This is a genomic window from Synechococcus sp. MU1648, from assembly GCF_023630615.1.
Taxonomy (GTDB): domain Bacteria; phylum Cyanobacteriota; class Cyanobacteriia; order PCC-6307; family Cyanobiaceae; genus Parasynechococcus.
In genome coordinates this window covers 108,836-161,288 of sequence record NZ_JAKUHI010000002.1, presented here as the reverse complement: position 1 = coordinate 161,288, position 52,453 = coordinate 108,836, and the positions used below count along the sequence as shown (strand labels likewise).

65 protein-coding genes and 3 tRNA genes (2 of these 68 cut by a window edge) are annotated in these 52,453 nt (G+C 59.6%); 33 read left to right on the top strand and 35 right to left on the bottom strand.

The window, feature by feature from the left end:
* The 6 genes in view from NCN06_RS04405 to NCN06_RS04380 are tightly spaced (at most 50 nt apart) and all read left to right on the top strand, a layout consistent with a single transcriptional unit that may run on beyond the window.
* Positions 1-400: the end of a COX15/CtaA family protein gene (locus NCN06_RS04405; protein WP_370629818.1), read on the top strand. Its footprint begins 530 nt before the window's first position; only the last 400 of its 930 coding nucleotides appear in the window; its start codon lies beyond the left edge, outside the window; it ends in the stop codon at positions 398-400.
* Positions 393-1,376, top strand: coding sequence for a heme o synthase (locus NCN06_RS04400; protein WP_226398300.1), 984 nt, complete (start codon positions 393-395; stop codon positions 1,374-1,376). Before NCN06_RS04405 ends, NCN06_RS04400 begins: the two co-directional genes overlap by 8 nt.
* A gap of 50 nt (positions 1,377-1,426) precedes the next feature.
* On the top strand, positions 1,427-2,440 hold the full coding sequence (locus NCN06_RS04395) for an ABC transporter ATP-binding protein (RefSeq protein ID WP_226398299.1): 1,014 nt from the start codon (positions 1,427-1,429) through the stop codon (positions 2,438-2,440).
* Positions 2,441-2,449: 9 nt separating this feature from the next.
* A complete protein-coding gene (locus NCN06_RS04390; protein WP_115024066.1) occupies positions 2,450-3,304 on the top strand; it encodes an ABC transporter permease in 855 nt (284 codons plus the stop codon).
* A 4-nt stretch (positions 3,305-3,308) separates the two neighbouring features.
* Positions 3,309-3,905, top strand: a complete 597-nt coding sequence (locus NCN06_RS04385; protein ID WP_250398703.1) for a hypothetical protein — start codon at positions 3,309-3,311, stop codon at positions 3,903-3,905.
* Between the two features lie 5 nt (positions 3,906-3,910).
* The gene (locus NCN06_RS04380) at positions 3,911-4,600 is read left to right on the top strand and encodes an N-acetylmannosamine-6-phosphate 2-epimerase (protein ID WP_115024063.1); all 690 of its coding nucleotides are present in this window, start codon (positions 3,911-3,913) and stop codon (positions 4,598-4,600) included.
* On the opposite strand, the gene groL is transcribed toward NCN06_RS04380, so the two are convergent.
* The gene (gene groL / locus NCN06_RS04375) at positions 4,601-6,289 is read right to left on the bottom strand and encodes a chaperonin GroEL (RefSeq protein WP_226398297.1); all 1,689 of its coding nucleotides are present in this window, start codon (positions 6,287-6,289) and stop codon (positions 4,601-4,603) included.
* A gap of 131 nt (positions 6,290-6,420) precedes the next feature.
* Between groL and NCN06_RS04370 the strand changes: the two genes are divergently transcribed.
* Positions 6,421-6,597 (top strand): hypothetical protein, encoded by a 177-nt coding sequence (locus NCN06_RS04370; RefSeq protein ID WP_166017435.1) that lies wholly within the window; start codon positions 6,421-6,423, stop codon positions 6,595-6,597.
* Between the two features lie 9 nt (positions 6,598-6,606).
* Here the strand turns inward: NCN06_RS04370 and fabG are convergent, their stop codons facing one another.
* From fabG to NCN06_RS04355, 3 genes are read right to left on the bottom strand one after another with little or no spacing between them, the layout of a single operon-like run.
* Positions 6,607-7,359: a 3-oxoacyl-[acyl-carrier-protein] reductase gene (gene fabG, locus NCN06_RS04365; RefSeq protein ID WP_115024366.1), complete on the bottom strand. Its 753-nt coding sequence runs from the start codon at positions 7,357-7,359 to the stop codon at positions 6,607-6,609.
* A 47-nt stretch (positions 7,360-7,406) separates the two neighbouring features.
* Positions 7,407-8,462 carry a potassium channel family protein gene (locus NCN06_RS04360; RefSeq protein WP_250398702.1) on the bottom strand — a complete coding sequence of 352 codons (1,056 nt, stop codon included), beginning with the start codon at positions 8,460-8,462 and terminating at the stop codon, positions 7,407-7,409.
* A 10-nt stretch (positions 8,463-8,472) separates the two neighbouring features.
* Entirely contained in the window at positions 8,473-9,306 is an 834-nt protein-coding gene (locus NCN06_RS04355; RefSeq protein WP_226398295.1) for a glycosyltransferase family 9 protein, read from the bottom strand.
* Between the two features lie 72 nt (positions 9,307-9,378).
* On the opposite strand from NCN06_RS04355, the gene ispD reads away from it, so the two are divergent.
* Positions 9,379-10,059, top strand: a complete 681-nt coding sequence (gene ispD / locus NCN06_RS04350; RefSeq protein ID WP_226398345.1) for a 2-C-methyl-D-erythritol 4-phosphate cytidylyltransferase — start codon at positions 9,379-9,381, stop codon at positions 10,057-10,059.
* Here the strand turns inward: ispD and NCN06_RS04345 are convergent.
* Positions 10,043-10,927, bottom strand: coding sequence for a S66 peptidase family protein (locus NCN06_RS04345; RefSeq protein WP_226398294.1), 885 nt, complete (start codon positions 10,925-10,927; stop codon positions 10,043-10,045). The genes ispD and NCN06_RS04345 overlap by 17 nt on opposite strands.
* Positions 10,927-11,820 carry a 4-hydroxybenzoate polyprenyltransferase gene (locus NCN06_RS04340; RefSeq protein ID WP_226398293.1) on the bottom strand — a complete coding sequence of 298 codons (894 nt, stop codon included), beginning with the start codon at positions 11,818-11,820 and terminating at the stop codon, positions 10,927-10,929. Before NCN06_RS04340 ends, NCN06_RS04345 begins: the two co-directional genes overlap by 1 nt.
* A gap of 87 nt (positions 11,821-11,907) precedes the next feature.
* Here NCN06_RS04340 and NCN06_RS04335 point away from each other — a divergent pair, with 87 nt between their 5' ends.
* A complete protein-coding gene (locus NCN06_RS04335; protein ID WP_226398344.1) occupies positions 11,908-13,545 on the top strand; it encodes a Ppx/GppA phosphatase family protein in 1,638 nt (545 codons plus the stop codon).
* Here NCN06_RS04335 and NCN06_RS04330 read toward each other — a convergent pair.
* From NCN06_RS04330 to petC, 6 genes are all read right to left on the bottom strand, one after another.
* Positions 13,529-14,320: a helix-turn-helix domain-containing protein gene (locus tag NCN06_RS04330; protein ID WP_226422991.1), complete on the bottom strand. Its 792-nt coding sequence runs from the start codon at positions 14,318-14,320 to the stop codon at positions 13,529-13,531. The genes NCN06_RS04335 and NCN06_RS04330 overlap by 17 nt on opposite strands.
* A 100-nt stretch (positions 14,321-14,420) precedes the next feature.
* A tRNA-Val gene (locus tag NCN06_RS04325) sits at positions 14,421-14,492 on the bottom strand.
* 25 nt (positions 14,493-14,517) lie between these two features.
* Complete coding sequence (cobM, locus tag NCN06_RS04320) at positions 14,518-15,279, bottom strand: precorrin-4 C(11)-methyltransferase (protein ID WP_226398291.1); 762 nt, start codon at positions 15,277-15,279, stop codon at positions 14,518-14,520.
* Positions 15,276-16,154 carry a prolipoprotein diacylglyceryl transferase gene (gene lgt, locus NCN06_RS04315; protein WP_226398290.1) on the bottom strand — a complete coding sequence of 293 codons (879 nt, stop codon included), beginning with the start codon at positions 16,152-16,154 and terminating at the stop codon, positions 15,276-15,278. Before lgt ends, cobM begins: the two co-directional genes overlap by 4 nt.
* Positions 16,155-16,159: 5 nt before the next feature.
* Entirely contained in the window at positions 16,160-17,095 is a 936-nt protein-coding gene (gene petA / locus NCN06_RS04310; RefSeq protein WP_115024051.1) for a cytochrome f, read from the bottom strand.
* A 38-nt stretch (positions 17,096-17,133) separates the two neighbouring features.
* A complete protein-coding gene (gene petC, locus NCN06_RS04305; protein ID WP_115024049.1) occupies positions 17,134-17,670 on the bottom strand; it encodes a cytochrome b6-f complex iron-sulfur subunit in 537 nt (178 codons plus the stop codon).
* A 47-nt stretch (positions 17,671-17,717) separates the two neighbouring features.
* Between petC and NCN06_RS04300 the strand changes: the two genes are divergently transcribed.
* Positions 17,718-18,134, top strand: coding sequence for a DUF3067 family protein (locus NCN06_RS04300; protein WP_115024048.1), 417 nt, complete (start codon positions 17,718-17,720; stop codon positions 18,132-18,134).
* Here the strand turns inward: NCN06_RS04300 and tatC are convergent.
* Together tatC and NCN06_RS04290 are read right to left on the bottom strand one after the other, a co-directional pair.
* A complete protein-coding gene (gene tatC, locus NCN06_RS04295) occupies positions 18,115-18,819 on the bottom strand; it encodes a twin-arginine translocase subunit TatC (RefSeq protein WP_226398342.1) in 705 nt (234 codons plus the stop codon). The genes NCN06_RS04300 and tatC overlap by 20 nt on opposite strands.
* 125 nt (positions 18,820-18,944) lie before the next feature.
* A complete protein-coding gene (locus NCN06_RS04290) occupies positions 18,945-20,624 on the bottom strand; it encodes an Rqc2 family fibronectin-binding protein (RefSeq protein WP_226398341.1) in 1,680 nt (559 codons plus the stop codon).
* Between the two features lie 86 nt (positions 20,625-20,710).
* Here NCN06_RS04290 and gmk point away from each other — a divergent pair, with 86 nt between their 5' ends.
* Positions 20,711-21,283, top strand: a complete 573-nt coding sequence (gene gmk, locus NCN06_RS04285) for a guanylate kinase (RefSeq protein ID WP_226398289.1) — start codon at positions 20,711-20,713, stop codon at positions 21,281-21,283.
* A 9-nt stretch (positions 21,284-21,292) separates the two neighbouring features.
* On the opposite strand, the gene NCN06_RS04280 is transcribed toward gmk, so the two are convergent.
* The 3 genes from NCN06_RS04280 to NCN06_RS04270 all read right to left on the bottom strand — a co-directional run bounded on the left by NCN06_RS04280 (position 21,293) and on the right by NCN06_RS04270 (position 22,634).
* Positions 21,293-21,907, bottom strand: a complete 615-nt coding sequence (locus NCN06_RS04280) for a metal-independent carbonic anhydrase family protein (protein ID WP_226398288.1) — start codon at positions 21,905-21,907, stop codon at positions 21,293-21,295.
* A 101-nt stretch (positions 21,908-22,008) separates the two neighbouring features.
* Positions 22,009-22,125, bottom strand: coding sequence for a photosystem I reaction center subunit IX (gene psaJ / locus NCN06_RS04275; protein ID WP_006850741.1), 117 nt, complete (start codon positions 22,123-22,125; stop codon positions 22,009-22,011).
* Between the two features lie 32 nt (positions 22,126-22,157).
* Positions 22,158-22,634: a Photosystem I reaction center subunit III gene (locus NCN06_RS04270; protein WP_115024045.1), complete on the bottom strand. Its 477-nt coding sequence runs from the start codon at positions 22,632-22,634 to the stop codon at positions 22,158-22,160.
* A 77-nt stretch (positions 22,635-22,711) separates the two neighbouring features.
* Here NCN06_RS04270 and tsaD point away from each other — a divergent pair, with 77 nt between their 5' ends.
* Positions 22,712-23,785, top strand: coding sequence for a tRNA (adenosine(37)-N6)-threonylcarbamoyltransferase complex transferase subunit TsaD (tsaD, locus tag NCN06_RS04265; RefSeq protein WP_250398701.1), 1,074 nt, complete (start codon positions 22,712-22,714; stop codon positions 23,783-23,785).
* A gap of 42 nt (positions 23,786-23,827) precedes the next feature.
* Positions 23,828-24,004 carry a chlorophyll a/b-binding protein gene (locus NCN06_RS04260; RefSeq protein WP_115024352.1) on the top strand — a complete coding sequence of 59 codons (177 nt, stop codon included), beginning with the start codon at positions 23,828-23,830 and terminating at the stop codon, positions 24,002-24,004.
* Here the strand turns inward: NCN06_RS04260 and NCN06_RS04255 are convergent, their stop codons facing one another.
* Positions 24,005-25,111: a type IV pilus twitching motility protein PilT gene (locus tag NCN06_RS04255; RefSeq protein ID WP_226422988.1), complete on the bottom strand. Its 1,107-nt coding sequence runs from the start codon at positions 25,109-25,111 to the stop codon at positions 24,005-24,007.
* 197 nt (positions 25,112-25,308) lie between these two features.
* On the opposite strand from NCN06_RS04255, the gene wecB reads away from it, so the two are divergent.
* The 4 genes from wecB to NCN06_RS04235 are packed head-to-tail and all read left to right on the top strand — an operon-like array spanning position 25,309 to position 28,492.
* Positions 25,309-26,421: a non-hydrolyzing UDP-N-acetylglucosamine 2-epimerase gene (wecB, locus tag NCN06_RS04250; RefSeq protein WP_226398284.1), complete on the top strand. Its 1,113-nt coding sequence runs from the start codon at positions 25,309-25,311 to the stop codon at positions 26,419-26,421.
* On the top strand, positions 26,390-26,992 hold the full coding sequence (locus tag NCN06_RS04245) for a DUF1643 domain-containing protein (RefSeq protein WP_226422987.1): 603 nt from the start codon (positions 26,390-26,392) through the stop codon (positions 26,990-26,992). Before wecB ends, NCN06_RS04245 begins: the two co-directional genes overlap by 32 nt.
* The gene (locus NCN06_RS04240; protein WP_115024038.1) at positions 26,992-27,237 is read left to right on the top strand and encodes a hypothetical protein; all 246 of its coding nucleotides are present in this window, start codon (positions 26,992-26,994) and stop codon (positions 27,235-27,237) included. Before NCN06_RS04245 ends, NCN06_RS04240 begins: the two co-directional genes overlap by 1 nt.
* Positions 27,227-28,492 (top strand): cation:proton antiporter, encoded by a 1,266-nt coding sequence (locus NCN06_RS04235; RefSeq protein WP_226398282.1) that lies wholly within the window; start codon positions 27,227-27,229, stop codon positions 28,490-28,492. The genes NCN06_RS04240 and NCN06_RS04235 overlap by 11 nt, the downstream gene beginning before the upstream one ends.
* On the opposite strand, the gene gltX is transcribed toward NCN06_RS04235, so the two are convergent.
* The 6 genes from gltX to NCN06_RS04205 form a co-directional block, all read right to left on the bottom strand.
* Positions 28,436-29,869, bottom strand: coding sequence for a glutamate--tRNA ligase (gene gltX / locus NCN06_RS04230; RefSeq protein WP_250398700.1), 1,434 nt, complete (start codon positions 29,867-29,869; stop codon positions 28,436-28,438). The two genes, NCN06_RS04235 and gltX, sit on opposite strands and share 57 nt — an antisense overlap.
* 21 nt (positions 29,870-29,890) lie before the next feature.
* A tRNA-Asp gene (locus tag NCN06_RS04225) sits at positions 29,891-29,964 on the bottom strand.
* Between the two features lie 217 nt (positions 29,965-30,181).
* Positions 30,182-30,370, bottom strand: a complete 189-nt coding sequence (locus tag NCN06_RS04220) for an SH3 domain-containing protein (RefSeq protein ID WP_006043540.1) — start codon at positions 30,368-30,370, stop codon at positions 30,182-30,184.
* Between the two features lie 37 nt (positions 30,371-30,407).
* Positions 30,408-30,480, bottom strand: a tRNA-Trp gene (locus NCN06_RS04215).
* A gap of 57 nt (positions 30,481-30,537) precedes the next feature.
* Positions 30,538-31,014 carry a 50S ribosomal protein L19 gene (gene rplS / locus NCN06_RS04210; RefSeq protein ID WP_226398280.1) on the bottom strand — a complete coding sequence of 159 codons (477 nt, stop codon included), beginning with the start codon at positions 31,012-31,014 and terminating at the stop codon, positions 30,538-30,540.
* A gap of 25 nt (positions 31,015-31,039) precedes the next feature.
* A complete protein-coding gene (locus NCN06_RS04205; protein WP_115024033.1) occupies positions 31,040-31,327 on the bottom strand; it encodes a PepSY domain-containing protein in 288 nt (95 codons plus the stop codon).
* 53 nt (positions 31,328-31,380) lie between these two features.
* On the opposite strand from NCN06_RS04205, the gene map reads away from it, so the two are divergent.
* Positions 31,381-32,226 carry a type I methionyl aminopeptidase gene (gene map / locus NCN06_RS04200; RefSeq protein ID WP_115024032.1) on the top strand — a complete coding sequence of 282 codons (846 nt, stop codon included), beginning with the start codon at positions 31,381-31,383 and terminating at the stop codon, positions 32,224-32,226.
* Here the strand turns inward: map and NCN06_RS04195 are convergent.
* On the bottom strand, positions 32,207-32,944 hold the full coding sequence (locus NCN06_RS04195) for an SDR family oxidoreductase (RefSeq protein ID WP_115024030.1): 738 nt from the start codon (positions 32,942-32,944) through the stop codon (positions 32,207-32,209). The genes map and NCN06_RS04195 overlap by 20 nt on opposite strands.
* 36 nt (positions 32,945-32,980) lie before the next feature.
* On the opposite strand from NCN06_RS04195, the gene ebsA reads away from it, so the two are divergent.
* The 3 genes from ebsA to NCN06_RS04180 are packed head-to-tail and all read left to right on the top strand — an operon-like array spanning position 32,981 to position 35,026.
* Positions 32,981-33,349: a type IV pilus biogenesis protein EbsA gene (ebsA, locus tag NCN06_RS04190; protein WP_115024028.1), complete on the top strand. Its 369-nt coding sequence runs from the start codon at positions 32,981-32,983 to the stop codon at positions 33,347-33,349.
* Positions 33,350-33,375: 26 nt separating this feature from the next.
* Complete coding sequence (locus NCN06_RS04185) at positions 33,376-34,473, top strand: phosphotransacetylase family protein (RefSeq protein ID WP_115024027.1); 1,098 nt, start codon at positions 33,376-33,378, stop codon at positions 34,471-34,473.
* Between the two features lie 16 nt (positions 34,474-34,489).
* Complete coding sequence (locus NCN06_RS04180) at positions 34,490-35,026, top strand: DNA-processing protein DprA (RefSeq protein ID WP_038556374.1); 537 nt, start codon at positions 34,490-34,492, stop codon at positions 35,024-35,026.
* Here NCN06_RS04180 and NCN06_RS04175 read toward each other — a convergent pair whose 3' ends face one another.
* Positions 35,027-35,443, bottom strand: a complete 417-nt coding sequence (locus NCN06_RS04175) for an MAPEG family protein (protein WP_115024025.1) — start codon at positions 35,441-35,443, stop codon at positions 35,027-35,029.
* Between the two features lie 99 nt (positions 35,444-35,542).
* On the opposite strand from NCN06_RS04175, the gene NCN06_RS04170 reads away from it, so the two are divergent.
* Positions 35,543-36,040: a YajQ family cyclic di-GMP-binding protein gene (locus NCN06_RS04170; RefSeq protein ID WP_115024024.1), complete on the top strand. Its 498-nt coding sequence runs from the start codon at positions 35,543-35,545 to the stop codon at positions 36,038-36,040.
* 256 nt (positions 36,041-36,296) lie between these two features.
* Positions 36,297-37,292 carry a glycosyltransferase family 2 protein gene (locus tag NCN06_RS04165; protein WP_250398699.1) on the top strand — a complete coding sequence of 332 codons (996 nt, stop codon included), beginning with the start codon at positions 36,297-36,299 and terminating at the stop codon, positions 37,290-37,292.
* Between the two features lie 73 nt (positions 37,293-37,365).
* On the opposite strand, the gene NCN06_RS04160 is transcribed toward NCN06_RS04165, so the two are convergent.
* Positions 37,366-37,626, bottom strand: a complete 261-nt coding sequence (locus NCN06_RS04160; protein WP_115024021.1) for a hypothetical protein — start codon at positions 37,624-37,626, stop codon at positions 37,366-37,368.
* Between the two features lie 170 nt (positions 37,627-37,796).
* On the opposite strand from NCN06_RS04160, the gene NCN06_RS04155 reads away from it, so the two are divergent.
* Positions 37,797-38,054 (top strand): hypothetical protein, encoded by a 258-nt coding sequence (locus NCN06_RS04155; RefSeq protein WP_350223179.1) that lies wholly within the window; start codon positions 37,797-37,799, stop codon positions 38,052-38,054.
* Complete coding sequence (locus NCN06_RS04150; protein WP_226398277.1) at positions 38,054-38,521, top strand: nucleoside 2-deoxyribosyltransferase; 468 nt, start codon at positions 38,054-38,056, stop codon at positions 38,519-38,521. The genes NCN06_RS04155 and NCN06_RS04150 overlap by 1 nt, the downstream gene beginning before the upstream one ends.
* A 237-nt stretch (positions 38,522-38,758) precedes the next feature.
* Here NCN06_RS04150 and NCN06_RS04145 read toward each other — a convergent pair whose 3' ends face one another.
* The 3 genes from NCN06_RS04145 to hemL are packed head-to-tail and all read right to left on the bottom strand — an operon-like array spanning position 38,759 to position 40,932.
* On the bottom strand, positions 38,759-39,181 hold the full coding sequence (locus NCN06_RS04145) for a cytidine deaminase (protein ID WP_226398276.1): 423 nt from the start codon (positions 39,179-39,181) through the stop codon (positions 38,759-38,761).
* Entirely contained in the window at positions 39,156-39,620 is a 465-nt protein-coding gene (locus NCN06_RS04140; RefSeq protein WP_226422981.1) for a hypothetical protein, read from the bottom strand. Before NCN06_RS04140 ends, NCN06_RS04145 begins: the two co-directional genes overlap by 26 nt.
* 10 nt (positions 39,621-39,630) lie before the next feature.
* Positions 39,631-40,932, bottom strand: coding sequence for a glutamate-1-semialdehyde 2,1-aminomutase (hemL, locus tag NCN06_RS04135; protein ID WP_226398274.1), 1,302 nt, complete (start codon positions 40,930-40,932; stop codon positions 39,631-39,633).
* Between the two features lie 136 nt (positions 40,933-41,068).
* Between hemL and NCN06_RS04130 the strand changes: the two genes are divergently transcribed.
* Positions 41,069-42,520: an FAD-linked oxidase C-terminal domain-containing protein gene (locus NCN06_RS04130; RefSeq protein ID WP_226398340.1), complete on the top strand. Its 1,452-nt coding sequence runs from the start codon at positions 41,069-41,071 to the stop codon at positions 42,518-42,520.
* A 6-nt stretch (positions 42,521-42,526) separates the two neighbouring features.
* Here NCN06_RS04130 and xth read toward each other — a convergent pair whose 3' ends face one another.
* Positions 42,527-43,357: an exodeoxyribonuclease III gene (xth, locus tag NCN06_RS04125; protein ID WP_250398698.1), complete on the bottom strand. Its 831-nt coding sequence runs from the start codon at positions 43,355-43,357 to the stop codon at positions 42,527-42,529.
* 55 nt (positions 43,358-43,412) lie between these two features.
* On the opposite strand from xth, the gene NCN06_RS04120 reads away from it, so the two are divergent.
* The gene (locus NCN06_RS04120) at positions 43,413-43,697 is read left to right on the top strand and encodes a hypothetical protein (RefSeq protein WP_115024011.1); all 285 of its coding nucleotides are present in this window, start codon (positions 43,413-43,415) and stop codon (positions 43,695-43,697) included.
* Here NCN06_RS04120 and NCN06_RS04115 read toward each other — a convergent pair.
* Positions 43,663-44,475 (bottom strand): tetratricopeptide repeat protein, encoded by an 813-nt coding sequence (locus NCN06_RS04115; protein ID WP_226398273.1) that lies wholly within the window; start codon positions 44,473-44,475, stop codon positions 43,663-43,665. The genes NCN06_RS04120 and NCN06_RS04115 overlap by 35 nt on opposite strands.
* 93 nt (positions 44,476-44,568) lie before the next feature.
* On the opposite strand from NCN06_RS04115, the gene patR reads away from it, so the two are divergent.
* From patR to NCN06_RS04090, 5 genes are read left to right on the top strand one after another with little or no spacing between them, the layout of a single operon-like run.
* Positions 44,569-45,189 (top strand): heterocyst master regulator PatR, encoded by a 621-nt coding sequence (gene patR, locus NCN06_RS04110; protein WP_226398272.1) that lies wholly within the window; start codon positions 44,569-44,571, stop codon positions 45,187-45,189.
* Positions 45,189-45,836 carry a hypothetical protein gene (locus NCN06_RS04105; RefSeq protein ID WP_226398271.1) on the top strand — a complete coding sequence of 216 codons (648 nt, stop codon included), beginning with the start codon at positions 45,189-45,191 and terminating at the stop codon, positions 45,834-45,836. Before patR ends, NCN06_RS04105 begins: the two co-directional genes overlap by 1 nt.
* Positions 45,833-47,041, top strand: a complete 1,209-nt coding sequence (larC, locus tag NCN06_RS04100; protein ID WP_250398697.1) for a nickel pincer cofactor biosynthesis protein LarC — start codon at positions 45,833-45,835, stop codon at positions 47,039-47,041. The genes NCN06_RS04105 and larC overlap by 4 nt, the downstream gene beginning before the upstream one ends.
* On the top strand, positions 47,041-47,955 hold the full coding sequence (locus tag NCN06_RS04095; protein WP_115024004.1) for a lysylphosphatidylglycerol synthase domain-containing protein: 915 nt from the start codon (positions 47,041-47,043) through the stop codon (positions 47,953-47,955). Before larC ends, NCN06_RS04095 begins: the two co-directional genes overlap by 1 nt.
* A gap of 34 nt (positions 47,956-47,989) precedes the next feature.
* Entirely contained in the window at positions 47,990-48,961 is a 972-nt protein-coding gene (locus NCN06_RS04090; protein ID WP_115024341.1) for a metallophosphoesterase family protein, read from the top strand.
* Here NCN06_RS04090 and NCN06_RS04085 read toward each other — a convergent pair.
* On the bottom strand, positions 48,938-50,506 hold the full coding sequence (locus NCN06_RS04085) for an ABC transporter permease (protein WP_226398268.1): 1,569 nt from the start codon (positions 50,504-50,506) through the stop codon (positions 48,938-48,940). The two genes, NCN06_RS04090 and NCN06_RS04085, sit on opposite strands and share 24 nt — an antisense overlap.
* A 246-nt stretch (positions 50,507-50,752) precedes the next feature.
* On the opposite strand from NCN06_RS04085, the gene NCN06_RS04080 reads away from it, so the two are divergent.
* Positions 50,753-51,820 (top strand): ABC transporter ATP-binding protein, encoded by a 1,068-nt coding sequence (locus NCN06_RS04080; RefSeq protein WP_115024339.1) that lies wholly within the window; start codon positions 50,753-50,755, stop codon positions 51,818-51,820.
* 87 nt (positions 51,821-51,907) lie between these two features.
* Here NCN06_RS04080 and NCN06_RS04075 read toward each other — a convergent pair whose 3' ends face one another.
* Both NCN06_RS04075 and NCN06_RS04070 read right to left on the bottom strand, forming a co-directional pair.
* Positions 51,908-52,090: a hypothetical protein gene (locus NCN06_RS04075; RefSeq protein WP_115024002.1), complete on the bottom strand. Its 183-nt coding sequence runs from the start codon at positions 52,088-52,090 to the stop codon at positions 51,908-51,910.
* A 17-nt stretch (positions 52,091-52,107) separates the two neighbouring features.
* On the bottom strand, positions 52,108-52,453 hold the 3' portion of the coding sequence (locus NCN06_RS04070; protein WP_226398267.1) for a CobW family GTP-binding protein. The gene runs 773 nt beyond the window's last position; the window shows 346 of its 1,119 coding nt (coding positions 774-1,119); its start codon lies beyond the right edge, outside the window — the gene reads right to left on this strand; it ends in the stop codon at positions 52,108-52,110.

Genomic DNA, 52,453 nt, shown 5'->3' with positions numbered 1-52,453 from the left:
TCTTCTCGGTGGTCGACTAGCCACCTCTTGGGCAGGGCAGCGTTGCCTCGCTGGGGGCGAGGCCTGTCATTTGGTTCTCTCCCATCGCGTCACGGCGATGCCGGTGGCCGTTGTTCTGCTGGTCTTCGCCGGAGCGGCACTGCTGGCTGGTGGTTGGGCCCGCCGCCAGTGGCCCTGGCTTGCTGGGGTGGTTCTCCTGGTGCTGACTCAGGTGGCGCTGGGTGTCCTCACCCTTCGCCTCGGTCTGTCGCAACCCGCGGTAACCGTTGCGCACCAGCTCGTGGCTGCCCTGTTGATCGCCCTGATGGCGGCGCTTCTGGTCCGATCTCCGGCGGGCCGCCCCTCACCGTCCCTTTCCGTCGTTCTCGACGACACCTCGTTGGAGGCCTGTCATGGCTGAACTCACAGCAATCGTTCGTCCGACCCGTGAGGAGGTGGTTCCCTCCCGCAAGCGGGTGAAACTTCCAGCCTGGCTGGAAGTCGCCAAACCGCGACTCATCCCTCTGCTGCTTGCCACCACTCTGGGGGGAATGGCTCTCAGCGAGGGGTGGCCCCTCTCCTCGCCGCGGCTGGTTTGCACCCTGGGGGGAGGAGCTCTCGCTTCAGCTGCCGCTGGTGTTCTGAACTGTTTGTGGGAACAGGATCTCGATGGCCGGATGGCCCGCACCAGCGGTCGGGCACTTCCCTCCGGTCGGCTTTCGCCCACCAGTGCGTTCGCCGGAGCCATCGCATGCACTTTGGCAGCGGCGATGTTGCTGGTGAGTGGTGTGAACTGTCTCGCTGCCGGACTGTCCCTGCTCGGTCTTTGCAGTTACGTCCTGCTCTATACAGCTCTGCTCAAGCCGCGGACGTCACAGAACATCGTCATTGGTGGCGTTGCCGGGGCGATTCCACCCCTTGTGGGGGCTGCTGCCGCCACCGGTCATGTTGGCCTCGGGGGCTGGTGGCTGTTTGCTCTGGTGATGGTCTGGACGCCAGCCCACTTCTGGGCGTTGGCACTTTTGTTGCGCGAGGACTACCGCGCTGTTGGTATTCCGATGCTGCCGGTCGTCAAAGGGCCTGTGGTGACAGCGCGGGCGATCAAGACCTATGGCTGGATCACCGTCCTGCTGAGCGGTTTGGGAGTGTTCGCCCTGCCCTCCGGTGGTGTCTTCTACGGTCTGTTGCTGCTTCCCTACAACGGTCGGCTGCTGCAGCTCGTCGACCGACTTTCTCTTGATCCCGACAGCCTTCTGAATGCCAAGGCTCTGTTCCGTTGGTCGATTCTTTACCTGTTCGGTGTGTGCCTGCTGCTGATTCTCAGTCGAACGGATCTTGCATCAGGCTTTGCTTACCAGGTGATGCAGCTTCTCTACCTGCTCATGGGGATTCAATGAACACTCTTTAGATTCCCTGGATTGCCCGAGGATGTCCCTGACGGTGCCTGATGGCGTTGATTGAACTGCGCAAGATTTCCAAGTCCTACGGCTCGGTTACGGCTCTACGTGAGCTTGATCTCACCGTTCCTGAAGGGTGCCTCTACGGGCTTCTTGGCCCGAATGGTGCCGGTAAAACAACGGCCATGCGCATTCTGGCCACCCTGCTTGCCCCGGATGGCGGTTCCGTACATGTGGGCGGTGTGGACGGGCTGGCGGAGCCAAGAGCCGTCCGCCAACTCATGGGTTATGTGGCCCAAGAGGTCGCTATTGACAAGATTCTGAGCGGTCGAGAACTGCTGCAGCTTCAAGGTGATCTGTACCACTTGCAGCGGAAGGATCGCGAAACCCGAATTGCTGATCTGATTGAACGCCTCTCCATGGGCGACTGGATTGATCGCCGCTGCGGTACCTATTCCGGTGGCATGCGTCGTCGGCTCGATCTGGCGGCCGGTTTGCTGCACCGTCCCCGGTTGCTCGTGCTTGATGAACCCACCGTTGGATTGGACATCGAGAGCAGGAGTGCCATCTGGCAACTGTTGCGTCAGCTGGTTCAGGAGGGCACCACTGTTCTTCTGAGTAGTCACTACCTGGAAGAGGTGGAGGCACTTGCTGATCAGATGGCGATCATTGATGACGGTCGGGTGATTGCTGAAGGCACTCCGGACCAGCTCAAGCAAAGGCTTGGGGGTGATCGCGTCACCCTCCGGGTCCGAGAGTTCAGCACTGCTGAAGAGGCGGCCAAGGTGCGTGCGCTGCTTGAACCGCTGAATGGGGTGCTTGAGGTGGTGGTCAACCGAGCTCAGGGCTTTTCGCTCAACCTGGTAATTGAAGGTGGGCCCGTGATCGACCAGCTTCGTCAAACCCTTGATGGTGCAGGCCTCCCTGTCTTTGCCTTGGCCCAAAGCCGTCCAAGCCTCGATGATGTCTACCTTCAGGCAACAGGACGCACCCTGATGGATGCTGAACTGGCCATTGCAGGCCAGCGCGACGTCAAGCAGGAAAAGCGTCAATCCATGCGTTGAGTGCCAATGATGACCTCCCCCACAGCATCAATTGCTCTTCAGCAGCAGCAATCCGGAGCCTTCGCTGAGCTCAGCCAGGAGACGTGGGCCCTCACCCGGCGTCTGTTTCTTCAGTTGATGCGTCGTCCCTCGACCTTGATCGCTGGGATTCTGCAACCATTGATTTGGTTGATTCTGTTCGGCGCGCTCTTCGCTAACGCCCCTGAGGGCCTGCTCCCAGGCGGGATGAGCTATGGCCGTTTTCTTGGCGCTGGAGTCATTGTCTTCACAGCATTCAGCGGAGCTCTGAACGCCGGGCTACCGGTGATGTTCGACCGTGAATTCGGCTTCCTCAATCGTTTACTTGTGGCACCCCTGCGAAGCCGCAGTTCCATCGTGCTTGCGTCGGTGATCTACATCACCGCGCTCAGCCTGCTGCAGAGTTTGGTCATCATGGGCACGGCGGCCGTGCTCGGTTACGGGTGGCCTGGCGTCAGCGGCCTTGTTTTGGTGCTGGTGACGCTGCTGCTCCTGGTGTTTGCCGTGACAGCCCTCAGCCTTGGGTTGGCGTTCGCTTTGCCGGGCCACATCGAGTTGATCGCCGTGATTTTTGTGGCCAACTTGCCCTTGCTCTTCGCCAGCACGGCCCTTGCCCCTTTGTCCTTCATGCCGACCTGGCTGGGGTGGCTTGCGGCCTTGAATCCTCTTACCTTCGCGATTGAACCCATTCGAGCGGCCTACCAAGGTCCTCTTGACCTCTCGGCAGTTTTGTTGGAGGCCCCCTACGGGGATGTCACCGGCACCACTTGCCTGCTGATCCTGCTGCTCCTCACCATCGGGCTGTTTCTTGTGATTCGCCCGCTGCTCAACCGCAAACTCTCCTGAATCCGTGCTTTCTTCCCCGTTTCAGCAGCCGTCGCGTCGACAGAACGCTCTGGCCCTTCAGATCCAGGAGGCCAGGACCACAAGCGATGAGGCCTTGCTGTCTCGCCTGATTAGTCAGTGGGTTCACCGCTACGGATTTAAAAGCGCTGGTGATCTTGACCTGAGCTTGCCTGAGCCGACGGTCTCGGATCGTGAGTTCAGTTCCACTCGTGAGTTCAGTTCCACAGTGGCTGACTCCAGCGTTTCTCCTGCTGTTGAACCGTTGCAGATTGCGGTTGCTGATGAGCCTTGCTTCGCTCCTGAGATCCTGGCGGAGGAAGAGTTGTTGGTTGAGGAAGAGGTTCTAGCGGAGGAAGAGTTGTTGGTTGAGGAAGAGGTTGTAGCGGAGGAAGAGTTGTTGGTTGAGGAAGAGGTTGTAGCGGAGGAAGAGTTGTTGGTTGAGGAAGAGGTTGTAGCGGAGGAAGAGTTGTTGGTTGAAGGAACGGCTCTTCAACAGACCTTCACTGCTGGTCCTGTGCCGGCTCCCCCCATCACTACTCCGCGTTCACTTCGGCGTTGGCTTCCGCGCCGAGAGGATGGCGATTTCCAGAAGGCTGCCTGAACACCATGATTCCGAACCCTGAATCCCTTGATCAGGGGCTGATCGTTTCGGTGCAGGCACCACAAGGTTCGCCGATGCGCCACCCTGATGTGATCGCTGCCATGGCCGAAGCCTCCCTGCGAAATGGGGCAGTCGGTGTGCGCTTGGAAAGCCCTGAACACATTGGTGCTGTGCGTCGTCGCTGCCCAGATGCCTTGATCATCGGCTTGTGGAAGTGCACGTTCCCCGATAGTTCGGTGTACATCACCCCGGGATGGAAAGAAATCCAGGCTGTGTGGTCTGCAGGTGCCGATGTGATCGCGATTGACGCTACAGCCCGTAAGCGGCCTGCTGGTCAGGACCTTGCAACGTTGGTGCAGCGCACCCGTGATGAGCTGCGTGCTCCCCTGATGGCTGATGTGGATTCGCTCGACAATGGACTGCGTGCGGCCGAACTTGGCTGTGACTGGGTTGGGACCACGCTCTACGGCTACACGGAGGCGACAGCGCAGCAGCGCCCACCTGCGCTTGATCTTCTCCCCCAGCTCCGCGCAGACCTTCCCAGCTCTGTGCGCCTGATCTGTGAGGGGGGAATTTCCTCACCGGCCGACGCCCGTTCAGCGTTGCAGGCCGGTGCAGACACCGTGGTCGTTGGGACGGCGATCACCGGAGTGGATCTCCAGGTGACCGCTTATCGCGAGGGAATGATCAGCTGATCACATCATTCCGGGCATGCCCATTCCACCCATGCCACCCATTCCCGGCATGCCCATGCCGCCCATTCCACCCATGCCACCCATGGGATCGCCGTCTCCTGCCGGAGCAGGTGCTGGAGGTTCCGGTTTGTCGGCGATCACAACCTCGGTCGTGATTAGAAGAGAGGCGATTGAGATCGAATCCTGCACAGCCAGACGCACCACCTTTGCGGCGTCGACGATGCCTGCAGCCATCAGGTCTTCATAAGCACCACTGAGGGCGTTGAATCCCTGGCCACTGCTGCGCATGCCAGCGATCACAACATCGCCGTTCTGCCCGGCATTGGTAGCGATCTGATGAATCGGTGCGGTCAGCGCCCGTTGCACAATCTCCACACCGGTGCGTTGGTCGCCGTTGAGGCTTGACGCCAGCGAGTTCAGGCTGTCGGCGAGTTGCAGCAATGTGCTGCCGCCGCCGGCAACAATTCCCTCTTCGATAGCGGCACGGGTTGCATTCAGGGCATCCTCGATTCTCAGTTTGCGGTTCTTCAATTCCGTTTCCGTTGGGGCACCGACCTTGATCACTGCAACGCCACCGGCCAGCTTGGCGATCCGCTCGCTGAGCTTCTCGCGGTCGTAGTCGGATTCGGTGGCCTCCAGCTCACGTCGGATCGCGCCAACGCGTTCGCTCACGGCCTGGCGATGGTCGTCCGTGGCGACAATCGTGGTGCTCTCCTTGCTGATGGTGACGCGGCGCGCTTTACCGAGATCCTCGAGGGTCACCTTGTCGAGGGTCATCGCCTTGTCCTCGCTGATCAGCGTTCCGCCGGTGAGGATGGCGATATCGGCGAGGGCTGCCTTGCGACGTTCTCCGAATGAGGGAGCCCGAACAGCGGCCACCTGCAGAACCCCACGGCTCTTGTTCATCACAAGCGTTGCCAGAGCCTCGCCTTCCACTTCCTCCGAGAGGATCAACAGAGGTGATCCACTTTTCTGAACGGTCTCCAGCACGGGGACCAGATCTGTGATCGTGCTGATTTTGCGGTCCGTTAGCAGGATCAGTGGGTTTTCGAATTCACAGACCTGACGATCGGCATCAGTGACGAAGTAAGGGGAGCTGTAACCGCGGTCGAAGGCCATGCCTTCGGTGATTTCGAGTTCCGTTGCCAGGGATTTCGATTCCTCAACAGTGATCACCCCATCGGTGCTCACCTTGTCCATCGCCTCCGCAATCATCTGACCGACTTCTTCGTCACCCCCGGAGCTCACCGTGGCCACCTGACGAATGGCATCGCCGGCGACGGCCTGGCTCCGCTCGCCCAGTCCCGCAACAATCTGTGCGGCGGCTTTCTCCATGCCACGGCGGAGTTCCACGGGGCTTGCGCCAGCAGCTGTGTTGCGCAGACCTTCCCGCACCATGGCCTGAGCCAGGACTGTTGCGGTCGTGGTGCCGTCTCCGGCTTTGTCTTTGGTCTTTGACGACACCTGCTGCATCAGCTTGGCGCCGAGGTTCTCGAACGGATCATCCAGTTCGATTTCGCGTGCGATCGAGTCGCCGTCGTTGACGATGTCGGGTGCGCCGAATTTGTTTTCGAGCACAACGTTGCGACCCCGGGGGCCGATCGTGACGCGCACTGCATCGGCGAGTGCATTTACACCCCGCTCAAGGGCGCTGCGGGATTCGTCAGAGAAAGAAAGGAGTTTGGCCATAGTCGCGGGGACGCCGTTGGTCACTGTCCCATAGCGATGTGGCACTCGTGGAGAGGTCTTGTGGTGGGGAAAGCCGAATGGTTTCGAGTCGCCTGGATGCCCCCCCTTAACGAACTCATTAGGGTCCGGTCATGGCTGAATCGGGAGCGCTCTTTTTTGTCCTGATGGCGGGGCTGGCCGGTTCAATGGCCCTGGTTTACGTCCCCTTGCGAATTTTTCTGACAGCGACAGCCCGCAGCCGTCGCCTTCGCCTGCTCCAGCGCATCCGCCGCTTGCGTGATCAATTGGCCCAACCCCTTGATCCCTGATTCTTGTTCTCAGGCCATCACCATGCCGCCATCAACCTGCAGCACCTGGCCTGTGATGTAGGCCGCTGCTGGGTCGGAGGCAAGGAAGCGCACGGCACCAGCCACCTGCTCCTGGGTTCCAAAGGTCCCCAGCGGGATGTCTTTGAGAATGGCCTCCGCATCGAGGTCCTTGGTCATGTCCGTGGCGATGAAGCCTGGAGCCACCGCGTTCACGGTGATGCCACGGCTAGCGAGCTCCTTCGCGGTGCTGCGGGTCAGACCGATGACGCCGGCTTTGGCGGCGGCGTAGTTGGCCTGGCCAGCGTTGCCCATCAGCCCCACAACAGAGGTGATGTTGATGATCCGGCCACTCTTCTGCTTCAGCATCGGGCGTGCCACAGCTCTCGTGCAGAGGAACACACCACTGAGGTTGAGGTCGATCACCGCTTGCCAATCGTCGGTTTTCATTCGCATCAGCAGGCCGTCCCGTGTGATGCCGGCGTTGTTCACCAACACATCCAGACGGCCGCTGCGTTCAAGCACCTGTTTGATCAGGCCATCCACCTCTGCCTCGACAGACACATTGGCTTTCAGGGCGTAGGCCTGGCCCCCAGCTGCAGTGATCGCAGCGACCACGTCGTCCGCTGCGGCGGCGGAATTGGAGTAGTTCACGACGACTTCTGCTCCTGCTTCGCCCAGGGCTAGGGCGATGGCACGGCCGATGCCGCGACCTCCTCCTGTCACCAGGGCGGTCTGACCGGCAAGAGAAGCGCTGGGAGACATGGAGGAACCTTTGATCGCAGGATCGTACGGAGCCGCCGTCATCAACCTCAACCCGGCATGGTTTCAATCGTGTCGACGGCCTCCCCCAGTAACGCTTGAAAGGTCGCGAGTTGGGTCTTGCTCCCCAGCACGATCAGGAGTTGTCCCGGTGCCATCTGGGTTTCTCCGCCTGGATTGGCGATCAGCTTTCCCTTTTCTCGGATCGCGAGCACCATGGCTCCACTGCGGCGGCCCAGCTCCAGTTCAGACAGGCTGCGCCCACGGATCTCCATCAGGTGCAGTGGGTCGTGACTCAGCTGGAATTCCTCGATCTCGTAATCAGAGCCAGCCAGAAGCTCCATGAAGTTGAGTGCCAGGGGCCGCAGAGCAGAAGCCGCCATCACGCGGCCACCAGCCACATAGGGACTGACCACGACAGTGGCCCCTGCCAGACGCAGCTTTGAAGCCGCTTCATCGCTGTTTGCGCGGGCAATTAAGCGGCAATCCGGCCTTAGATCCTTGGCGCTGAGGATCACATAAAGATTGGAAGCATCGCTCGGAAGGGCTGCAACGAGGCTGCAGCAGCGTTCGAGTCCTGCGTCCAGCAACGTTTCGTCCAAGGTTGCATCCGCCTGCAGAACACGCATCCCCTTCATTTCAGCGACATCCCTTCGATTGGGATCCGTCTCGATCACCACGAGAGGTACCCCATCGCGTTGGAGTTGGGCCGCGATTTCCTGCCCGATTCGGCCATAGCCGCAAAGGATCACATGGTTGTGCAGGCTTTCCAGCATTCGGTGAAAGCGGAATTCACGCAGTCTGAGGAAATATCCCGAGTCCTTCAGCCCGAGAACGCGTTGGATGGCCAGTTGAACAACCACCAATCCACCAACCACGATCAGCACGGTGACCAGGCGCCCCTGGGGTGACAGGACTTCCACCTCGCCGTAGCCGATGGTGCTGATCGTGATCAGCACCATCCAGAGGCAATCGCCCCAGTCCCAGCCCTCAGTGATTCGGTATCCAAGGGCACCGGCGAAGATCACAGCACTCAGGGCACTGATGGGGCCCCGCCATGGAGCTGTGATCAGCTTCAGCTGTCCTCTGGCTCTGCGGCGCCTCATTGGACCTCCTTCAGAAACCGAGGGCTGTCAGAACTTCACTGCTCTTCAGCGTGGCGAGCTCATCAGAGCGGCCGAGACAGCGGATCTCGGCGCGCTCGGGGAGATCTTCTGCCGCTGCTCCAAGGGCAACTAAGGGGGTGCCGCAATAGGTCGCCAGACGTTGTGAAATCGGGCAGCTGCTGAGCACAACATCGGCACAGGCAATCAGGGCTGCACGCTTGGCCAGGCTGAGCTTTGCTGGAAGCACCATGCTGCGCAGCGCCGGAAGGCGGCTTTTGATGGTTTCAGGAAGCTTGTGCCATTCGGCTGCAGGCCAGTCATGACCTTGGCCTGTCGGGGACAGCAGCAGCAGAGGACCATCGCCGCGGGGTAATGCTTCTCGGGCTTCATCGAGAACACCTGCCGCCAGGGGCACGCGGAACTGCTCGGCCTCGAGTTCAAGACCAAGGGCCTGGAGGTAAGGAGCCAGACGCTGCGCAGTCCAGCCCTGGTCGATGCTGAGCCTGTCGGTGCAGGCAAAGCCTTCAGATCCCAGCCGTTTGGGGATATGACTCATCGACAGCATCAGGTTGACCTGCTGACCTTCAGCAAAGTTGATGCACACCTGGAAGTCAGGTTCCCGCACACAGCCGAGCAGATTGGCCCAGTCAGCAAGGGTGGGGTTGGCCTCGAAGCTGAATGGCAACAGCTTTTCTAGGCATGGCAGGAGTTTCCAAGGGGCTGCCTGCTGGGGATCACACGCCACCTGCAATGTGGCGTTGAGCTTCTGGCAGATCTCGGCCAGGGCTGGTAGACGGTCCAGCTGGTCTTCGAGCGAACCCGGGCTTAGGGCAAGAACTCGCATGCAGCGCCGTCATCCATGGTGCGAACTGATTTTATGGAGGTCGTTTACGCCTGCCCAGGGCAGGAGTCGCTTGTGCATCTGTTGATTGCTGCGGCAGGAAGCGGTCGGCGCATGGGTGCGGATCGGAACAAGCTGCTTTTGCCGTTGGCCGGACGCCCTGTCATTGCCTGGACCCTTGAGGCGGCCTTGCGCTCTGAGCGGATTGAGTGGATCGGCATCGTCGGCCAAGAGGTCGATCGAGAGGCCATCCTGGCCGTGCTGGATGCACCCAGCAAGCCGGTGCAGTGGATTCAAGGGGGCAGCACTCGGCAGGAGTCGGTTTTGTGTGGTCTGGCGGGACTGCCGGAGCAGGCCCGCCATGTCTTGATTCATGACGGAGCTCGCTGTTTGGCTGAACCGGATTTGTTTGACCGTTGTGCTGCTGCTGTTGAGGCCGGTACGGCCCTGATTGCCGCAACACCAGTCAGTGACACGATCAAACGTGTGGGATCCGATGGTTTGATTCGAGACACGCCTGACCGATCGGAGCTCTGGGCGGCGCAGACACCGCAGGGCTTTGCCGTCGACCAGCTGCGTCGCGGTCACGCTGAGGCGGTGGCTCAGGCCTGGACGGTGACCGACGACGCGTCGTTGTACGAGCGTCTTGGTTGGCCTGTGCAGGTCTTGGATGCTGGACCTGCAAACATCAAGGTCACAACGCCGTTTGACTTGACCGTGGCTGAGGCGGTGCTCGCCCTCAGGTCAGCAGGCTGAGTAGGCCTGTCTGGCCGTCGAGGCGTGCCATCTCTCCTATGGGCAGAGCAGCGTTGCCTGCTCGGTGACCAACGGGCAGGTCCATCACTCTGGGAATGCCGAGGTCGGCAGTTCGATCCTCAAGAACCTGCTCGAGGTTGAAGCATTCCGAGGCATCTCGCGGTTCATCTCCGCACCCTTCGAAATTGCCAAACCCGAGACCTGCCAAGCCTTGCAGACTGCCATTGAGCCTCCATTGGGTCAGCATCCGATCGATCCGGTAGGGGGCCTCCCCGACATCTTCCAGCACCAAAATGGCTCCCTCGAGGGGGGGGACGAAGCGGCTCCCCAGCAGGTGGGTGGCGACGGTCAGATTGGCCACGAGTAGGGGGCCTGTCCCCACCCCTCCACCACCACCTCGTCCTTGTAGTGAGGGGACGGTTTGACCGAAGAGCAGGTTGCGCAATCGGTCACGACTCCAGTCCGGCTCATCTGCAAGCGTTGTCAGCAAGGGGCCATGGATCCCCCCTGCAAACCCTGCTGCCTGGCGGGCCCAGAGCAGTGCTGTGACATCGGAAAAGCCCAGCAACCAGCCGCTCTGCCAGCGGATGGGCTGCTCCAGCAGCCGAGCAGCCCCCCATCCACCGCGGGCACAGGCGAGCAGCGCTGCGGGTTCGTCCGGATGCAGATCGGCATGGCGCGCGTCATCGTGGCCTGCGAAGTAGCCCCAACGTCGGGTGGCCAAGGCCTGGGTTTGAACATCCAGGCCCCAGCTCTGCAGAACAGCAATGCCCTGTTGCAGCTTGATGTCGTCCTGCAGGGCTGAACTGGCGGCCACGCAGGCCACACTGTCTCCATTCTGGAGCGGTGGAGCCGGGGTGATGCGCATCAGACTCCCCATCCCCTGGCTAGAACCAGGCCGAGCCAGAGCAGTATCCCCGCCTGGACCTGCTGGGAAAAGTGCTTCCCGTAGGTGCCCATGGAGGCATCTTGCTTGTTTAAGGGGTTGCAGCTGAGCTGCATGAAGACTGTGGCAAGCAACCAGAGAGGCCAGAACGGTGCTGGGATCTGAGCCGACCAGGCCGCAATGGCAAGGGTGATGGCTGTCACGAGGTAGCAGCCACGCACCACAGGCACCACGCGGAATCCCAGGCTCAAGGCGCTGCTGTGCAGGCCGAGGCTGGCATCGTCACGTCGATCGGCCATGGCATAGACCGTGTCGAAACCAAAGGTCCAGACCACGGTCGCGAGCCAACTGCACACCAGGACAGGACTCCAGCTCAAGGAGGCCGTTGCAGCGGCCCAGGGGATCAGCACCGCGAAGCCCCAGCACAGCGCCAAGATCACCTGGGGGAAGGCGAACCACCGCTTTGCTGATGGATACCCGAGGATCGGCAGCACGGCCGTGCAGGCCAACGCGAGACAGAGCCTGAGACTGGCGGCCGGAAGACTCAGCACGACAGCCAGGCTGACGACCAGCAAGGTCAGCAGCAAAGCGAAGGCTGGTCCTCGCTGCAGCGCACCCCTGGCCAGAGGACGGCTTTTCGTGCGTTCCACTTTGCCGTCGAACCGCTGGTCCCATAGGTCATTGGCGATGCAGCCTGCACCGCTAACGGCCAGGCCTCCCACAAGGATCTGCAGGATCAGTCCAAGGCCGGGCGGGGCTGTTGGATTCAGCCAGAGGGCCCAGCCCGCTGGGATCAACAGGATTAGCCGTCCGGTGGGTTTGTTCCAGCGGAGCAGTTCAATCCAGGGCTGAAGACGGGCAGAGCTGCTGATCACAATCAACGAGATTTGAAGAACCCTAGTCAGGGTCTTATGGCTCCGGCTGTGAGTGGCAGAGTGGATTCACCTCCCTTCCTGACGTTGATGCTGGATGCCGAGGCCCCAGCCAAGCCAACGGAACAGAACAACGGTTTGCCCCAGCGGGCGAATCCAGATCTGCGTCGGATTGCAGCGATCGATATCGGTACGAATTCCTTCCATCTACTGGTCGCAGCCATTGATCCAAAGCTGCGCACCTTCCGCATCATCCAGGCTGAAAAGGTCACCACGCGTCTGGGGGAGCGTGATCCTGAGACCGGTGAACTGACCGCGGCGGCGATGCAACGAGGGTATGAAACCCTGCGCCAGTTCAAGGATCTCGCCGCTAGCCATCAAGTTGAGCAGATCGTTACCGCGGCGACGAGTGCCGTCCGGGAAGCCCCAAATGGCCGCGATTTTCTCCAAACCATCCTGGATGACCTCGAGATGGAGGTGGATCTGGTCAGTGGCCCTGAAGAGGCCCGGCTGATCTATTTGGGTGTGCTTTCAGGAATGCCTTTTGGAGATCGTCCGCATCTTTTGCTCGATATCGGAGGAGGCTCCACTGAACTAATCCTTGCGGATGGTCGCGATGCCCGCGCCCTCACCAGCACCCGTGTCGGGGCTGTGCGTCTCCAGCGGGACTTCGTCAAAGACGATCCGATGCCCCCAAAACGTCGATCGTTTCTGCAGGCGTTCATTCAGGGATCGCTCGAACCTGCGGTCGACAAAGTGCGTCGCAGGATCAAACCCGGTGAAACACCTGTGCTGGTGGCAACCAGCGGCACGGCGATGGCCATTGGTTCTCTTGCGGCGAGTGAAGAGGAGCGTCCACCGCGCAAGTTGCACGGGTATCGACTCACCCGGCAGCGTCTGGACCGGGTGGTCGATCGCTTAATCACGATGACCCCCGCTGAACGGCGGAATTTGGCTCCCATCAATGACCGGCGGGCCGAAATCATTGTTCCCGGTGCGCTGATTCTGCAAACCACGATGCAAATGCTTGGTGTTGACGACCTAGTTCTCAGTGAGCGGGCCCTCAGGGAAGGTCTCATCGTCGATTGGATGCTTCGCCACGGTCTTCTTGAGGATCGCTTCAGCTTTCAGAGCAGCATTCGACAACGCACCGTGATTCATCAGGTGCAGCGGTTTGCGGTGAATCAGAGCAGGGCAGAACGGGTCGCCAGCCATGCCCTCCAGCTGTTCGACGCCACGCGGGGGGTGATGCATGACGACAGTGGCGAAGGTCGCGAACTGCTTTGGGCTGCAGCAATGCTGCATACCTGTGGCCAGCACATCAACATCAGCGCGTACCACAAGCATTCTTGGTACTTGATTCGCCATGGGGAGCTGCTGGGCTATTCAGAAGCGGAACATCTGATGGTGGCGGCGATTGCTCGCTATCACCGCCGCAGCTTGCCCAAGAAGCGTCATGAGTCCTGGCAGCTCCTGGCCAACCGAGAAAACCGTCGTTGCGTTCATCAGATGGCCATTTTGCTGCGCTTGGCCGCTGCTTTGGATCGCAGGCCAGAACCAGTGATCTCAGCACTGCGCATTCATGCAGTGAGAGGAGTCCTGGATCTGGAGATCGTTCGCGAGCGGGTGAACCAGAACGTCAGTCTTGAGAAGTGGAGTTTGCAGAGCTGCGCTGAGGTCGTACGGGAGGCCGTCGGAGTCGATCTGCGCGTCAGAGTTCAGGATTGAGTCGGATCCAGCGGATGTCGTCAACAGCCCCCAGGGTTCTTCTTTCAGCGTCTGGCGACGTCAGCTGCACCAGATCGGGCCGACCGGCGTAGATCTCAACCAGCTCTGGATTTTCAATCCTGCGTTCACCGTTTAGAAGCCCTTCAAATTCCACAATCCCCTCACGACGCAGGGCGATCCAGCTGGGTTCGCTGCTGCTGATTGTGAGAGCTGTTTGTGCTGTCGGAGGCGCTGGGACGATGAGTGACTCAATCTCAACCTCCAAGGCGACATCTGTTTTGGCTTTAGGAGGCGAAGCCGGCTCGTTCACGACGAGCGTTCGACTCGCAGGTCTCAACCCTTGGGCGAAGCGCGAAAGTTCTGAAGCGTTGCTCCACACAACCACCCCCAGGCCTGTCAAACCGGCTAGGGCGAGAAGGGGGAGCGGGTTGAGTCTTGCCGGTTTCTGCTGGGCGATTCCCCGACTTGTGGATCCAGGAGCCGGCTGTTGGGTCTTGCTGGTGGAGAGGGGGCCGATGGCCTGCACCATGGCGTCGGCATCTAAACCCAGATGGGAGCTGAGCCGACGCACCATGGCTTTAATAAAGACAGGTTCTGGCAGTGCGTCTTGATCGCCTCGTTCCAGTGCGGTGAGTTGCTCCACTCCCATGTGCATCTGGCTGGCCAGCTGGTCCCGTGTCAGGCCGGCTCCACCCCGTGCTTCAGCCAACTGTCGCCCTACTTGGACCAGGCCCGCATCTTTGCTCTGGTCTTCCGTAAGACTCCGCTCGTGCATGGATGAGTAAGTCGACCTAGTTCCTGGCGAAACTTAAGCCCAATTGATCATTCAGTCAGCCCCATTGGTGAACCCCAAGAGTCAATGGCACCAAAAAATATGGGCGATACTGGATTCGAACCAGTGACCCCTTCCGTGTGAAGGAAGTGCGCTACCACTGTGCTAATCGCCCGCACAAATCGATCCTAAACCACCGCCTATTGGGTTTTTGGACGGAACAGGTGGTCGTGGTCAGGGGAGTAGAGACGTGAGCGTTGAGGGCCACCGGCGAGTGCAGGACTCACCACATAAAGCGTGGTTCGAATCAGATTGCGTTCTTGACTGGCCGCAGCCATCTCCCTCAAAGGGACCACTGTGAGCATTTGATCAGGCCAGCTCACCCGATGTCCGATCGCCACGGGAGTGTCGTCTGGATAGTGATCCAGAAGGGTGGTTTGCACCTCCTCGACATGTCTGGCGCTGAGGTAGATGCAAAGGCTGGCGCGCAGGGTTGCCAATCTGCCGAGCTCCTCCCGTTCCGGCACGCCGGTGCGTCCTCCGGCCCGACTGAGCACGATGGTCTGCACCACTCCTGGAAGCGTGAGTTCGCTAGCGAGTCCAGCTGCTGCAGCTTGGTAGGCACTGATTCCAGGCACCACCTCCACGGGGATGTCCGCGTCACTCAAGGCACAGATCTGTTCATTGATGGCGCTGTAGAGCGCCGTATCGCCGTCATGGAGCCGGACCACCCGTTTGCCCTGGCGGTAGCGATCGATGAGCAAAGGGATCAGCTCTTCGAGCGTTGTCGTGCTGGTGCGGATCCGTTCGCAATCGGCTGGAGCTAGATCGGTGATTGCAGGACACACCAAGGAATCCGTCCAGACCAGAACCTCAGCCCGTTTGAGCCGTTCAGCAGCGCGAAGGGTAAGCAGGTCTGGAGCACCTGGGCCTGCTCCAACGAAACTGACAACGTGACTCAACTGCGTTGGCCTGATGGATCAGGCAGGGGTCGCTTTCGTCCATATAGCCACCAAAGCCCGATCCCGCCGAGAGCGACCAACGTGCAACTCATCAGTTGGGCGATGCGGATGCCCCCTTCGCATGCGGGGGGAAGTGAGCCGATGCAGAGGGGATCGATGCGAAGACCTTCAATCCAGACGCGGCCAAGGCTGTAACCGACCAAGTAAACGCAGCTCATAGCGCCCGCCGGGAGGATCCCGGGTGACTTCAAGCCGCGGCGGAAGATCAGCAGCAGGACTGCGAAGAGCAGCAGATTCCACACCGATTCATAGAGAAATGTCGGGTGGAAAAATTCCGAAGTGCTGTAAGTAACCGGGCGGCTCTGCGCTGGTATGAACAGTTTCCACGGCAGATCTGTTGGAACGCCAAATGCCTCAGAGTTGAAGAAGTTCCCCCAGCGACCGATCGCTTGTCCTAAGGCCACGGATGGCACCAGAACGTCGAGCACATCCCAAAAGGGTTGACGGCGCCAGCGGCAAAACAGGATCAATGTGAGTGTTCCAGCAAGCAGAGCGCCATGGATGGCGATGCCGCCCTCCCAAATGGCAAGGGCCTTGAGCGGGTGCGATGCGTAGTTGTGCCACTCAAATGCCACGTAGTAGATGCGTGCCCCGATGACGGAAAACAGCACGAGTACGGGCAGCAGATCGCTGATTAAGCCGTTCTCAAGATGTCGGAGCTTTGCCAGGCGACTGGAGAGGTTCAAGCCGATCAGCACTGCCGTGGCAATGAGCAGGCCGTACCACCGAAGCGGCAGAAACCAGTTTTCGGTGTGAGGCAAAAATTCCCCTGGCGACTGGAATGTCGCCAGGGGAAACAGGGCTTCAACAGCCATAGAAATCAGAAGTTGGCTTCAGCTGCCTGAACTTTCTCAATCTGCCTTTTCTTCAGCACCAACATGATCTGTGCGAGAGCCACAGCGGCGAAGAAAGCAAGCAATCCGTAGATGCGAACGGGGTTCTGGAGAACAATTTCAGCATCCACTTGACCGAAGCCGCCCACATTGGGGTCATCGGTGAGAGCAGCGCCGGCTTCGATGCTGTCGCCAGCCTTGACCAGAACTTGGGGCCCGACAGGAATGGTTTCGTTCACGCTTTCACCGTCAGCCGTGGTGATGCTGACCACGCTCGCGCCGTTGTCACCAGGTTCGATAGAGGCGATGGTGCCGGTTGCTGGTGCCGTGAAGATGGTGTTGTTGCTCTTTTCACCGGTGGGATAAACCTGGCCGCGACCGCGGTTGCCACCGACGTGGATCTGGTACTTACCGAAGTGGATGTTGCTGTCGGTGGCTGGATCAGGGGAGAGAACAGGGAAGACAACTTCCTGGTGCTGGTCACCTGGAATCGGGCCCACCAGCAGGATGTTCGGCTGGTCGTCGCTGTATTGAGTGAAGTAGACCCCTTCCGTTTCCTCCTTGATCTCATCGGTCCAGCGGTCCTGAGGAGCGAGGGTGAAGCCATCGGGAAGCATCACAACGGCGCCGACCTGGAGGCCTACGTCGCTTCCATCGGCTCCGATTTCCTGAAGACCCTGCTCATAGGGAATCTTGACGCTGGCGGTGAAGACGCTGTCAGGCAGAACTGATTGGGGAACTTCGGCCTGGGTCAGCTTTTTGGCCAGGTGGCAGTTGGCGCAAACAATTTTGCCGGTGGCTTCCCGGGGGCTTTCGTAGTTTTGTTGAGCCCAGAAGGGATATGCCCAGCTGGCAGACGGGGCAATTAGCAGCGCCAGTCCGATGACCAGCGATCCAAGGAGAAGCGAGAGGTGACGACGCATGGGACGGTGAGGGGATGCAGGCGTAGGGGAGGGAAAGATCAGGCCCACCAGGGCTTATCACCAGTTCGGAAATCGGTTTCGGTCCACTGGCTCATGAACACGTTGTCGTTCTCAACGCTGACGTTGGCCAGGGCCAAGGAGAGAGGGGCAGGGCCACGCACCACCTTGCCGGTGGCGTCGTATTGGCTGCCATGGCATGGACACATGAACTTATTTGCACCGCTGTTCCAAGGAACGACACAGCCGAGGTGGGTGCAGATGGCATTGATGCCGTAGCTGCCGATGGCGTCTTCACCTTCGACAATTAGGTAGGTCGGATCGCCTTTCAGTCCCTGAACAAGGCTGCGATCACCTTCTGGGTGGCTCGCAAGCCAGCCACTGGCTGTGATTGCATTGCCCAGCTCATCCTTGGCGCTGGTGCCACCACCGCTGCCAGCGGCCTTGGGGGGGATGAAGTAGTTCGCCACCGGATAAAGGGCTCCAAGGGCCACACCGGTCACGGAGCCAAACGTCAGCAGATTCATGAACTGCCGACGACCCATTCCGGGCACATCGCTCGAGGAGAGTTGGGTCATGGCGGACGTTCATCCAGCTCGGATTGCCGACCATTATGGATGCTTAAGTGCCTGTCAAGCTTTGCAACGACTGGTGTCTTCCTGTACCTGCCGCATCAGCTTCTGTGCTTGAAATCACCAACGCCGTGCCCCAGCCGCCAATCAGCGTCGATGAGGTGATTGGCTGTCTACGCCAGCGCTGGCGGGCTACCTACGACCTTCAACTGGTGGTTCGACGCCGCCGTTTGTACCTCCAGGTGATGTGGGCCTATCTGGAGCAACAGTCGTTTCAAATGGACCTCGAGGCCTATCGGCAGCATCTCGGTGAAGTGTTGGATGTTGTGAATCGTCTTGGTTTGGCGGGTGAGGTGCGGGATTGGCTCGCTTCCACCCGTGATAAACCGCGTCTGGGGAAGGCGCTGAGTCTTCCGCTGCAGGCGTCAGGACCAGAGGCGGAAACGCTGATCAAGGAGTTTCTGGTCTGAGCGATTCGGTCAGAGCCACCAGGCCAACTCCGATAAGAAACAGCGCCGTGATGGCTCCAGCGAGAAGCAACATCGTGATGGGATCCGTGGACGGCGTCAGCACGGCTCCAGCAAGGGCGGATCCCAGCACAACCCAGCGCCAGGCACCAAGCATCGGCCGCCAGCGCACCAGCCTCAGGGCACCCAGGAGCAGCTGCAGCACCGGCAGCTGAAACGCCAGCCCGGTCGCCAGCATCAGTAGAAGAACAAAGTCCAAGTAGCGCTCGATCGACCAAAGCGGCTCAACGACATCGGCGCCGTAGCTCACTAGAAAACGCAGTGCGGCCGGCACGAGGGCCCACCAGGCGAAAGCCAAGCCCGCCATGAAGAGAACAGCTGACCCAGCAACGGCGGGGGCGATCAGGCGCCGTTCGCGGACTGTCAGGCCTGGCAGAACAAAAGCCAGGATTTGGAACAGCACATAGGGAAGGGCCAAGGTGAGTCCGGCATAACCGGCCACCTTGAGCGAGACGAACAGAAACTCGCCTGGGGCGAGCTGGAGGAAATGAATGCCGCTGGCTGGCGCCTCGAGCAGCCGCACCAGCGGCTTGACGCCCAGTAGGCAGACCAGTGCACCGATCACTACGGCCAACAGGCTGCGCAGCACGCGTTGACGCAGTTCTTCCAGGTGGTCCACCAGGGGCATCTCCACCTCATTCGGCAGATCAGCATCACCAGGAGCCCTCCCAATGCGAATGGGTGGTGGTGGCTGCAAGGCTGGGGGACCGTCGGGGCGCTCAGACACGGACGCGGGTCGGGCGGCGCAACAGGTCAGCCCGATTGTGGGCTCAGGCTAGGGGCAAGCAGCCGTTGTTCCGCTCGCTGGGGTTCACCCCAGCGGATTTCAGCTTGACCATGGCGCACTGTGCCTGGGGCGGCACCGGGAATCCGTTGCAGTTGATCGGTTGGAACCATCACAACCGCCACCTGCTTGTTGCCACGAGCTCGACTGAAATAGGCGGCCAGATCCGTCGCCATGGCCAGATCTGCTTCGTCGGCAAGTCCGTTGGAGCTTTTCAGCACCACATGACTTCCTGGACATTCCTGGGCATGGAACCAGAGGTCACCGCTTCGGGCCTGGCGAAGAGAAATCCAGTCGTTTTGGCGATGGTTTCGCCCCACCTGAACCGTGAGCCGTCCTGGGGTGATCAGTTCCAGAGGACTGGGCTGATCTTGTCGACGCTGCAGTCGCGCGTCGCGACGGCGCTCCTTGGGCTTTAACAGTTGTTCGAGCTCCTCCCGCAGATCATTCAGGGCGGAGAGTCGTGACTTGTAGTCCTGCCATTCCGCGCTCAGTTGATCCTCGATAAACGTTTCGCTCTCAGTGATCAGTTGAAGACGTTGCTGATGGTGCTCAAGCCGTTGCTCGAGGATCGGGCGTGATCGTCGCAGTTTTTTGGCACGGCGATACAGCGATTGGGCTTCATCCACCTGGTCTCGGCTTGGGTTGCCAAGGCAGAGGAGAGCATCCGCCTGGCTCTGAAGGACCCCGTGTCCGTCGGTGGCCTCGAGGCGATGGCGTTGGTCATCGTGGGCAGTTTGTTCTTTGCTGCGCCATCGCTCCAAGCGTTGTCGTAGCTCATGGCTGACCCTGGCCAAGGCGCGATGTTCCAGGCACTGCTGGTGAAGAGAACCCAGCTTGAGAGCTAGGGAGGGTTGTGGGTTGACACCAGTATCGGGAGATCCCCATACCCTGTAGCGCCCGTCGTTTTCAACCACGAGGACGAACTGTTCAAGGTGGAGTTGGTCCAACCAGAGACACCAACGTTCATAGAGGTCTCGCCACTGGTTGGTCTCCAGGGTGTCCACGGGTTTGTTCAGGTTGTCACCGGCGAGCTGTGCTGCCAGGGCTGGACTTATGCCCTGGTAGGTCTGCTGAAAGGCCTTGCGCAGGGGGATCGGGACGAGAGAGAGTCGAGCCTGCCAGCGTTCAAAGCTTTCCGTTCGATCGGGTGCCAAGCCCTGAAGGGTCGGTGGTGGGCTGTAGGAATCGCCGGTTGAGAGAGGGCGCACACGGGATTGATGCTCACGAACCTGTCTTCCCAGAGCAATGATGCGGCGTTGCTCATCGAGGAGCAGCAGGTTGCTGTGCCGTCCCATCAGCTCAAGCACGAGGATCCTGTGAATCGGTTCACCCGGACGCTGGGCGAAACGGAATTCCACGACTCGCTCAAATCCGCTTTGGTGGAGTTCGACGAGAGCCAGCTGGCGGAGGCTGTGCTGCAACTGTTGCGCGAAGGTGCTGCCGCTGCCGCTGCGCGGGGGAGGGTTGACCTCGACCAGCCGAGGGGCCTCGGCTTGCCAGCTGAGTTCCAGCCATACCATCCCTTTCAGGCTGCGACAGCCCAGTTGAATCGTTCCTGGGTCAGGTTGTTGGGCCTTTTCGAAACGGCTGGGCACCAGCCTTGGACGCAGATCCCAGAGCACCGCGCGAAGCGTGGTGAGATCCATGGGCTGAAGGCTGGTGGAGGCGATCACCGGGAGCACCGGGTGCGGCAGTGGAGCTTCCTACTCTGCTGACCCACGCAGACGCCGCGATGTCCACCAGTGGAAAGCTCACCTTGATTACGGGGCCGAGCGGTGTCGGCAAGGGAACGCTGGTGAACCAGCTTCTGGAACGCCATCCCAAGATCTGGTTGTCTGTCTCGGCAACCACGCGTTCCCCGCGTCAGGGCGAGCAGGACGGCATCAACTACTTCTTCCACAGCCGTGCTGGTTTTGAGGCCTTGGTGGCTGAAGGGGGTTTTTTGGAGTGGGCGGAATTCGCGGGGAATTGCTACGGCACCCCCAGACGTCCAGTTGAAGAACAGTTGGCCGGGGGCCGTCCTGTGCTCCTGGAGATCGAGATGGAAGGTGCGCGCCAGGTGCGTCGAAGTTTCCCGGATGGCTTTCAGATTTTTCTGGCTCCCCCCAGTTTTGAGGAATTGGAGCGCCGGATCCGCGGTCGTGGAACAGATTCTGAGGCAGCCATCCAACTTCGTCTTTCACGAGCACGGGATGAACTCAAGGCCCAGGCCGAATTTGATGTTGTCGTTGTCAATGACAACCTTGATTCGGCCCTGCAACAGCTCGAGCGCTATATGGGGCTCAGCTCTGGGGATCTCAATTGAGACGGGGACTCAGCGTGCATCAAATGGTGCAGATGAGTGATGAAGAACAATGCGCACTGTGCCGGGTGTTGGCTGCCAAAACGTCCAGGTTTTTTCGACCGAGCCTTGGACTCCATTGGAGTCAGTCAACGTAACAGTGCCCATTGTGTTGGCTGTATTTCCGATCAACTGAATCGTGTCGTTTTTAATCGTGCACGTCTTCCAATTTCTGTAGGTCGCGAAACCTTGTTTGGGCCCAAACTGCTTCACGTCTGGATCAGGCCCAACAAAGTAGGCCAAAGCTCCTTCGCGGGTTGGGCGGAAGGTCGTTTCGCCTACGGCATAGGTCGGCTTGAATGCGACTGGGCCGTATTGGTAGCCGTAGGCGGCATCAATGATGGCTGATGCTTTGGCCTTTGCGGCAGTATGTCCACCCTTTTGATATGCCTGGCTGATGGTCAACAGTGCATCACACCAGCCCTTCTGAGCTGCTTTGACTTCCTTAACTGTGATTTGGTTGTCAAAAACCTGAACCTCTACCTGGGCTGCTGTCGGTAGAGAAATCGTGCTGCCAAGAGCAACGGCAGACACAGAGAAACAACCGGCAAGCAACTTGGTATATGGACGTGAGGGGAACGGCGTCATGATGTTCAAGGGTGAGATCTTACTTTTAGCGATATTGATTTTGATTGGCAATAAAAAAGGGAACCCGAAGGTTCCCTGCGTAGGTGAAATTCACAAGTGAATCACATTGGGTGAAACAGAAGATCGGGGAAGAAGCGATTCCACTCGATCAGGATTCCAGCAGTGGCTGTGAACCAGATGGCTGCAACAACAGGTGCGGCTGTAAGAAATTTGTTCATTCTTGAGAAGGCAATGTTTGAAGTCGTCTTAATCAGCGAGGTGAAACAGTCACCTTGCTGTCGTCTTCGAGCAGCTTGCCGCTGGTGAATTCACCAAAAGCAGCCAGCGGCCAAGTGGCTGCTGCCAAAAGGCTCTTGATGGCGATGCTGCGATCGATGAAAATTTCGTAGTTGGCGGCATTTTTGCCGCGGGTGGCTTTCAGGTACTCACGACCAGCCCAACCAATGCATCCGGTGATGTACAGGAACATGATCCCGGGATAGACAAAATCCCCGGCATGGCTCCAGCGGCCATCAACGATCAGATGGGGAAGTCCATCTGCTCCACAAGATGCTTTGCTGTACATCTCGAAGCGAGCTTTGGCCTGAGGCGTTGTGGCAGCAGCGGCACGCTGCTGGAAGCGAGCACTTTCTGAGCAAGGTGTGAGGCCAGCCACATCCGCCTTCGCGACGGGGGCGAAGCCGAACACCAGGAGTGCTGAAAGCACGACGGCGAAGAGACGACGCATCGGAACGATTCCTCTGAACGGTGCCCCGAAAGGGCAAGATGTCACAAGTCGGAGAGTAGGGGAGGGGCATCACTTCGATGCATGCGGTGCTTGCCCTCGAAACAAGTTGTGACGAGTCCGCTGCTGCGGTTCTTCGTCGTGATGACCACGGTCGGATTGAAGTGCTGGCCTCACAGATTGCATCCCAGGTGGAGGAGCACGCTCTCTGGGGTGGCGTTGTGCCAGAAATCGCCTCCCGTCGCCATGTTGAGGCCCTGCCTGGGTTGATTGCGGCGGTTGTTGATGAGGCTGGTCTGGCCTTGGGTCAGCTGGATGCCATTGCAGCCACGATCACGCCGGGGTTGGCCGGGGCTCTGATGGTGGCGTCGGTGACCGGCCGCACTCTTGCGGCATTGCACCGGCGTCCCTTTCTTGGCATCCACCATCTGGAGGGCCATCTGGCCTCGGTGATGCTTGGAGAGGACCCTCCTCAGGCTCCCTATCTGGTGCTGCTGGTCAGTGGAGGTCACACCGAACTGATTTTTGTGGCCGTTGACGGGGGCATGAAGCGTCTTGGTCGAAGTCATGACGATGCCGCTGGCGAAGCCTTCGACAAGGTGGCTCGCTTACTGGATCTTGGTTATCCCGGAGGCCCAGCTATTCAGGCCGTTGCTGAAACGGGTGATCCAACATGTTTCAAGTTGCCTAAGGGTCGGATTTCATTGCCGGGCGGGGGGTTCCATCCCTACGACTTTTCGTTTAGTGGGCTCAAGACCGCCATGCTCCGCACGGTCGAAACACTCCGACAGACAACGGATCCACTGCCTCTTGCAGACCTGGCCGCCAGCTTCGAACAGGTGGTGGCCGATGTTCTTGTGCAGCGCAGCCTCCGCTGTGCTGAAGACCATGGTGTTGGCCAACTGGTGATGGTGGGCGGCGTCGCGGCGAACCGCCGCCTGCGCCAGTGCATGCTTGAACGCGGGCAGGAGCGGGGAATTGCTGTCTCAATCGCTCCTCTCGCGTACTGCACAGACAACGCCGCGATGATCGGTGCAGCGGCCTTGATGCGCCTGAGCCAGAACACAGGCTCGACGTCTCTTGAATCCGGGGTCGCCCCTCGCTGGCCCTTGGACCAGGCCAATGCTCTTTATGCAACAGATCCACCCTTTTAAGAAAGCCTTTTAGGCTTGTGCCCACTCTTCGGCACCAGCGTCGTGGACCAACCCGAATCCAGATCAGATTCCCCGGCGCCCGTGGAGGCTGAAGAACTGAATGCTTGGAAGCGGGGCTTCACTCCTCAGGCTGAGATCTGGAACGGTCGCCTGGCGATGATCGGCCTGTCTGCCGGGATCGCTGTCGTTTTGCTGGTGCGTGTGTTCAGCGGAGGTTGATCAGCTCCGGCCCCGTAGGGCTTGAGCCAGCTCATTGGGTTTGAGGCTCACGGCAACAGCCTGATCTCCCTCGATCCGATCCGACTCCACCAGGGCCAGAAGGGATTGATTGGTCGTCACCATCCCGTCGAAGCCGCTGCGTTCCATGATTTCCTCCACCTCATCGAGGGCCCCCCGCTGGATGTAGTCCTTGCAGGCGTCTGTGTTGATCAGGATGTCGTGATAAGCCGCCCGCTTCCCATCGGTGGTCTTGATGAGTCCCTGGGCAATCACCCCGATCAGTGCCTCTGACAACGACCGGCGCACGCTCTCTTGCTCTTCAGGGGGATACATGCCAAGGACCCGTTCCACGGTCTTGACCGCTGAATTGGTGTGAAGCGTTCCGAAGACCAGATGGCCGGTCTGCGCGGCTTCGAGCGCCGTGGATAGCGTTTCTTGATCCCTAATTTCGCCCACCAAGATCACGTCCGGGTCTTCCCGCAAGGCAGCCCGTAATGCGTTGTGGAACTTCAGCGTGTGCAACCCCACTTCGCGATGACGGATGAGGGACTTACGACTTTCGTGCACGAATTCCACGGGGTCCTCGATCGTGAGGATGTGTCGAGCTTCGTTGCGGTTGATCCAATCGATCATGGCCGCCAGCGTTGTGCTCTTGCCAGACCCTGTCGGTCCAGTCACCAGGATTAGTCCCTTCGGACGGGCCGCGAGACCTTCCAGCACGCTTGGGAGATTCAGCTGCTCCATGCTGAGGATTGTCTGCGGAATCAGGCGCAGCACCATTGCCGGCCCCCGCAGCGAATCCATCAGGTTGATGCGCACGCGCACGAAGGCGAAAGCATGGGAGCCGTCAAATTCCTTGTCGCTGATGAAGGCATCGATTTGCTGAGGCGTCAGGATTTCCTGGAGCCATCCCTGAAAAACATCGGCATCGGTCACGGGCCATTCCGTGCCCTGGATGTCCCCTCGGGCTCGGTAGCGCGGGACTTCTCCAACCCCCAGGTGCACATCGGAATGGCCGGCTTCATGGGCGATGCGAACGATCTCTTCCAGGCTTGGAGAACCACCCTTCGCCGCTTTCGGCCCTGGGCTCTGGATGACCGGAGTCACTGCAGGGCTCCGTACTGACGTCTTAGAGGTCCGGTCTGACGTCGGGCGCGGCGGGAAGCTGGGGGGGAAAACCGGCTGAGCCACGGTGATGGCGAGAGATTCCCCTTCAGGATTGTCCCGATGCTGAGGCTGGCAAGGTTTTCTCACTGTTCTCTCCGGGTTGACGCCCGTAAACTCCAGCGGTCCGTCTGGATGGAATGGCTGAACAGCCCCGCGTCACGATCGTTCTGGGAACGCGTCCGGAGGCGATCAAGCTGGCTCCGGTGATCCGGATGTTCCAGGCCTGTAATGCGCTGAAGACTCGGGTCGTCCTGACCGGTCAGCACCGTGAAATGGTGGCCCAGGTGATGGATCTATTTCATCTCCAAGCTGATCAGGATCTCAACCTGATGGCGCCTCGCCAAACCCTGACGCACGTCACCTGTGCAGCGCTTCAAGGGCTGCGCGAAGACTTTCAGGCCTATCCCCCGCAGTTGGTCCTGGTTCAAGGTGATACCACCACGGCCTTTGCCGCTGGCCTGGCAGCGTTTTACGAGCAGATTCCGGTTGGGCATGTGGAGGCTGGTCTGCGGACCGACAATCTTCTGGACCCCTTCCCTGAAGAAGCCAATCGTCGACTGCTCTCTCAGATTGCGTCACTTCACTTCGCGCCAACGGCTAAGGCGGAAACCAATTTGAAAGCATCCGGTGTTGTCGGAGAGATCTCCGTGACTGGAAACACAGTGATCGATGCGTTGTTGCTGATGGCGGAATCGGCGCCGGATATCCAGTTCGATGGACTCGACTGGGCCCAACAGAGGGTGATCCTGGCCACCGTGCATCGGCGGGAGAATTGGGGTGATCGTCTCCATGACATCGCTGCAGGCATGCTGCAGGTGCTGGATCGATACCCCGACACGGCCCTCCTGCTGCCCATGCATCGCAATCCAACGGTGCGTGAGCCATTGCAAGCTCTTCTGGGGAGTCATCCCCGTGTCGTTCTGACCGAACCTTTGGATTACGACCGGCTTGTTGCGGCGATGAAAGGCTGCTGCCTGCTGCTGACCGATTCCGGCGGTCTCCAGGAGGAAGCTCCTGCGCTCGGCAAACCTGTTCTGGTCTTGCGGCGAACCACGGAGCGGCCGGAGGCCGTTGATGCGGGAACGGCTCGGCTGGTGGGCACCGATCCCGATGTGATTGTGGAAGAGACCTCGCGCCTGCTTGGGGATCCCACGGCCTATGAAGAGATGTCCCGCGCCGTTAATCCCTTCGGCGATGGTCACGCCAGCGAACGCATTCTTGAGCGGTGTTGCCGCCACCTCGGAGTCTGAGGCGCTGCTGAGCAGCGATGGCTGCTATCGCTGGTGGCTGCGGCGTTGCCTGGGCGCTGGGGAGGGTTGCCTGCTTTTCATCGGACTGAACCCCTCAAGGGCTGATGGACAGCGCGATGACCCGACCCTGCGTCGATTGATTGGCTTCACAAGGGAATGGGGATATCGGGAATTGGTCGTTCTCAATTTGTTTGCTCGCATCTCGCCATCGCCTGCGGCGCTGCTCAGGGTGAAGGATCCAATTGGTGTTCGGAACGACTATTTCCTGATGCGATGGCTCAACCACTGGTCCCTGATGCCTGGGGTCGATCTCTGGTGCGGTTGGGGGGTGAATGGGGCGCGACTGGATCGGGCTCAGGCCGTTCTTGACGGGATTCAACAGTTGCTTGCTGAGCGCAAACGATCTGTTCCCGATTCTCCTCACCCTTTGATGTTGGGGTTGACGGCCTCGGGACAGCCACGCCATCCGCTTTATGCCCCGCGACGGGCAGGTCTTCACCCTTTTCTCTGGGCAGACCCTGAACCGATCCGTCATCCTGTGAAAACCATGACGGATGTCCTTCCGCACTGATGTCCCGCACGCCTCGCCGTTATGCCGTCCATCTCCACCTTGTGGGAGGGCAGACCGAGCGCGTGTTCTTCCCGAAACTCGAGACCTTTCAGGAGTGGTACCAAGGTTTGGTCAATGCCGAGACGCAGGGCGGCTTCGTCAACGTTCCCATCAGCGATCTGGAGGGTGAATATCTGGTCGTTCGGCCCCAGGCTGTGATTGGCGTGCGCGTGGAACCTCAGTTCTCCTCCGTCGATGACGCCTGAGCGTCTGGGCCTCCTCTGGGGCGTCACTGTGTTCTCGGGTGCTTCGGCGCGCCTTCTAGCGGCTACGTCTGGATTGCCTGGAGTTGTTCTGCTGCTCCTGTCTGGGCTGCTGATCGGTCGCTCGGGTTTGGGTTGGGTGGAACCCCTCGACCTTGGCTCCGGGCTTGGGACTGTGGTGGGTCTGCTGGTCAGCCTGGTGCTGTTCGACGGCGGACTCAATCTCCGCCTGCCCGGTGACACGATCAAGGCCACGGTGCAGCGCATCGCAGCCCTACGCCTGTTGATCTCCCTTGGAGGTGGTCTGGTGGCGGCCCATTGGCTTGCTGGCCTCAGCTGGTCGCTTGCCGCCGTCTTCAGCGCCATCGTGCTAGCCACGGGGCCAACGGTGGTCACCCCGTTGGTGCGTCAGATTCGGCTCGCACCGCCTCTGGGTGAAGTTCTTGAGGCTGAAGGACTGGTCCTTGAGCCCATCGGCGCTGTTTTAGCCCTGTTGCTGTTGGAGCTTGCTATTGGCAATCTGCATGGCTGGCGTGAGGTCATGCTCGGCCTGTTGTATCGATTGGGTGGCGGTGTGCTGATCGGCGGGAGCGTCGGCTGGCTCTTGTCAGAGGTCCTGAGACGACTCAATCCCGATCAGTTGAAGGGGTTACCGCTTCAGCTCAGCCTGGGTTTGCTGTTTCTGATGTACGGCGTCAGTGAGTGGCTGCTGCCTGAATCAGCCCTTCCCGCTTCGGTGGCAGCAGGCATCGTCGTCGGTCGCCGTCCAGGACCGCACACCGCCGAACTGGATGGTCTGATTCAGGAACTGGCGCAGTTGGCGATCACCATGCTCTTTCCGCTTCTGGCGGCTGACGTGTCTTGGGCTGAACTCAGTCCGCTCGGTTGGGGCGGGATTCTGTGTGTGCTGTCGTTGATGCTGGTGGTGCGCCCGATCGGCGTAGGGGTGGCCACAATTGGCCTTCCGTACAACCTTGAGCAACGCCTGTTTCTGGGTTGGCTCGCTCCTCGAGGAATCGTTACTGCATCAGTGGCCTCACTGTTCGCCATACGTCTCGAACAGGCCGGCATTTTGGGGGCTGGACGTCTTCAGGGGCTGGTGTTTCTGACAATCCTGATGACCGTTGGTCTGCAGGGCCTTACTGCTCAACCGTTAGCTCGGGCTCTCGGTCTGGTCAAAGGCGATGACGTTGAACCAATGTCAGCTGAGGCAGCGCCGCAGACGCGGCAGGTCCTCACCGATTCGGGCCAGCAGTGACCATGTTGTGATCAAATCCGGTCCTTGAAGACGCCCAAGCAATGCGGCGCGCAGGGATTTCATCACCACTCCTTTTTTCACACCGGCTGCTTTGGCGGCATCCCCCAACCAGGCCTTGGCTTGATCGGTATCCATGCCATCCCATGGTTTGCTCTCAAGGCGCTCAATCAGGTTGGTGACGGCCGCTTTCGCTCCGTCGACCGCCAGTTGCTCAAGAGCATCCTCCTGGAGTTCAGGACATTCAAAGAACGGTGCCGCCTGATCGACGCCGTCGTTCAGCAGGGTGAGCGACGGGCCCAGCAAGGCACAGAGGTCGAGGCTCCAACTGTTGCTGTTGGGTTGCTCCCAACCGCGCCCAGCCCAAAGTGGTGTCAGCTTTTTCAGGAGATGCTCCGATGTCCAGCCATGCAAAACCTGGGCGTTGAGCCAGTTGAGCTTGTCCCAGTCGAAGCGGGCACCTGCTTTGTTGACACGCTCGAAGCTGAAGACGGCAGCGGCCTCGCTCAAGCTGAATCGTTCCTCCATGCCTTCCGGAACGGACCAACCCAAAAGGGTCATGTAGTTGGCAATGGCGTCAGGGGTGTATCCCATGGCGCGGAAGTCATTGATGGACGTCACGCCATCTCGTTTGGAGAGTTTGCGTCCCTCAGAATTGAGGATGAGAGGGGCGTGGGCAAAGGTGGGTAACGGCAGACCTAGCGCCTCGTAAAGGAGCAGTTGCTTGGCCGTGTTGGCAATGTGGTCTTCACCGCGGATCACGTGGGTGATCTCCATGGCGGCGTCATCCACCACCACCACAAGGTTGTAAAGAGGGTCTCCGATCACGTCGGCTGGTGCCCGACGGGCAATGACCATGTCTCCGCCGAGGTCTGAGCCGCGCCAGCTCATGGCGCCACGCACCAGGTCGTTCCAGCGGATCTCGGCGGCGTCATCAATCCGAAAGCGAATCACTGATTCACGCCCCTCCGCCTGAAAGGCTTGCTCCTGATCCGGTGTCAGATTCCTGTGACGGTTGTCGTAGCGCGGAGCCTGGTTGGAGGCTTTTTGCGCATCGCGCATGGCCGTGAGTTCCGATTCGCTGGCGTAGCAGCGGTAGGCCAATCCTTGATCGAGCAGGGACTGAATCGCCTCACGATGCTGGGAGACCCGTTCGCTCTGGATGACGGGCTCCTCATCCCAGTTGAGCCCGAGCCATTGCAAGCCCTCAAGGATGTTCTGGGTGAACTCCGGTTTTGATCGCTCTTTATCGGTGTCTTCGATGCGGAGCACGAATGTTCCCTGCTCATGCTTGGCGTAAAGCCAGTTGAAAACAGCTGTTCGCGCCGTTCCAATATGAAGCGTGCCCGTTGGGCTAGGGGCCAATCGAACGCGCACCATCGATGCTCTTGGTGGTGAGAACGGGACCGACGGGATTCGAACCCGCAACTTCCGCCGTGACAGGGCGGTGCTCTAACCGGTTGAACTACGGTCCCAGATCAAAGCAAGCTTTTTAGGAGTGTTCCTCAGAACAGCTTGACCTGAGTCGCCTTGGCGACCTGATCAGTATCAACCGTCGCCCTGCCCTCCGTCAACAACATGAAGTGAGGAAGAAGCTTTATTTGTCATCAGATCGCTGCCATTAAAAAAATCCCGACGACTGTGTCGTCGGGACAAGCAGCTCACATCGGTTGAAAACCGACAGAACAAAGTTCAGGGGCGGAATCCAGCTGGTTCAATCAGCCGAACCTGATTGCCACGAGCGGTGAACTCACGACCTTGATCACTTTGAACGACCACACGGCCGCCAGATTTGACGCGTATCACTCGGGCTCGGACCCAGCCAAGGGCGGCTGACTCCAACACCTTCACAACATCACCAGGTTGAAGATCCAACTCCATGCTCAGAACCGGGAAACTGCACGAGGGGAACATCGGACGCGCCGTGGAGGACTCGAACCCCCGACATCAGGTTTTGGAGACCTGCGTTCTACCAACTGAACTAACGGCGCAAGGCGATGAACCCCTAAGCCAACGTTGTTGGCAACTGATTGAACGAGGTCGAAACCTCAGCGATCGAAGCGCTGCTTCACGCGGGTGGCCTTGCCCACCCGTTCCCGCAGATAGAAAAGCTTCGCCCTGCGCACTTTACCGCGCCGCTCCACCTTGATGGAAGCCACCTGGGGGCTATGAACCATGAACACCCGCTCGACACCGATGCCTTGGAAAATCCGCCGCACCGTGATGGTCTGATTGAGGCCTCCATGGCGTTTGGAGATCACCACGCCCTCGTAGGGCTGCACGCGTTCTTTGTTGCCCTCACTGATCCGCACGCCAACACGAACCGTGTCGCCCACGTAGATCTCAGGAAGATCATCCTTCTGCTGAGCCGTCTCAAAGCCGCGAATAAGAGCCTCGGCGCTCAGCTTTTTTGTTGGAGAGCTAGCAGCCTTGTTGGGCTTCGCCTCTGAGGCCTCAGGTGCTGTATCCACAGCCGCTTCGGTGTTCTCGTCGGTCACCACTGTGTCCTTCGAATCGGCTGCCATCCCAGCTCCGCGTTGAATCGCCAAACTATGAGTGTACCTTCCGGCGCCATCGTTCGATCAGGAGCACTGCGCCTGTGATCAGCATCCACAACAGGCCAACTGCGTTGAGAAGCACGACGACCGGTTCCAGCGTGGATCCAAGCCATTCCCCTTCATGCACCACCATCAACCAGTGCACCTGTTCGCGGCTCGCTCCGAACCAATCACGGGCCAAGCGATAACTGACGCCGGAGAACACCGTCACCAGCAGTGGCGCCAGAACGAATGGTGCAACGCTTCGGTGCAGTTCGCGCAAGCGCACAAGCAGCGTCATGACCGGCATCAATTCGGTTGCTGTTGATAGCGTGACGGAAATTCGGTTGAGCCATGAATCTCTTTGCTGATCTTCTGGCATCCACCCAGGCTGCGCAGGGGCAGGTGACAGCAACCGGGCCGCGGATCCAGAAGCGTCGAGGTGTTGAGATCAAATCGGCGCGCGAGGTGAAGATCATGCGCCAAGCCAGTCACATCGTTGCAACCGTGCTCCGCGAAGTGATGGGAATGGTGGAGCCTGGTCAAACCACTGGGGATATCGATGCCTACGCCGAAAAACGCATTCGGGAAATGGGCGCGACCCCGAGCTTTAAGGGATATCACGGGTTTCCAGCGAGCATCTGCGCCAGCATCAACAACGAGGTGGTGCATGGCATTCCCAGTGCGAAGCGGGTGATCCGGCAGGGCGATCTGCTGAAAGTTGACACCGGCGCGTACTTCGAGGGCTACCACGGCGACAGCTGCATCACGATCTGCGTGGGTGATGCCCCCGAGGAAGCTCAGACGTTGAGCCGTGTTGCCAAGGAGTCCTTGATGGCTGGTCTCAGCCAAGTCAAAGCCGGTAACACCCTGCTGGATATCGCTGGAGCGGTTGAAGACCACGTCAAGGCCAACGGTTTCAGTGTCGTGGAGGATTACACCGGCCACGGTGTGGGCCGGAACCTGCACGAAGAACCCTCCGTGTTCAACTTCCGCACCGATGAGCTTCCTAACGTCACCCTGCGTCCCGGCATGACCCTGGCCATTGAGCCAATCCTCAATGCTGGCAGTAAGGCATGCCGCACACTCCGAGATCAGTGGACTGTCGTCACCCGCGACGGATCGCTTTCCGCGCAGTGGGAACACACTGTTCTGGTCACCAGCGACGGGTGCGAGATCCTCACTGATCGGGGCGACTGAGGATCTGGCTGTAGATCCTCCGTCCGAGCTCGGTCAGGGGCATCAAGACATAGGTCAGTGGGTTTGGGGTCACGATCACGAGGCGAAACCCCCAGCCGGCTTGGCGCAGCACCTGTTCAGCAACGAAATCGGCTCCCATGACCCCAATGGGATTGAGCGATGAGCGGAAGGGGCCGAGCACAAGCTTGCGCAGGATCAGGGCTTCGCGCCCTGATGGATCGAGCACAGCACCACGGATGCTCACCAGCTGACCCAACATTCGTTTGGTGAGTTCGTACACCGGACTGACGGCAGGCTGAATTTCCGCTTCTGAGGTGTTGACCCACACTTCTTTTGGACAACCCCGGGTTGAGGTTCTGCTGATGGCCTCAAAACGCTGCATCAGCCGCCAGCTGCTCAGGGTGTTGATCTCCAGGGCTTGATTAATCACGTCAGGGCTTTGGTCGCCCTGAGGATTGATTCCATGGTTGAGAACTAGAACATCGATGTCCGCCAGATCGGCGTCCAGGCTGGCTTCGTTGCCGCAGCTCCAGCTCACCCAGCGGTGGGGGCCATCCGTTTGCTCTGGAGGTGTCGCACCGTGCGTGAAACCGATCACGTGGGCGCCTGCGCCACGAAAGCAACGGGAGAGGGCTACGCCCAGAGCTCCGCGCGCGCCTGTGATGCCGATGGTTCGGCCGTGGAAGGGGGACTGGGCCATGGGGCCAGCTTGGGGCATCCTTGAATCGACTGAACCAGGAACCCAACACCAGCTGTGTCAGATGCTGCCCAACTGGTTCTGTTTGCTCCCTATTGCGGTGGTGTCAGTCGTGAGCAGGATCTCGCCGCAGCCCTGCAGATCCTGCGTCGCGGTGAATTGGAGGGGCGGCGTCCCGTTGCCGGAATGGATGGATACCCCTATGAACTCCGCTGGAACGGGGTCGCTGCGCCCCTGGAGAGGCTGGAATGCGAACTCCGTTTTCCTGGTCATACAGAGGGGGATGTTGATTTCTCTCTGGTGACTCATCAACTGGTGGCCTGGCTGATGGATCGCTCTCATCCGCAGCGATCGGAGCCGGACCTCCCCGATGGGTTCTGGCAGTGGCTGTTGATTGAGCGCAGTGATGCTCCTGAGCAGGCCTAGATTCATTGATGACAGGCATCACCTCTATGGGAACGACACTGTTGATCGGATCGTGCGAGCCGTTCAGTGGGAAGTCGGCCCTAGTTCTGGGAATTGCCCAGCAGCTTGCGCGAGCCGGACAGCAGATCCGCTTTGGAAAGCCCTTGGCCACCAGCCTGGATTGGGATCCAAACCAGGGGCCGTTGCCGGAACCCCTCATCGACGATGACGTTCGCTTTGTTGGTGAAACGCTGAATCTGCCGTCGGAGCGTCTGATTCCATCGATGCATCTGCTGTCTCCGACAACAGCTGCCCAGCGCCTTGGCCTGGGCGAGCTGGATGCAGGCGAAGGTTTCGATGAACTGCGGCAGCAAATAGAGGCCGGCGAAGGACTCACCCTTTTGGAGTGCGCGGGAAGCCTGCAGGAGGGGCTGCTGTATGGCCTCAGCCTGCCGCAATTGGCGACAGGTCTTGATGCCAAGGTCGTGCTGGTGCACCTGTGGCAGGACAGTCGCAGCGTGGATGCTCTTCTGGCGGCCAAGCAGACCCTTGGAGATCGCCTGGTCGGTGTCGTCCTGAATGCTGTCACCCCCGAGGAGGTCGAGAGCTTGGAGCGTCAGGTGGTTCCTGCCTTGCAGGGCCTGGGCTTGCAGGTGTTCGGGGTCATGCCGCGTTCCCCATTGCTGCGCAGCGTCACCGTCGGTGAGTTGGTAAGACGGCTGAATGCGCGGGTGATTTGCTGCCCAGAACGGCAAGAACTGCTGGTGGAAACCCTGAGTATTGGCGCGATGAATGTGAATTCAGCCATGGAGTTCTTCCGCAAACGACGCAACATGGCTGTCGTCACGGGTGCGGATCGCACTGATATCCAGCTGGCTGCTCTGGAGGCTTCAACCCAGTGCCTGATCCTGACTGGAGCGGGGGAACCTCTCCCTCAATTGATCAACCGCGCTGAAGAGCTGGATGTGCCCCTCCTCAAGGTGGAGCACGACACGCTCGCCACGGTGGAAGTGATTGAGCAGGCCTTCGGACATGTGCGGCTGCATGAAGCTGTGAAGGCGACCTATGCCTTCCGTCTTGTGGAAGAGCACTGCAAGCTGGATCAGCTCTTCAGTGCATTGAATCTGACGGTTCAACACGCCTGATGGTTGCTAGCTTCCGATGAAATCAGGCGGCGGGTTTTCCTTGGGTCAGTCACTGGATCTGCCAGCTCTCGATCGGGTTGACACCCTGGCGCAGGAACTTGCACTGTTGCAGGACAAAAGTCAGCGAAGGATCGCCATCCTTGGTAGCCGCCATGTCCCCGTTGTTGCGGTTCATCTGATCGAGTTGGTGGCACGCTCTCTCGTTCAGGAAGGGCATTCCCTGGTCACATCAGGATCCCAGGGGGTAAACGCTGCGGTGATTCGCGGATGTCTGGAGGTGGATCCCTCCAAGCTCACGGTTTTGTTGCCCCAGAGCCTCGATCGGCAGGTGCCTGAAATCCGTGATCTCCTGGATCGTGTGCTGCACCTTGTTGATAAGCCCGAGCAGGACGATCTGCCTTTGCCCATGGCCAGCAGTTTGTGCAATCAGGAGATCATCAACCGCTGTGATCAGTTGATCTGCCTCGCGTTTCATGACAGTGAAACGCTGCTTGCAAGTGCGCGAACGGCAGAAGATATGGGGAAGGTGGTGAGTCTTCTTTATTTCGACTGATCAGCCAGCGGCGCTGATCACGGCCCGTAGCCCCTCGACGTAGCAGACGCCGACGGCCGTCACCCCAGTCGCCCAACAGAGTCCCCTAAGGGGAGGCACATTGCCGACGTAGGCGAACAGATAGACGAAACGGATGCCTGGCCAGATCCACGCTGCAGCGATTGCACTGGTGCTGCTGACACCACTGATCAGACACAACAGCATCGCAGGGGCACCCAGAGTGAGAGCTTCCCAGCTGTTCTCCTGTGCCCAGACCGCGCGCTGACCGAAGGCGGGCAGCCGCTCAAACATCGCCCGTGGTGCCTGCAGATCAGCCATGGTGAAGTCTGCTTTGGCCCTTCCGGCGCCGGTAAGCACGATGCTCACCATCACGACTCCTCCCATCAGACAGAGGGCCCAGGCAAACGCAGGAGTCATCGATTTCGATCAGGTCCGGCGACCATAACGGGCCTTGGATGACTGCAACCTTGAAGGGGGCGGTGGCTTTCTAAGCTGGACGATCGACACGCTCGCGACATGGCCAGTACGTATTCATTCGACGTGGTCTCTGACTTTGACCGTCAGGAGCTGGTGAACACCCTCGATCAGGTGCGTCGCGATGTGGGCAACCGTTATGACCTCAAGGATTCCAACACTGAGATTGATCTGGAAGAGACAGAGCTGGTGATCACCACAGCCAGTGATATGACGCTTCAAGCTGTGGAGGATGTGCTTCGAACCAAAGCGACCAAACGCAACCTTTCACTCAAAATTTTTGATTTTCAAACTCCTGAAACGGCGGGGGGAAATCGGGTGAAGCAGGTGGTGAAGCTGCGTAAGGGCCTTAGTCAGGAGATTGCTAAAAAACTAAGCAAGATGGTGCGTGACGAACTGAAGAAGGTGACGGCTGCAATCCAGGGTGAAAGTGTGCGGATCACGGGTAAGAATAAGGACGATCTTCAGGCTGCTATTCAACTTGTAAAGAGCAAAGAAGATGAACTTGATGTACCTCTACAGTTTGAGAACTATCGCTGATCAGACGGATGCAGGGCCTGATGTTGAGTTGATCCAAAGCCGACGAATGGCTTGGGATGTATTGCAACGATCATGCCTGCACTAACAAAAGCATGTTGATTCACCGCCCCACTCGTGGAGATTGGTTGCATGGATGCGGGGATCCCCAGGAGTGTCTCTTGATGCAGGCAGGCTTGGATTCCATGACGCAAGCCCTTGAGGCAACATGTTTCCAAGGGACATGTTGTGGTAATTTTAATTAAATTTCTTTGTTTTAGTGGGTAGTTACGCCATCGCGGTTCGTGTTTTTGATGGCGAGGCTCCCTACTTGCAGTCTTTTATTGATCATCATCGTCGCCTTGGTGTTGACACTTTTTATCCTGTGATTGCTCCAGGAGCGGCGCCATTGTGCAGAGAGATATTCGCAAAAAATGAGATTCAATTCCATGAGTCTGAAGGGCAAAAGATTTCCAGTGTTCAGGATCTGATTCGAGAGGATTATGTTGCTGTTATTGATGCTGATGAATACTTGCATCCAGGTTTGTTCCGATTCCTTGAAGAGGAAAATATTGAATCTCTCCTGATGCCATGGAGACTGACAGCATCCATGGATGATGATTTCTTTGAGTCTGCTCAAAAGAGATTTTTTGTTTTCCCCCAGGTGAAATCAATCGTCAAAACATCTGCACTTAAGCGGCTTCGTCTTCATGCATCTAACACCCATGGATCCGGTCGTTGCCTTGGTGTTGACCAGGGTCAACAATTTCCTGTTCAGCACTACTACCTCCGTGGTCTGGATGATCTCCTGTTGAAAGAAGGCGGTGTGGTTAAGCGAACTCTTGCACAGAGTTCAGGGCGTAAGCAGGTGAATCTGAATGCGGATAATGATTCGATGGATTTCCCAAGCCGTCATGCTCGTGTGGCATTCCTATTAAATGTTCTCGATTCCATGCCCGAGCAGATCGACCCCTACTGCATGTCGTTGGATCGGTCCATGTTGAATCATCTTCGGGACAATGTTGATGGTGACCCAGAGGCGGCCAAACAAGAGCTTCGCGAAAGCGTTGTGAAGATCCAAAAGGTGTATCGGCATCGCACGATTGATCGAGAGATTAGGGCGACGCAGCAACTGCTTGCTTCTGACCCACATAAGGTCAGCTATCAGAAAAGAGTGCTGAAATTGCTTCGTGGTGATTTTAAATTTCGTCGGTCATGGCTTGGATTTATTGAAAATGCTCGGGATTCGTTGTTGATGTTTAGAGATGGCTCGTAAGCCTGAAGGGTGGTTGTAGGCCTGCATCTCAACTTGGTGGTCAGAGTCATCGTTCACGGCATGATCGAATGATTTACCTGAAAGTGTCATGATCTCGGGCCCGTCGCCCGTCAATGATCCGGGCGAGTTCCAGCACATAGCCCGCTGTGCACCAGCGGCCGTGACTGCGGGATCGGTTTTCTGTGTCCGAGCGGATCTCTGCGGTTTCGGCCATCAGAAGATCAAGTTCTCCTTGCGGCAGGTCATACAGCTCCTGCAATTCCAGCTCCCGGTTCAGCAGATGGCTGCGAAACCATTTGCGGGTTTGCTCCTGGGGGGGGACGTCTCGGCTCAAAGTGCATTACAGCGTTGATGTGCCATTCTCCGGCTATGCAGATCCTTAGCTGGGCCCAGTTTGATCAGGCTGTGCAGCTGTTGGCTTCACGGTTTGCAAATTCAGCGGTGACCGGGGTTTACGGGGTCCCTAGAGGGGGGCTTTGCCTCGCGGTTGCACTGAGCCATGCCATGGATCTCCCCATGCTGTCATCACCAGAACAATCGGCGTTGATTGTGGATGATGTCTATGAAACCGGGCGCACGTTGAAGGTGTTGAAGACTCAGGTGCCTCAGGCATCCTTTGCCGTGTGGGTTAGCAAGAGCTGTCCTAACTGGTGGACGGCAGCCGTGGTTGCAGAGTCGTCGGAATGGGTGGTGTTCCCCTGGGAAAACCTCGAAAAGGCTCGTGCGGATGAGCAGGCCTATCGCTCCTCGCGTGGGCTGTGATGACGTCCTTGCGCACGATTTATTTGGCGTCTCCTTACGGCTTTTCCGCCCAGTGGAAGCGGCTGTTGTTGCCAGAGTTCATCGGGGCGTTGGAAGCCCTGGGGTTAGAGGTGTGGGAGCCCTTTGCGCGAAATGGTCAGGTGAATTTGGCGGAACCCGGTTGGGCCTATCGCGTTGCCCAGCGGGACTTGCAGGATGTGCGTGATGCTGATGCCCTGTTCGCGATCGTGAATGGAACGCCACCTGATGAAGGGGTGATGGTGGAACTTGGTGCCGCGATTGCTCTTGGTAAGCCAACATTCCTGTTTCGGGATGACTTCCGTCGCTGTACGGATTCTGAAGAATATCCACTCAATTTGATGTTATTTGCAGGCCTTCCAGAGGTTGAATGGCCGCAGTACGTTTATAGCGACTTGTCTGAAATTAGTGATCCTCAGAAAGCCTTGGCACGCTGGGCTCACTCTTGATTTTTGTCTGCGAATCAACAGCGTAGTTCTGTGTTTTCTTTTTGGGCTGAATGGTAAAAATTAATAGAAATATTGTTTTTCTAGAAGCTTATTGTGGTGCTGGCGGGAGCGATGAAATTTTGTTTGAGGTGTTTTCATGTGTCTTTTGATTCGACTGTGCGAGGCTTAGTTGTATGGGTAATGATCTTGATCAAAATGTTGCCCTGTTGATCAATTGATTCGAATTTATTTTTGTAATTATCGATTGCTGTTTGGCGCGCCAAGCTGAAATGGTGCTGGGAGAAGTTGGTCAAGCTGCATGGTGCCAACACCGTCGATGCTGACATGGGCATCGCTCGGAAGGAGTTCTTGCATCACCTGGCGGCAAGCGCCGCATGGCATGCGTGAGTTAGGCAAGGCATCGGTCTGGGCATCGATACAGCTCACGGCCAGTGCAATTGGTTGTTTGCCCAGGCTGATGGCAGTAAACAGCGCAACGCGCTCCGCGCAGATGCTCAGTCCATAGCTGGCGTTTTCAACGTTGCAGCCGTCGATCACGCTCCCGTCTTCGCACCGTACGGCGGCACCCACATGGAAGTTCGAATAAGGGCAATGGGCACGCTTGGCGGCTTGCCGAGCCTGCACCAGAAGCGCCTCAGCGTTGTTCGCGGCAGGAGCCATGGGCTGTTTCAAGAAGGCTGCTCAGGGTTTGTGTCCCACCGGATTGGGTTAGGCGGGATTGCTGACTGAGTTTGAAACCGTTTTGCACGTCGATAATCAGATCGCCGCTCACGGCGACACGACTGTCGCGGCCTGGGCTTGTTGATCCCCCGCCATTGCTGAATTGGAGAGGACCCAAGGGGGCTTCGTAGGACCAGTGATAGGTCATCCCTGAGCGTTCAATCTGCTCAACACCGGAACTGCTGAATCGTTCCACCAGAGGTGTGAGCCTGCTCTCGATCACCGTGGCTGGATCGATGCTGGGTTTGCCACCACCCCGATCAATCTGGAATTGCTGTTGTTCAAGCTGACGAATGCCAGGAATGGGTTGGTCTGACCACCGGCTCTCCACGGTCTGGATGGTGCAGACCAGTGGAGGGGGCGGAGGTGCTGAGGCCACCACGGCGGGATCAGGCCGCGGCCGCGAAGCTTTCGCGGAAGGCATTGATCGTGGCTTCGATGTCGGCGTCGGAGTGCGCCAGGGAGGTGAAGCCGGCTTCGAAGGCGGAAGGTGCGAGATAGACGCCCCGCTCGAGCATGGCGCGGTGCAGCCTGCCGAACCGTTCCGAATCCGTGGCCTTGGCTTCCTCGAAGTTACGCACAGGGCCTTCGCAGAGGAAGAAGCCGAACATGGCGCTGACACTGGCGGTTGTAATCGGCACGCCGGCGGCCTGTGCTGCTTCCTTGATGCCCGCCACGAGCTTCTGGGTGGTGGCGGTCAGCTTGTCGTAGATACCGGGCTGCTTGAGCAATTCAAGGGTCTTGATACCTGCAGTCATCGCTAAGGGATTACCGCTGAGGGTTCCGGCCTGATACATCGGGCCTGCAGGCGCCACCATTCCCATGATGTCGGCGCGGCCGCCATAGGCGCCAACTGGCAGACCACCACCAATCACCTTGCCCATGGTTGTGAGGTCTGGGGTGACACCGAAATGGGCTTGGGCGCCGCCGTAGCTGATCCGGAATCCAGTCATCACTTCGTCGAACACGAGCAGAGCTCCGTTCTCCTTGGTGAGTTCGCGTAGCCCCTCGAGGAAGCCCGGTTCCGGCTGAATGAAACCAGCGTTACCGACGATCGGCTCGAGAATGACGCCAGAGATGGCGTCGGGGTTCTCTGCAAACAGAGCTTTAACGGCCTCTAGATCGTTGTATGGAGCCGTCAGGGTGTTGGCGGTGGTGCTGCGGGGCACGCCTGGAGAATCGGGCAGCCCAAGGGTTGCCACTCCGGAACCAGCCTTTACCAGGAACATGTCCGCATGGCCGTGGTAGCAGCCCTCGAACTTGATCACCTTGTCGCGGCCGGTGTAGGCGCGCATCAGTCGCAGCACAGCCATGCAGGCTTCCGTACCGCTGTTGACAAACCGCACCATTTCAACGCTGGGAACAGCGTCGATCACCATCTCGGCCAGGGTGTTCTCCAGGGCACAAGGAGCTCCGAAGCTGGTGCCCTTTTCGACCGCCTCCTGCAGTGCTGCGATCACCTCGGGGTGGGCGTGGCCGCAGATAGCAGGCCCCCAGCTGCCGATGTAGTCGATGTATTTATTCCCATCCACGTCCCAGGCGTAGGGACCCTTGACCCGATCGAACACGATCGGCTGACCGCCGACCGACTTGAACGCCCGCACAGGGGAGCTGACGCCTCCGGGCATCAGGGCCTGTGCTGCTCCGAAGATGGCTTCGGAATGGCTGGTGTTCAACGCGGGAGCTGTCACTGGAACCGACGCCAAAGGGCTGATGCAAACCGTGCAACATCCTGACTCAGGAACGTCCAGTTCTGTTTGCTGTGTTTCTTAATTGCCCACTTCGCAAGCTTTTTGATGCGTAGTCTTGGGTCAGATCGAGATCGCTGTGAGCCACGACTGGTCAGTTCTGGAGAGGGATCTGCGCCGCTGTCTGCCCCCTCGGGCCATCGTGGCGAAGCGTCAGGAACTGCTGAGTTACGACTGTGACGGACTGACGCTTGAGCGTCATTGCCCACCCCTTGCGGTGCTGCCAGAAACCACTGATCAGGTCTCCGCCGTCCTGCGGTGCTGCCATCAACACGGTGTCCCATTCGTGGCTCGCGGCAGCGGTACCGGCCTTTCGGGGGGAGCGCTGGTGGATCAGCAAGCGCTCTTGGTGGTTACCAGTCGGATGCGTCGGGTGCTCGAGCTTGATTTAGCCAATCAGCGGGTCAAGGTTCAGCCTGGGGTCATCAACAGCTGGGTGACGCGGGCTGTGGCGGGTGAAGGGTTCTATTACGCCCCGGATCCGTCCAGTCAGGTGGTCTGCAGCATTGGCGGCAACGTGGCAGAAAATTCAGGAGGGGTGCACTGCCTCAAGTACGGCGTGACCAGCAACCACGTGCTGGGGCTTGAAGTGGTGTTGCCCGACGGAACAACCACCCAGCTGGGTAACGGGCTGGCGGAATCCTGCGAGTTGGATCTACGTGGTGCCTTCATCGGCAGTGAAGGGACGCTGGGCATCGCGACGGCCATCACCCTGCGCCTGCTCCGGGCGCCGGAGTGCGTGAACGTGCTGTTGGCGGATTTCGCCACGATGGAAGCTGCGGGGGAAGCGGTGCGATCTGTGACCGCGAGCGGTTTGCTGCCGGCCGGGATGGAAATCATGGATAACGTCACCATCAACGCCGTGAACGATTTTTTCGGTTACGACGAGTACCCCCGTGACGCTGCAGCGGTGCTGTTGATTGAGCTGGATGGCCAGGACGCTGAGGTTCAGGCATCAGCAGAACGTGCCGATGAGCTGTGTCGGGCAGCGGGGGCCCGTGGCCTGCGTCGGGCCCAGGACCCCACGGAGTGCGCTGTGCTCTGGAAAGGGCGTAAATCTGCCTTTTCAGCGGTCGGCAAAATCACGCCCACCTACTACGTGCAAGACGGTGTGGTGCCTCGCAGCAGCCTTCCGTCGGTGCTTGCCGCGATTGAACGGCTCAGCCAGGAGCACGGCCTGCCCGTGGCCAATGTTTTCCATGCGGGTGATGGCAACCTTCATCCATTGATCCTGTATTCCCTGGATCAGCCCGATGTGGAGCGGAGCGTGAAGGAACTCGGTGCCGCCATCCTGCGGGTGTGTCTCGACGCCGGGGGCAGCATCAGCGGTGAGCATGGTGTCGGGGCCGACAAGCGTTGTTATCTCGACTGGATGTTCGGCCCGGATGATCTGGAGACGATGGGTCTGTTGCGCTCTGCCTTCGACCCCGACAACCGCGCCAATCCCGGCAAGGTGCTGCCCACGCCGCGCACCTGTGGGGAATCGGCCAAACGCATGGTCACGCTGCCAGCAGGCGTGGAGCTCTACTGACGGCCATCAGAACAGCAGGTCATCGTTGTCGTCATCGGATGGAGGCCAATCGAGGTCAACGCTGACCGGTGCGTGGTCACTGGGTTGCACTTTGCCGCGCATGCCTTTGTGAATGATGCAGCTCCGGGCGAGCCCCAGCAGTTCCTCGCAGAGATAAATGTGATCAATGCGCCAGCCGCGGTCCCGGTCCCAGGCGCCGCTGCGGTAATCCCACCAGCTCCAGTGGCCGGAATCTGGCTCGAAGACCCTGAACACGTCCTGAAGACGCTCCCCAAGGGCGGCACGAAGAGCACTGCGTTCAGCATCGCTGGCCATGATGCCGCCGGTTTGTCGGTCGGGGTCGGGAAGGTCGCGTGCTTCAAGCCCGATGTTGAAGTCACCGACCATGCACAGCGGTTCGCCGCGCTCCTGCTGGGCCTCGAGGTAACGCTTGAGGCAACCAAGCCAGGTCAGTTTGTAGGGATATTTCTCTGATTTCAGGCTTGATCCATTCGGCACATAGAGGTTGAGCACGCGGACGCCATTTAGCAGTGCGCTGATCACGCGTTTCTGTTCGCCGAGATCCGCAGCTTCAGCCTCTTCAGGGAGCTCCCCAACGAATCCGCAGCGCACATCCTCCAAGGGGTCGCGGCTGATCAGGGCGACGCCGTTGTAAGCCTTCTGGCCATGGATGTGCACGTGCCAGCCAGCAGATTTGAAGTCCTGCAAAGGAAACAGCGGGTCATCAACCTTGGTTTCCTGCAGACAAAGAAGATCCGGTTGCTCGTTCTCCAGCCAACTGAGCACCTGATCTAGTCGCGTGCGAACGGAATTCACGTTCCAGGTGGCGATCTGCACGGTTGATCCGGTGGTGAAAAAGACCCTTAGCATCAGCCCACCCCGAAATCCGCTGATGTCCTCCCGTCTTGCGGCTGTCGCACAACTTGTTCTGCCCTGCCTGATCGCAGCGACCATCCCTGTTGGCGCAAACGCCCAGGTGGATGCGCCTTATCAGAACCGCGAAGAACGAGAGATTTACGGAAACACCAATGACAACGGCTCCGTTCTCGACGCCGCTAACCCCATGGATCTGATGAACAGGATCCGGAGGTCGACGGCCATGGATGACGCCACGCCACCTTCCGATGCCATTGATGAGGCCCTCAAGGCCTTCCAGAATCAGCCCGAATCGCCGTAGGACCAGGTTGTTCCGAGGCGGCATTGCGTGCAGCGCTCAATCCGAGCCGTCCTGCCAGAACATCGATCAATGGATCGATCTGTCCGTTTGAATCCCGCCGTTGGCGGGCCTGCTTCAGCAGATCTTCAACATCCTTTGTGTGGCCTTTGTCCTGCTGCAACAGCGCAAGGGCCAGCAAGGGCCTTGTGTTGCTCGGCTCCTCTGCAGCCAGTTGGCGATACAGGTTGACCGCTTCCTGGTGGGATCCGCTTTGACGTAAGAGATCGGCAAGAAGCAGACCGATCTCCAGACGTTGTCCCGGTTCCAGGCTCTTGAAACGGGTGGTGAGTTCAGTCTTGGCCTGAATTTGGCGTCCCCGCTGCTGATCCAGCAGCACCAGCAATTGCAAAACCTGCGGATCATTCGGATGCAAGCGCATCAATTGATTGAGGCTGCGTCGGGCTGCCTCGGGCTGGCCATTGAGGCGTTGCAGCTCCGCTTTGAACAAGGTGAGTTCGCGGGGGGTAGAACGAGCCGTGATCCACGGTTGCAGCGCCACTTCGGCTTCCTGAAGGCGTTCCAGAGCAATCAAACGTTCCAGAAGGAGAACACGTTCTGCCTCGCTGAGCTCCTCCTGGAGCTGGAGTTGCTGCATCAGGGATTCGACCTGAGGATCTTCAGCCAGACGACTTCCGCGGGCGCGGGTTTCAGGGGCCATGGAGGCAGCAGCGATCCAACCGACCAGTGCAGCTCCAACCATGGACACCAGCAGCAACAGGATCCGGCGCGGGCTCTGCATCCGATCACGAATCAGCTATTTCAGTCTGAGGTGATTGCGGTGGGCTGGCTACAGTCTTCACAAGGGCTTTTAACTCCACCCGGATCTGGATCAATGCGCGCCCATCCGATTCCCCCGGTCACAGAGCCGTTGCAGTACCGGGCCATCGGTCTCGTTCGGGGCACCTACGCCCCTACCGATCCCGACCAACTCACCCGCGGCACGTTGACCGATGCCCAGGGGGTCCCCCTGGAAACCGTCGTGCTCGGTCGAGTGCTCACCTTGATCCGGCGGCATCTGCCCTTGGATCAACCGCACCTCTGGGTGGTGTACCCCAGAAGCCGCGAAAGTGATCATCTCCATCTTCAGATTGCTGGTGTCTGGGAACCCAGCACTCTTTCGCCGGAGCAAGCGGACGCCTCAGATACCTTGCCCGAGGGAGACGACTACTTCTCCATCAGAGGGGAGTTGATCTTCACCAAGCCCGAGACCGGCGAAATGGTGGTGAAGGTGCGGCAGCAGGCCCGGGCTGACGGCCAGCGGCCGCTCCCCTTCAAGCTCCAGATCAAGGGTGAGCTTCCCCTGGAAAACCTGCGCCACTTCGTCAGCCTTGACCTTCGCCGGCAGGGACAGGAACTTCATCTGGAACAGCACGAGGTGATTGCCCCGATGCCGACGCGTGGTGGCAAATCCAAGGGAGGCCGAGGTCGTGCCACCTCCCGCGTTCGGAGCTGATGGCGGAGGGGGGGCAGGGGTCCACGGGGGTATTGCGCGCTGGTGTCGCTGTTGCCGGCATCACCGTTCTCGGAGCCTTTGGCCCTGCCTTGGGTCTGTCCTCCGCTTGGATTGTGGTGGCTGTTGGGGGTGCTCTGGTCACCCTCAGTGTTGATGCCGCCACCTGGCAGGGCATGGGTGGCCACATCCTGGCCGAAGCCTTGCCCGGTGGTCAGGAGCGTCTGCGTCGGATTGCGGTGCATGAGGCGGGCCATGTCCTGATTGCGGAAGAGGAGCAACTTCCGGTGCAGCAGGTGCTGGTTGGAACCCTTGCCTGTGTGCGTGCTGGGCTGCGCAGCAGTGGTGCCACTGAGTTCACCGTGCCGGATAGTGTTCGGATGCCCCTCGAGGATCTGCGGCGTTGGAGCCGGGTGCTCCAGGCCGGCATCGCGGCGGAGACCGTGGTCTTCGGTCAGGCCCGTGGTGGTGCAGATGACCGCGCTTTGCTGGGACGGCTCTGGGGACTGTCCGGCCATGACGTTGCCACCGCTCAGCGGGAGCAGCGTCGGGCCCGTCGGGAGATCGAGCAGCAACTGCGTCAGCAGCGTCAGGCGCTTGACCGTGAGGCGGTTGCGCTGTTGGAGGCGGCCCCGCGTCTGGGGCGATGAGCGCGCTCTGGATTGATGCGCCAACGGGTTTGGCGGGGGACATGCTCCTTGCCGCCCTGTTGGATCTCGGTGTGGATCAGGCCGTTGTGGAGTCGCCCCTGGCGGCCCTCGGTTTGGCAGGGCGCTACCGCCTCACCCAGCACCAGGCGCGCAGCGGCGGACTGCGGGGGATCCGCGTTGATGTGCAGGGGATCGAGGATCAGCCTCCCCACCGCCACTGGTCGGAGATCCGCGATCAGATCCATGCAGCTGCCTTGGCTCCATCGCTGAAGCAAACCGTTCTTGCCGTGTTCACCCGCCTGGCGGAAGCCGAAGCCACGGTGCATGGGACCTCGGCGGAGGCCGTTCACTTCCATGAAGTGGGGGCCATCGATGCCCTTGTGGATGTGGTGGGGGTCTGTGCCGCGATGCAAGATCTCAACCCGGGAGAGGTGGTCTGTTCCCCGTTGCCTGCCGGGAGCGGGACGGTGTCAACAGCCCATGGCCTGTTGCCCGTCCCCGTTCCTGCAGTGCTTGAACTGGCGCGTCGTCACCGCATTCCGCTTCTACAGGGTGGTGACCTGCCCACCGGGGAATTGGTGACGCCCACGGGTCTGGCCTTGGTGTCGGTGCTGGCGGATCGCTTTGTGGCCCCTGATGTTCTGGTGGCCGAAAAAATCGGCGTCGGCCTCGGCCATCGCCAGCTGGATCGCCCCAACCTGGTGCGCTTGGTGCTCCACACCCCGTCGGTGGATGCAGTTGCAGGTCCCCGCTGGGAGTCGCTGGTCGTTCAGGAAGCCTGGATTGATGACGCCACCCCTGAGGAGGTTGCGGCATTGGCCAATCGGTTGCGAGATGCGGGGGCGATTGATGTGGCGGTGCAGCCGTTGTTGATGAAAAAGGGCCGCAGTGGTCAGGCCATAACTGCGTTGGTGCGGGATGGTGATGCCGACGAGATGCGCCGGCTTTGGCTCAGTGCTGGCAGCAGCATTGGTTTGCGGGAGCGGCGCCAGGGACGCTGGGTGTTGCCGAGGCGCCATGGTGTGCTCGACACCCCCTGGGGTCCCCTCGCCGCCAAACAAGTGCGGCGCCCGGATGGTCGTTGCACTGTCAAAGCCGAAGCTGATGCCCTGGAGGCTCTTCAGGCCAGCACTGGGTGTGGTCTTGATGAGTTGAGGGCTGCCGCAGCTGCTGCACCGTTTGTCAGCACGGAAGACTGGACCTGATGGGCAAAATCCTTCGCCAGCCCAAGCTCTGGATCACGCTGGCCAGCCTGGTCTTCATCGCTGTGGCCATGGCCCAGCAGGCTGACCAGCTTCGCCAGCTGAGCCTGGTGGCCAATGGTTGGTGGTGGCTGTTGTTGGGTCTGGGCCTGACTTGGCTCAGCATCCTGATCAATGGTCTGGCCTGGCGCGACCTGCTGGTCTGGTTGAAGCACCCTCCCCAAGGCCTCGCGGTGGTGCCGCTTTTTGTGCGCAGCAACCTGCTGAAGTACCTGCCAGGTGGAATCTGGCATCTGGTGGAGCGGGTCCGGGTGCTGCGCCCGGTGATTGGCGGTGGACCGGCCCTGGCCGGTGTGATTCTTGATCCGCTCCTGATCGTGGCGGCGTCCGTTCTTGTTGTGGTTGCTGGTGGATGGCAGCAGGGCCTCGCACTGCTCGCTCCCTTGCCAGCGCTCCTGATGATTCCGCGGTGGCGGGAGCCGCTCCTGCGTCGGCTGGAGCGTTCGAAGGCGGCGCAGTTGCAGTCCGCTGGCGGCGGGCCACTGGAGAGTGAGGGGAGCGGTCGCGGCGGCTACCCCTGGTGGCCACTCACGCTTCAGCTGCTGTTTGTGCTCTGCCGCTTTGCCGGGTTCTGGTGCAGCGTGCAGGCCTTTGGCATTCGCAGCCCGGCGCCATTCACCTGGCTCGCAGCATTTGGACTGGCCTATGCCGTTGGGCTGGTGGTCCCCGGTGCCCCTGGTGGTCTGGGGGTCTTTGAAGCCACCTTGCTGCTTCGGTTGGGTCCTGCCGTGCCGGAAGCGCAGTTGCTGGCCGTCGTGCTCAGTTATCGGCTCTTGTCCACCCTTGCGGATGTTGTTGCCAGCGCGGCACTTGTGGCGGATCGGCTGGTGGAGCAACGTTTGAAACGTTCATGCTGACCCCCTGGCTGTTGTGGTGCTGAGTCGTCGCCGGATGCTGCAGCTGGTGCTTGGCACCGGTCTCAGTGCCGTGGCCCTGCCCTTGAGCGCTGCCAGGCGGGCGGCGCTACGTGTCGGCTTGATCAGTGATCTCAACAGCAGTTATGGAGCCACCAGCTACATCCCTGCCGTTCATCAGGGGCTGGACCAGCTGATTGCCCTTCAGCCGGATCTGGTCGTGTGTGCAGGGGACATGGTCGCGGGCCAGATGCGAGGCCTCACGGGGCTGCAGCTCGATGCGATGTGGCGGGGGTTCGAAACGTCGGTTCTACGGCTGCTTCAGACGGCCGGCATCCCGCTGCTGCCGGCGATCGGGAACCATGACGGTTCACCGGGTTTTCCGGCTGATCGTGCCGCTGTTTCCCGGTTCTGGACCCCGATCCGTTCACGCTTGGGATTGGCGTTTGTGGATGCCTCTCAGTTCCCATTTCGCTACACGGTGCTGCAGGACGGGATCTTCTGGCTGGTCTGGGATGCCAGCTCAGCCCGTGTTCCTGAGGACCAGCTGGTTTGGGCACAACAACAGTTGGCCAGTACGAAGGCACAAACCGCTCGTGCACGATTCGTGGTTGGTCATCTGCCCCTGGTCGGTGTTGGTCAGGGTAAGGATCGCCCTGGTGAGGTATTGGACCGGGGGAGCGCGCTCCAGGCCCTGATGGAGAACGCCGGAGTGCAGGGCTACATCAGTGGTCACCATCACGCTTGGTTCTCCGGTCGCCGTGGCCAGCTCGATCTCATCCAGCTCGGTGCGCTGGGCAGTGGCCCCCGGCGCTTGCTGGACGGTGGAACTTCAGCTCAGCAGACCTTCACGTTGTTGGAGATGGATGGGTTGAGGGGTGACATCAAAGAAACCACCTATGCCGTTTCAACGGGACAGCCGCTGTCCTGGTCGACACTCCCTCTCCGTCTCAACACCCGTGCCGGGGAGCTCCAGCGCAATTCCTCAGAGAGGTTGCTGCGGGGATGACGACCCGTCCCTGCTGGAGGCGTAATCCAGCGTCGGCACCAGAGCCATTGCGGCGATCAGCCCCAGCACGAGGATCATCAGGGCCGGCAACAGTGCTTCGGCCAACCGTTCATCGCCGGCGTATTGGAACACCCGCACTGAGAGGGTGTCGAAGTCGAACGGCCGCAGGGCAAAGGTGAGGGGAAGCTCTTTCACTGTGTCGACAAAGACCAGCAACAAGCCGACGGTGATAGGCCCGCGCAGCAGAGGCAAGTGCACCCGTTGGAGCACGCTTTGCCACGGGGAACCCATCCCCGTGGCCGCTTCATCGAGGCTTGGGCTGATCCGCTCGAGTGCAGCGTCTAACCCCCCTTTTGCTACTGCCAGAAAACGGACGCTGTATCCCCATAGGAGCAGAAGCAACGGGGCGACCTGCCAGGGGGCTCCGGTGAGCAGCAGGGCTAGAGCCAGAACGGTGCCGGGGATTGCGTAGCCCGTTCCCGCCAGGAAGGTGAGGCTTTTCAGCCATCGGGCATCAGACCAGCGTTTGGCGATGGCCAGCACCAGAGCTGCCGCAACCGCCATAACGGCGGCAGCCAGGGCCAGTAGGAGACTGCGCCCACTCAGGCTGATCAGATCGTCGTTCCAGCCGTTTTGGAGCTGATCCAGGTTTGTGGCGGCCCACAGCAGTGGGGTTCCCAGGCTCAACACAGGAGGGATGATCGCCAGCAGTTGAGCCACCACTGCCCGTATTCCATTCAGGGGCCAGGCCGTTGAATCTCCACCGGCCACCCCATCACACCAGCGCCGACTGCGGCTGCGCAGGCTGCGTTCACAGATCACCAAACCCAGCACGATCACCAACGTGATCAAGGCCAAGCTGATGGCTCCAGAAGGATTGCCGTCGGATTGCCAGGTTTCGAGGATGCCCGCGGAGAGGCTTGGTATCCCGAGGAGCTGAACAGCACCGAGCTCATTGACAACTTCCATCCCCATCAGGGCGACACCGGCCCCGATCGCGGGAAGAGCGATCGGCAAGGCAACGCGACCGAAGGCTGACCACGGGCCGACCCCCAGGCTGCGACACGCCTCCAGCTGACGCCGGCCGCTGACGGAGAAATTTTCTGTGCTCAGCAGAAACACGTAGGGGTAGGTGGTCAAGGCCATGACAGTGATGCCCCAGCCCATGCCGTGAATGGTCCAGCTGTGGCGACTCCCCAGATCGATCAGTGTTGCTGAGAGCAGATAGGCCGGTGTTGCCAGCGGAATCAGCTGGGCAATCCGCAGCCATTGGCGGCCAGGAAAACGGCAGTTGCACAGCAGCCATCCATTGGTCGTGCCCAGCACGGTGCCCAATGTGGCTGTTCCTAGGAGCAGCTTGATCGTGCCCAGCACCTGGCGCATCCCATCGGGGCCAAGATCGGTGAAGCCGCTCTGCAGGGTTTTGATGGCCTCCTGCACCAACGTCAGCACCGGCCAGATGGCAATCAGGGCTGTGATCGAAGCGAGCAGAAAGAGGGCCAGCCGGCTCGGGCTTGGAACAATCCGGTTGGTCAGCAACGTCAATTGAGCGATGGGCCGGACACCGTCGTTGCGACATTGCCCTGGAATGAGTCTGGCGATAAAGGGGGTGGGTCAGGCAGACGATCAGCAAACCATTCATCCCAGCGATCAGTGCGTCCGATGGCGGACAAGGCGTTGATGGTTGGTCAGCCCAGGACGTGCAAAACGCACACCAGCATCGATCATTTGGCACACTCATATGCTCTGTCCGTTCCCAAGCTGCTTGGATCTGTGGAACAGCTGCTCCCGATGGAGCCGACGGTTGAGTTGAACGGTGTCTGGCATTGCTACGGCAATGCTTCCGAGGGCTGGACCCTTCAGGGGGTCGATCTTCAAGTGGCGCAAGGGGAGCTGCTGGGTTTACTCGGCCCCTCCGGTTGCGGTAAAACCACCCTCCTGCGCTTGATTGCTGGCTTTGAGCGCCCTCAGCGGGGCACGGTGAAGCTGGCCCAGCGCACCGTGGCTGGGGAAGGGGCATGGATGGAGCCAGAACGCAGGGGTGTTGGCATGGTCTTTCAGGACTATGCGCTGTTTCCTCATCTGAATGCCTGGCAGAACGCCAGTTTTGGTCTGCCCCAGCGGCACCCCAACCCTGAGCGGGTGGCCTGGCTGTTTGAGTTGCTGGGGTTGCATGGATTGGAGCAGCGCTATCCGCACCAGCTGTCCGGTGGTCAGCGTCAACGGCTGGCCTTGGCGCGAGCCCTGGCCCCAGCTCCAAGGGTTGTGCTCCTGGATGAGCCCTTCTCCAGTCTGGATGTGGAGGTGAGGCTGCGACTGCGAAGTGAGCTCGCTTCTGTGCTGGACGCCTGTGGCGCCAGCGGCGTGATCGTCACCCATGATCCGGGAGAAGCCTTGGCGATCTGCGATCGCGTCGCTGTCATGAGGGATGGCGTTTTGCATCAATGCGCCTCTCCACAAGACATTGTGCGATCACCGGCGACGCCGTTTGTGGGGTCCTTCGTGCTTCAACGCAACTTGATTCCCGTTCAGTCGCGGGAGCGAGGGCAGTTGTCCTGTCTGCTGGGCGATCTGGATGAAGCGAAGCCCATGGTGTTGGCAGACCGCCGAGCATCCGGTGATTGTTGTGTTCTGGTAGACCCTCACGACATCAATGTCATCGCTGATGCCGAAGGAGAGGCCAGTGTTCTGGGGCGTGAATTTCTGGGCGATGCATGGGAATACCGAATCCGAATCGCCGATGTATTGGTGCGTGCCCACTGTCCGATTGATCAGGAGCATCCTCCACAAACCCGTTGCCGGCTCACGTTCCGGGATGGGGCCAGAGTCACGTTGCTTCCGCATGCCGACGTGAGCTGAGCCGAGGAGCGGCCGTACCGGTGGCCGCGCATTGCCATAAAAAATCCCCCATCTCAGTGGGGGATTAAGTAAGAGCTGTCGACGTGTTCAGCGTTGGTGATGACGGACAGGAATCGGTACAAGGACAGGCTGTCGCAGGCCGCCTCCACCGTTGTCGTCATCGGAGTCAGCCAGAAGCCACAACAACAAACTTGCAAGAACAAAGACTGTTCCGAGCAACAGCGGTTCGACCATTGAGGTGTCTTCCATGGCACGCACAATAAGCAGCATTCATGGGTTCTGCTGAATCAGCTGAAACCTTTTCCCGCATCAGGTGCCACACAAGCCTGGAGTTGCTCCCGCAGGGTCTTGTGGTCGATGTCACGGCCAATCAGCACCAATTGGTTCTTGCGATCACCGGTCCAGTCGGTGTCGTCGATCGAAAACCGTTTGCCTGCCAGATGGAACACATGGCGTCGTTCGCTTTCGTTGAACCAGAGGATTCCCTTGGCTCTGAACACCTCCTGGGGCATTTGGTTGTCGAGGAAGTTCTGGAACTTGCGCAAGGAGAAAGGTCCATCACTCTGGAACGACACGGAGGTGAATCCCTCGATCGCCTGATGGTCCGCGTGATCACCATGGCTGTGGTCATGG

Coding starts and splice junctions, on each gene's coding strand:
- NCN06_RS04170 (WP_115024024.1), top strand. CDS start 35,543: ATGGCCAGTACGTATTCATTCGACGTGGTCTCTGACTTTGACCGTCAG.
- psaJ (WP_006850741.1), bottom strand. CDS start 22,125: ATGAACAAATTTCTTACAGCCGCACCTGTTGTTGCAGCCATCTGGTTC.
- NCN06_RS04105 (WP_226398271.1), top strand. CDS start 45,189: ATGGCGGAGGGGGGGCAGGGGTCCACGGGGGTATTGCGCGCTGGTGTC.
- NCN06_RS04390 (WP_115024066.1), top strand. CDS start 2,450: ATGACCTCCCCCACAGCATCAATTGCTCTTCAGCAGCAGCAATCCGGA.
- NCN06_RS04175 (WP_115024025.1), bottom strand. CDS start 35,443: ATGACTCCTGCGTTTGCCTGGGCCCTCTGTCTGATGGGAGGAGTCGTG.
- NCN06_RS04180 (WP_038556374.1), top strand. CDS start 34,490: ATGAAATCAGGCGGCGGGTTTTCCTTGGGTCAGTCACTGGATCTGCCA.
- petA (WP_115024051.1), bottom strand. CDS start 17,095: ATGCGTCGTCACCTCTCGCTTCTCCTTGGATCGCTGGTCATCGGACTG.
- wecB (WP_226398284.1), top strand. CDS start 25,309: ATGGCTGAACAGCCCCGCGTCACGATCGTTCTGGGAACGCGTCCGGAG.
- NCN06_RS04080 (WP_115024339.1), top strand. CDS start 50,753: ATGGAGCCGACGGTTGAGTTGAACGGTGTCTGGCATTGCTACGGCAAT.
- NCN06_RS04145 (WP_226398276.1), bottom strand. CDS start 39,181: ATGGCTCCTGCCGCGAACAACGCTGAGGCGCTTCTGGTGCAGGCTCGG.
- NCN06_RS04270 (WP_115024045.1), bottom strand. CDS start 22,634: ATGCGTCGTCTCTTCGCCGTCGTGCTTTCAGCACTCCTGGTGTTCGGC.
- NCN06_RS04240 (WP_115024038.1), top strand. CDS start 26,992: ATGTCCCGCACGCCTCGCCGTTATGCCGTCCATCTCCACCTTGTGGGA.
- NCN06_RS04150 (WP_226398277.1), top strand. CDS start 38,054: ATGACGTCCTTGCGCACGATTTATTTGGCGTCTCCTTACGGCTTTTCC.
- NCN06_RS04205 (WP_115024033.1), bottom strand. CDS start 31,327: ATGACGCTGCTTGTGCGCTTGCGCGAACTGCACCGAAGCGTTGCACCA.
- gmk (WP_226398289.1), top strand. CDS start 20,711: ATGTCCACCAGTGGAAAGCTCACCTTGATTACGGGGCCGAGCGGTGTC.
- NCN06_RS04400 (WP_226398300.1), top strand. CDS start 393: ATGGCTGAACTCACAGCAATCGTTCGTCCGACCCGTGAGGAGGTGGTT.
- NCN06_RS04185 (WP_115024027.1), top strand. CDS start 33,376: ATGGGAACGACACTGTTGATCGGATCGTGCGAGCCGTTCAGTGGGAAG.
- lgt (WP_226398290.1), bottom strand. CDS start 16,154: ATGGCTGTTGAAGCCCTGTTTCCCCTGGCGACATTCCAGTCGCCAGGG.
- petC (WP_115024049.1), bottom strand. CDS start 17,670: ATGACCCAACTCTCCTCGAGCGATGTGCCCGGAATGGGTCGTCGGCAG.
- larC (WP_250398697.1), top strand. CDS start 45,833: ATGAGCGCGCTCTGGATTGATGCGCCAACGGGTTTGGCGGGGGACATG.
- NCN06_RS04220 (WP_006043540.1), bottom strand. CDS start 30,370: ATGGAGTTGGATCTTCAACCTGGTGATGTTGTGAAGGTGTTGGAGTCA.
- NCN06_RS04120 (WP_115024011.1), top strand. CDS start 43,413: ATGTCCTCCCGTCTTGCGGCTGTCGCACAACTTGTTCTGCCCTGCCTG.
- NCN06_RS04155 (WP_350223179.1), top strand. CDS start 37,797: ATGGATCTCCCCATGCTGTCATCACCAGAACAATCGGCGTTGATTGTG.
- NCN06_RS04370 (WP_166017435.1), top strand. CDS start 6,421: ATGGCTGAATCGGGAGCGCTCTTTTTTGTCCTGATGGCGGGGCTGGCC.
- groL (WP_226398297.1), bottom strand. CDS start 6,289: ATGGCCAAACTCCTTTCTTTCTCTGACGAATCCCGCAGCGCCCTTGAG.
- rplS (WP_226398280.1), bottom strand. CDS start 31,014: ATGGCAGCCGATTCGAAGGACACAGTGGTGACCGACGAGAACACCGAA.
- NCN06_RS04290 (WP_226398341.1), bottom strand. CDS start 20,624: ATGGATCTCACCACGCTTCGCGCGGTGCTCTGGGATCTGCGTCCAAGG.
- NCN06_RS04345 (WP_226398294.1), bottom strand. CDS start 10,927: ATGCGCATCACCCCGGCTCCACCGCTCCAGAATGGAGACAGTGTGGCC.
- NCN06_RS04280 (WP_226398288.1), bottom strand. CDS start 21,907: ATGACGCCGTTCCCCTCACGTCCATATACCAAGTTGCTTGCCGGTTGT.
- NCN06_RS04095 (WP_115024004.1), top strand. CDS start 47,041: ATGGGCAAAATCCTTCGCCAGCCCAAGCTCTGGATCACGCTGGCCAGC.
- tsaD (WP_250398701.1), top strand. CDS start 22,712: ATGCATGCGGTGCTTGCCCTCGAAACAAGTTGTGACGAGTCCGCTGCT.
- patR (WP_226398272.1), top strand. CDS start 44,569: ATGCGCGCCCATCCGATTCCCCCGGTCACAGAGCCGTTGCAGTACCGG.
- NCN06_RS04380 (WP_115024063.1), top strand. CDS start 3,911: ATGATTCCGAACCCTGAATCCCTTGATCAGGGGCTGATCGTTTCGGTG.
- NCN06_RS04360 (WP_250398702.1), bottom strand. CDS start 8,462: ATGAGGCGCCGCAGAGCCAGAGGACAGCTGAAGCTGATCACAGCTCCA.
- tatC (WP_226398342.1), bottom strand. CDS start 18,819: ATGCCCCTGGTGGACCACCTGGAAGAACTGCGTCAACGCGTGCTGCGC.
- NCN06_RS04235 (WP_226398282.1), top strand. CDS start 27,227: ATGACGCCTGAGCGTCTGGGCCTCCTCTGGGGCGTCACTGTGTTCTCG.
- NCN06_RS04115 (WP_226398273.1), bottom strand. CDS start 44,475: ATGCAGAGCCCGCGCCGGATCCTGTTGCTGCTGGTGTCCATGGTTGGA.
- fabG (WP_115024366.1), bottom strand. CDS start 7,359: ATGTCTCCCAGCGCTTCTCTTGCCGGTCAGACCGCCCTGGTGACAGGA.
- NCN06_RS04395 (WP_226398299.1), top strand. CDS start 1,427: ATGGCGTTGATTGAACTGCGCAAGATTTCCAAGTCCTACGGCTCGGTT.
- NCN06_RS04355 (WP_226398295.1), bottom strand. CDS start 9,306: ATGCGAGTTCTTGCCCTAAGCCCGGGTTCGCTCGAAGACCAGCTGGAC.
- NCN06_RS04090 (WP_115024341.1), top strand. CDS start 47,990: ATGCTGCAGCTGGTGCTTGGCACCGGTCTCAGTGCCGTGGCCCTGCCC.
- map (WP_115024032.1), top strand. CDS start 31,381: ATGAATCTCTTTGCTGATCTTCTGGCATCCACCCAGGCTGCGCAGGGG.
- NCN06_RS04075 (WP_115024002.1), bottom strand. CDS start 52,090: ATGCTGCTTATTGTGCGTGCCATGGAAGACACCTCAATGGTCGAACCG.
- gltX (WP_250398700.1), bottom strand. CDS start 29,869: ATGGTGCGCGTTCGATTGGCCCCTAGCCCAACGGGCACGCTTCATATT.
- NCN06_RS04195 (WP_115024030.1), bottom strand. CDS start 32,944: ATGCCCCAAGCTGGCCCCATGGCCCAGTCCCCCTTCCACGGCCGAACC.
- NCN06_RS04330 (WP_226422991.1), bottom strand. CDS start 14,320: ATGCACGAGCGGAGTCTTACGGAAGACCAGAGCAAAGATGCGGGCCTG.
- NCN06_RS04335 (WP_226398344.1), top strand. CDS start 11,908: ATGCTGGATGCCGAGGCCCCAGCCAAGCCAACGGAACAGAACAACGGT.